We start from the raw sequence: 43479 nt of genomic DNA, 5'->3' as shown, positions 1-43479 counted from the left end.
CTCTAAGGGATAGCGGAGTAGTGTTTACTCCAGTAAAAATCTCGTTGGCGTTTTAAACACGATGGGAAAATTTACAAAAAATAACTTTTTAAATACTTTTAATAAGATTAAAGAGTTTTTTAGACATCCACATTGAGCATCAAATCTTTAAATTTTTCAAAATCCACATCCACATCGCTAGTAGAAACGATCTCTAAGGTTTTTTCTATTTGCTCATTAGTGATCTTTTTAGCTTGCGCTAAATCCTCTATGGATTTTTGATTGTCATCAGAAAGATACCTTAAAGAAGCGCTGTTATTGGCGATCGCATGAAGCACCCGTAGCGCTTGTTTGAATTTGATTTTGTCTTCTTCTGACACTTCATCTTTGAAATGGATCGGTATTTCTTCATTGAATGCGGCTTTATTGTTTAAAGACAGATTGCACAATTTCTCTACTAAGGGGTGGCCAAGAGGCAGTTCTAAACTTTGTAAGGGTTTTACCATGATATTTCCTTTATTGTGGTTTTTGTGGTTTTGAGAGTTGCTCTTTCAAGACATCAACCCTCTCTTTGAGGGCGATGTTCTCTTCTTCTAATTTTCTTTTTTGGCGTTTTAAATCCTCGTTTGCGCTCGCTAAACGCCTGTTGTGCAAGTCCAGATCGCTTTTGGCTCCCATACCCTCTAAGCTCTTTAAGCGTGCGATTTCTCGCTCCAGCTCGGTTTTTTCTGCGGCTATTTTTTCTTTAGCTTGCACTAATTGGGCGTTAGCGTTTTCTAAAGCTTGCCGTAATTGGTTGTTAGTGTTTTCCAAGCTTTTTTGAGTGCTTTCTGACTTTTTGAGTTTTTCGGTTAGGCGTTGGTTTTCTTTTTCTAAATTAGCTCATCGTTTTTCTAAAAACCCATGCGCATCTTGCAATCGCGCTCGCTCTTGTTTGAGGCTGCCCTGCTCTTTATTGAGCGCGATAACTTGGTGGTTGAGCTTGTCGTTTTCTGTGGTTAGCGTTTTATTTTTTTCAGTCAATGTGGCGTTTCTGTTTTCTAGCTCGGCGGTTTTTCTGGCTAGCCTTTCTTTTTCTGTTGTCAATCCTCTTTTTTCTTCAGTCAGCCGATCTCTGGCTGCTAATAAGCGTGTGTTTTCTTTAGCCAGATTGTCTTTTTCTCTTAATAATTCGGCTTTTTCTTTAGTGAGCTTGTTATTGTTTTGCCATAATTGATCGTTAGAGTGTTCTAACCCGCTGATTTTTACAGATAAGCTTTCGTTTTCTGCGAATAACTTGTCATTTTTGTAAGATAACTCGGTGTTTTCTTTGGTTAGCTTGTCTTTTGTTATGAATAACTTGTCGTTTTTTTGCCGTAATTGATCATCAGCGTCTTTTAACTCGCTAGTTTCTGCAGCTAAGTATTCTCTTTCTCTTAACAATTCGGTGTTTTCGTCTTCTAACTCACCGATGCGAGCTTCTAATTCTTCTCTTATTTGAGAGAAGCCAAACCATTTTTCAATGAGCCTTCCCATTTATGATCCCATATCCACGATAGTGTGATACACTTTATCATTGTGCTTATAGCCTCTTAAAACCACTCTTTGCATCTTTTGAGAAGTGTTTTGCTCTGGGTATAGCTTTTTGCATGAATGGTCATAAGCACTTGGCTCTTTCAAACGCTCAAATTTACTATCCTTAATATATTCAAAAAGCAAATCAAACAATTCAGCTAATTTTTCACCTTTATCGCTCCTCTTATCGCTTAATTCTTGGCTCGCTCTGTTATAAAGGCTTTCTAAATAATATTTGCTATCGCTAATAACAGATGCGATCAAGTCCATTGCGCTGTGAGTTTTTTCCACGAACCCAAAATTCAAGCGATCTTTGACTTCCAAAAAGACTTCATAGAGTTTTTCTAATTTTTGGTATAGAGCGTGCCTTCGCTCTAGCTCGGTTAGTTTTTGGCTCGTTTGGCTGGCTTGCTTTTGTGATTCATTAAGCTGATTGGTTAGATTTTCTTTTTCTGCGGTTAGCTTTTGATTTTTATCAGTCAGTTCATCTTTTTCTGTGGATAACCCGGTGATCTTGCTATTCAGATCGGCTTTTTCATTTTGTAAAACTTGCTGAGATTGTTCTAATTCTTCCACTTGCTTTTGTGATGCGTTAAGCTGATCGGTTAGATTTTGATTTTCTGTGGTTAGATTTTGATTTTCTCTTTCTAGCCTTTCTTTATCTGCGGTTAGCACTTTATTTTCTTCAACTAGTTCGGTGGTTTCAGTCGGCTTGGTGTATTTCTCTTGGAAATTGGTGGATTTTAAAGCGTCTTTTGGGTTTTCTTGGGTGTCGTTAGAGGATTTTCCAAACAAATTGCCTATAAAATGAGAGGGTTTTCTAAGGGGTTCAAAGTCTTCTAATTTAAGATCTTCTAATTTTTGAATGCGATCTTTAAGTTCTCTAACATCTCTAACAAGTTCTAAAAGCTCTTCATTATTGGGGGGGGGTGGAAGCGGTGGGATTTGAAATATTTGGTTTTTCTATTTTCTCATTATTCGTGTTTTCTACAATATGAGTGCCACTCATAAGAATATCTCCTTTTATATTATATCAGTGTTAAAAAGATTGTTATTGTAATTTGAGAAAACTTAAAACGAGCTTTATTTCCCCCCCTTTTTCGCCCCCTCTAATAAACCCCTAGAATGTAGAATCCCAGTGGTTTAAGTTAGAAGAATAAGGGTCAAAAAAGCCCTTAGGCATGTATTGCGCTTCTTTTTTGGTGGAAGCGTCTTTTGAAGAATGGTCTTTAGGGAGACAAGCGAAACGCTGAGCATCAAAGCTAGAACAACCGCTCAACAACAACGCGCCGAGTGTGCCGATCATAATACCATTTTTAATTGTTTTCATTTTATATCCTTTGTTTTGTAAAATTTTTGTCAATCCGTTTAATTTAAAATCGTTTCGTTCAATGGTTTTAAATTACACGATGCGAATATTATAATCTATTTTTAAACGAAAAGTAAATGAATCTAAAAACAATACAAATTATCACTCAAATTCTTATCATTGTGTAAAAATGCGTGATAAACTCAAAAAGGTTGGAATGAGAATTAATCACCACTGGAACAAAATTTAAAACTTAAAAAACATTACCAATAAATGAGACTTAAAGCCACCCGCTTAAAACATGCTACAATCAAGCCAAATTCTTAAATAAAAGGTAAGCTCATGCAAAAAATCATTGACGATTCACTAGAATTAGCTAAAAAACTGCAAGATAGTATCAGTAACCATTTGAGCGATCAAGAAAAAGCGTTCCATTTTAAAATGCAAAAGCTTTTAAACAACCCTGAAAACAAGGTCATGCTCATAGAGCTTATGGATCGGAGTTTTAGGTGCTTGGACAATAAAGCCCGCTTTGAAATGATTGAGCATGTTTTAGACAAATACAAAAGCCGTGAGATTTTTTCCTCGTTTGAAAAATGGCTTTTAATGGGGTTTTTAAGCTTTGGGAAAATGCTCCCTGATATGAGCGTGCCTTTCTTTGTCAATAAAATCAGAAGCGACACAAAAGCGATGGTTTTGGATCAAGAAGAGGGCCAATTGAAAGAGAGGATTTTAAAAAGGAAAAATGAAAAAATCATTTTGAACGTGAATTTTATTGGCGAGGAGGTTTTAGGCGAAGAAGAAGCGTCTGCTCGTTTTGAAAAATACTCCCAAGCCCTAAAATCCAACTACATCCAATACATTTCCATTAAAATCACGACGATTTTTTCTCAAATCAATATCCTTGATTTTGAATACTCTAAAAAAGAGATTGTCAAACGATTAGACGCTCTTTACACCCTAGCTTTAGAAGAAGAAAAAAAGCAAGGCATGCCTAAATTCATCAACTTAGATATGGAAGAATTTAGGGATTTAGAGCTTACGGTGGAATCGTTTATGGAGTCTATCGCCAAATTTGATTTGAACGCCGGTATTGTGCTGCAAGCTTATATCCCTGATTCTTATGAATATTTGAAAAAACTGCATGCTTTTTCTAAAGAAAGGGTTTTAAAAGGGTTAAAGCCCATTAAAATCCGCTTTGTTAAGGGGGCGAACATGGAGAGCGAAGAGACTATCGCTTCTATGAAAGACTGGGCGTTACCCACATTTTCTAGTAAGCAAGACACCGATTCTAATTACAACAAAATGCTGGATTTTGTTTTAGAGGGCGATAATTATAAATACATCCATATTGGCGCAGCGAGCCACAATATTTTTGAAATCGCTTATGTTTATACGCGCATCCATGCCCTTAATGACCCTATTGTGTTGGAGCATTTTAGCTTTGAAATGCTAGAGGGCATGAGCTTGCAAGCGAGCCAGGAATTAAAAGAGATGCACAAACTCATTCTTTATGCGCCGGTGTGCGATGAAGCGCATTTTAATAATGCGATCGCTTACTTGGTGAGGAGGTTAGATGAAAACACCTCAAGCGATAATTTCATGAAAGCTTTCTTCAACCTCAAAGTAGGCACGAGCGAATGGAAAGACCAAGAACAACGCTTTTTAAACAGCCTTAAAGGAATCGCTGCTTTAGACAATACCACCCACAGGACTCAAGATAGGAACGCCAAACAAACCGGCCATACCACCTACCCAAACCACTCCTTTAAAAACGAAAGCGATACCGATTTTATTTTAAAAGCCAACCGAGAATGGGCTAAAAAAGTGCGCGAGAAAATGCATAATGCCCCTATTTTAGAGCTTTACCCAGAAATAGATGGGAGGTTTGAAGATCCTAATTTAACCTCTTTAGAAGTCTTTGATAAAATCCATCATAAAAAAATCGCCAGCGTGCATTTAGCGGATAAGGAAGCGATTTTAAAAGCCCTAGAAGTGGCTAAAAGCGATAAGAGTCGTTTCAGTCAAAAAAGCTTCACAGAAATCCATGCCTTAATGAGTCAAACCGCCCAGATTTTTAGAGAAAGGAGGGGCGATTTAGTAGGGATTTCCGCTTTAGAAGTGGGTAAAACTTTCGCTGAAACGGACGCTGAAGTGAGTGAAGCCATTGACTTTTTAGAGTTTTACCCTTACAGCTTAAGGGTGTTACAAGAGCAAAACACAAAAACCCAATTCACCCCTAAAGGCGTGGGCGTGGTCATCGCTCCATGGAATTTCCCTGTGGGTATTTCTGTAGGCACTATCGCTGCCCCCCTAGCCGCTGGCAATCGGGTGATTTACAAGCCCTCAAGTTTGTCTAGCGTGACCGGTTATAAGCTTTGTGAGTGTTTTTGGGATGCGGGCGTGCCAAGAGATGCGCTCATTTACTTGCCCTCTAAAGGGAGCGATATTAGCGAGCATCTTTTGAAAGATGAAAGCATCCAGTTTGCCATTTTAACCGGGGGCGAAGACACCGCTTATAAAATGTTAGAAGCTAACCCCACTTTAGCCTTGAGCGCTGAAACAGGCGGTAAAAACGCCACCATTGTGAGCAAAATGGCAGACAGAGACCAGGCGATCAAGAATGTTATCCATTCAGCTTTTAGCAATTCGGGGCAAAAATGCTCTGCCACTTCGCTTTTAGTGTTAGAAAAAGAAGTCTATGAAGATGAGAATTTCAAAAAGACTCTGATAGATGCGACTCTAAGCCTTAGCGTGGGCGATCCTTTTGATTTCAAAAACAAAATCGGCGCTCTAGCGGACAAGCCTAATGAAAAGGTCATTAAAGCCTTAGATGAATTGAAAAGCTATGAAAATTACGAAATCCCGGCAAGCTTTGTTGATGATAACCCCTACTTGATGAAGCCAAGCATCAAATACGGCACTAAAAAAGGCGATTTCACGCACCAAACTGAGCTTTTTACGCCCATTTTATCAGTCATGAAAGCGCAAGATTTAGACGAGGCGATAGAAATAGTCAATTCTACCGGTTACGGGCTGACTAGCGCGTTAGAGTCTTTGGACGAAAGGGAGTGGGAATATTATTTAGAACGCATTGAAGCCGGTAATATCTATATCAACAAACCCACCACAGGAGCGATCGTTTTGCGCCAACCTTTTGGTGGGGTTAAAAAATCCGCTGTAGGGTTTGGGAGGAAGGTAGGCATTTTTAACTATATCACGCAATTTGTGAATATCCATCAAGATGAAGAAGATGAACACGCCCTAAAAAACCCCTTAAGCGAAGCTTTAGAGGGCTTGATTCAAAAAGGCTATGACGAACACACGCATGAGTTGAAGCGCGCGATTTTTATGGCAAAAAGCTACGCTTATCATTATAAGCATGAATTCAGCCAAACTAAAGACTATGTCAAAATCAGAGGCGAAGACAACCTCTTTTCCTACACTAAAGTTAAAAGCGTGGGCTATCGCATCACCGAAAAGGACACCTTAAGCGACATGTTGGGCGTTGCTCTAGCATGCCTCATTTCTCAAATCCCTTTAACAATCAGTGCAGAAAACGAGCGAGCGAACAAGGATTTAACATTTTTCTTAGAATGCTTAAAAGCGCTCCAAGCAAACGCCCCTATTGTTTATGAAAGCTTGCAAAAATTTAGCGAGAAATTGCATGCTTTCAATCGTATCCGTTATTTAAAAAGCGATTTGGATTTATTGCACAAGCAAGCAAGCTCCTTAGGGATGGTTTTAGCCACGGCTAAACCATGCTTGAACGGGCGTTTTGAATTGCTGTATTACCACTTAGAGCGATCGGTTAGCATCTCTTATCATCGTTACGGGAATTTAGGCTCAAGGGTTTTAAGGCAACCCACTTGCCACAAATCATGCTGTGCTGAAAAATAAATATTGTATTAAATAAGGAGATCAAAATGGGACATGTTGTTTTAAGCACCCCTATTGTTACGATGTTTGTCGTTTATTCGCTGTTAATGCTCTATATTGGTTTTTATTTTTACAAACAAAACGAAACGACTGAGGATTATTTCTTAGGCGATCGTTCTATGGGGCCTGTGATTAGCGCTTTGAGCGCGGGGGCGAGTGACATGAGCGGGTGGCTTTTAATGGGATTACCTGGAGCCTTATATGTGGGGGGGCTTATCAATTCACACATCGCCATAGGATTGAGTTTGGGCGCATTGATTAACTGGGTTTTTGTGGCCAAACGCTTGCGTATTTATACGAGCGTGATCGCTAATTCCATCACCATTTCAGATTATTTTGAAACGCGCTTTAGCGATGACAAACACATCTTGCGCTTGATTTCAGCTTTTGTGATTTTAATCTTTTTTATTTTTTACATTTCTTCAGGACTGGTGAGTGGGGCTAAACTCTTTGAAGCGACCTTTGGCATTCAATACAACTACGCTTTAAGCATTGGCACGCTGATCATTGTTTCTTACACCTTTTTAGGAGGGTATAAGGCGGTGTGCTGGACGGATTTGATTCAAGGGCTTTTGATGATGAGCGCTTTAATCGTGGTGCCGATCGTTATGACAATCCATCTTGGTGGGATTGGAGAGGGGATTAAAATCATTAGAGAGATCAAGCCTGAAAACCTTTCTTTCTTGCAAGGCTCTAGCGTAGTCGCCATTATTTCAAGCCTTGCTTGGGGGTTAGGCTATTTTGGGCAACCCCATATTTTAGTGCGTTTCATGTCTATCCGCTCCATTAAAGATGTGCCTAAAGCGACCGCTATTGGGATTTCTTGGATGGTTATTTCTTTGATTGGGGCATGCGTTATGGGGCTTTTAGGCGTTGCGTATGTACATAAATTTGATTTGAGTTTGCAAGACCCTGAAAAGATTTTCATTGTGATGAGTCAATTGCTCTTTAACCCTTGGATCACAGGCATTTTATTGAGCGCGATTTTAGCGGCGGTGATGAGCACGGCCAGTTCGCAACTGCTTGTAAGCTCTTCTACCATTGCTGAAGATTTCTATGCGACGATTTTCAATAAAAACGCCCCCCAAAAATTAGTGATGGTCATTTCCAGGCTTTCGGTTTTAGGGGTGGCTTGCATCGCTTTTTTCATTTCAACGGATAAAAACGCTAGCATTCTCAGCATCGTGAGTTACGCATGGGCTGGCTTTGGCGCGAGTTTTGGCTCTGTGATTTTATTCTCGCTTTTTTGGTCAAGAATGACGCGCATTGGCGCGATTGCTGGCATGCTCTCTGGGGCTAGCACGGTGATTTTATACGATAAATTTGGCAAAAGCTTTTTGGATATTTATGAAATCGTTCCGGGCTTTATTGTGGCAAGCATAGCCATTGTTGCGTTTAGTTTGTTTTCTAGCGTGCGAACAGGCACTAAAGAGGCCTTTGAAACCATGCTTAAAGAGATTGAGAGCTTGAAGCGTTGAGGCGCTTCAAATGAGTTTGATCCAATCTTTAAATCCCCCTTATGCTCTTTAATCAAACCTTAACCTATATTTCTTTATTTTCTGGGGCAGGAGTGGGGTGCTATGGGCTTTTAGAAGAAGGGTTTGAATGCGTTGCAACCAATGAAATTTTAGAAAAACGCTTGAATATCCAAAGGATCAATCACAAATGTAAATTTGATGAAGGGTATATTTGTGGGGACATTAAAGAGCTAGAGATAAAAGAAAAAATTTTAAAACGAATTGGATTTTATTCTAAAAATTTTGGTAATGATAGGGTTGATTTAGTGGTAGCAACCCCACCTTGTCAAGGCATGAGCGTAGCCAATCATAAAAAGAAAAAACGATGAAATCAAACGGAATTCTTTGGTGATTGGGAGCGTTGATTTGATCAAACAAATCAAGCCCCGATTTTTTATTTTAGAAAATGTCCCTAGTTTTTATAAAACAGGTTGTATAGACAAAAATGATAATTTATTAGAAATAGGAACTATGATAGAGCAAAATTTGAGTGGCGATTATAGGCTCTATGATGAGGTAATTAATTTTAAAAATTTTGGGGCTAACTCAAGCCGAACAAGAACTTTAGTGATAGGGGTTTGTAAAGAGTTTAAAGATTTTATAAGCGCGTTAGAATTTTTTCCTGATTTTAAAGAAGAAAAAACTTTAAAAGAAGTGATAGGCTCGTTAAAACCACTTAGTTGGGGCGAGTATGATAGCGCGGATTTTTATCATAGTTTTAGAACTTATCCAAAGCACATGCAAGAATGGATTAAAGATTTAAAAGAGGGACAAAGCGCGTTTGAGAATGCAGAATTAAACAAAAAGCCTCATAGAATTGTCGGTAATAAGATTGTCTTAAACGTTTCTAAAAATGGCGATAAATATAAAAGGCAAAAATATCATAGCGTTGCCCCTTGCATTCATACAAGAAACGACCAAATGGCTAGCCAAAACACGATCCACCCCAAAGATGACAGAGTGTTTTCCATTAGAGAGCTGATGCTTTTAATGAATATCCCTAGCCGTTTTAGGTGGTTAGATTTAGAATTACAAGAATTAAACGCCCTTAACCAACAAGAAAAAGAAAAAATCTCCAAACAAAACGAAATGAACATCAGACAAAGTATCGGCGAAGCTGTTCCAACGATTATTTTTAAGCAAATCGCTTTAAAAATTAAAAATTTTATGTCTCAAATCCATTTAAACTATAAAGAAATCATTAAGTATATTGATTTACATTCTTTATCAGAGCCACAAAATTTAAAGCGATTTATTTTAGAAAATAAAAACAAGATTGCAAGAGCGAGTTTGGTGAGTTTGGCAGAAATGGCTAATTCTAAACGCATAGAAAAAAGCGCGTATTTTACAAATCCTTTTATTATTAATGAGATAGCGAAGTTATTGCCAAGCTTTAAACAAGAGAGCGTTACTATCATAGAGCCAAGTGTAGGGTGTGGGAATTTCTTAAGCGCTCTTTTTAAAAAATACGCTTCTGTTAAAAAAGTTTATTTAAAATGTATAGTGTATAGATATTGATAAAAATAGTTTAGAAATTTTAGAGATTTTATATAAAGATTGCATCCCTAACAACTTTGAAATAGAATTGATTTGCACAGATTTTCTAGCCTATGAATGCGGCAAAGTGGATTTAATTGTGGGCAATCCGCCTTTTGGCAAAACGCATGAAAGATTTAAAGGTTATAGTTTAGGGCTCACTCATTTAGCAGGGATTTTTTTAGAAAAATCTTTAAAACTAGCTAACTTTACAGCGATGGTTATGCCTAAAAACCTTTTAAACACTAAAGAGTATGCAGAAACCAGAACTAAGCTTGAAAAAAAGGGAGTAGGAGTGATTTTAGATTTTGGCGAGCTTGGTTTTAAGGGTGTTTTAGTAGAAACAATTGCTATTGTTACACAAAAATCAAAAGAAATTTTAGCGCGTTCGTTACCCCTAAATCTAAGCATCAAACAAAAGCCAAGCTATATTTTTGACAGACAATTGCCCTATTGGGTTATCTATCACAACGCTTTTTTTGATAAGGTGTTTCATTCCATGCAGTTTGGTCTTTTTGAAGTGTTTAGAGACAGACAAATCACTAATTCTGTGTTGGTTAAAAATGGTATTCGTGTGATTAAATCTCGCAACATTGATGAAAACGGAAAGGTTATTAGCATTGAAAATTACGATAGCTACATTCAAAAAGAGGTTTTAAACCCGTTCAAGATAGCTTCATTTTTAGACAGAGATGATGTCTATTTAACCCCCAATATGACCTATAAACCAAGGATTTTAAAAAAAGAAAAAGGCTATGTGGTTAATGGATCTGTGGCTATTTTAATCCCTAAAAACCCTATATCTTTAAGCAAGAAACAATGCGATTATATTTCTAGCGTTGGATTTAGGGATTTTTATAAAATCGCTAGAAATTATCAAACGCGCACCTTGAATATTGATAGCATGAGTTGCTTTTGGTTTGGGATTTTAAAGGATAGCTAATGAAAGAACAGCAAATTATTGATTTTTTAAAACTCAGAAATTATGATATTAGAAAAACACAAAACGCGCGATGGATAGATCAAAAATGCGCCCCTGATGTGTTATCTATTGTGCTGATTGTATTTTAGAATTTACACAATATAGTATTGAAAAATCATTTTCTATTAGGGATATTTGGGATAGCCCTTACACCAATGAAAACATTAAACCATGCCCTGTTAGTATATGAGTCGCATTCTAAAACCTTTAAACAAAAACTAATGAGCGCTGTTTTATAATCCTTTTAAAAAATGAAAGGTTATTGTTGCTTGTTTCTCGCTTTTTAAACGCCATTGATCCCTTTAATTTAGGGGTGTTGTTGAGCCGTTTTCAAATTAAAAATGGTTGTCTTTATGGGGTGTGTTCTTATAGGGCTTCAAAATTTACCCCTGGCTATGAAGAAAGCAAAGCGCAAGTTTTAGACGCTCTCAATATTTTAAGCAAGCATCAAATTTGGCAATCCAATCAAGAAAGCGTTACAAAAGTCAAAGGAACTTTTGTTTTCATTTTAGAAAACGACTTAAATTTAGACGAAAACGCTTTTTACAAGAAACTTTTAAACCTGCTTATAGACAACGACTTTTTTAACCGCTCTCATTTAGTAACTCCGAGCAATGGCACCAACTCCCACCCTGAATTGCACCGCTCTATCACGCCCAGAGAAGCCGCCAGGATACAGCGTTTTAGCGATGATTATATCTTTTATGGCAATAAAACGAGCGTTTGCAAGCAAATCGGTAACGCTGTGCCTCCTCTTCTAGCCCTAGCCTTAGGCAAAGCGATCTTAAAAAGCTTAAGAAAATGATACAAATCCATCACGCTAACGCCTTTGAAATCATCAAGGATTTTTACCAGCAAAATTTAAAAGTGGATGCGATCATCACAGACCCTCCTTACAACATTTCGGTTAAAAACAATTTCTCCACCCTAAAGAGCGCTAAAAGACAGGGCATAGACTTTGGGGAATGGGATAAAAACTTCAAGCTTTTAGAATGAATCACACGCTACGCCTCCTTAATCAATCCAAACGGCTGCATGGTGATTTTTTGCTCTTACAGGTTCATAAGCTATATCGCTGATTTTTTAGAAGAAAACGGCTTTGTAGTCAAAGACTTTATCCAGTGGGTTAAAAATAATCCCATGCCAAGAAACATCCACCGGCGCTATGTCCAAGACACGGAATTTGCCCTGTGGGCGGTTAAAAAGAAAGCCAAGTGGGTGTTTAACAAACCCAAAAATGAAAAATATTTACGACCCTTGATCTTAAAAAGCCCTGTGGTGAGCGGGATTGAAAGAGTCAAACACCCCACGCAAAAAAGCCTAGCCTTAATGGAAAAAATCATTTCCATCCACACAAACCCTAATGACATCGTGCTAGATCCTTTCATGGGGAGCGGCACCACCGGCTTAGCGTGCAAAAATTTACAACGGAATTTTATCGGTATAGAATCAGAAAAAGAATATTTTCAAACCGCTAAAAAGCGTTTGAGCTAGCTTTTAAAAACGCTATTTGAATGAGATTGTGTTATAGTTATTTAAAAGGATATTTTGAATGAAAAGAATGTTAGCGGAGTTTGAAAAAATCCAAGCGATTTTAATGGCGTTCCCCCATGAGTTTGGCGACTGGTCGTATTGCATCAAAGAGGCTAGGGAAAGTTTTTTAAACATTATTCAAACCATAGCCAAACACGCTCAGGTGTTAGTGTGCGTCCATACTAACGACACTATCGGTTATGAAACGCTTAAAAACTTACCCGGTGTAGAGATCGCAAGGATTGACACCAACGACACATGGGCTAGGGATTTTGGAGCGATCAGCGTTGAAAATCATGGCGTTTTAGAGTGCTTGGATTTTGGTTTTAATGGTTGGGGGTTAAAATACCCATCCAATCTAGACAATCAAGTGAATTTCAAGCTCAAACATTTAGGGTTTTTAAAACACCCTTTAAAAACGATGCCCTATATTTTAGAGGGCGGGAGCATAGAAAGCGATGGGGCCGGGAGCATTTTAACCAACACCCAATGCCTGCTAGAAAAAAATCGTAACCCCCATTTGAATCAAAATGGAATAGAAAACATGCTTAAAAAGGAATTAGGGGCTAAACAAGTGCTGTGGTATTCTTATGGCTATTTAAAGGGCGATGATACGGATAGTCATACCGACACGCTCGCTCGCTTTTTAGATAAAGACACCATTGTTTATAGCGCATGCGAGGATGAAAACGATGAGCATTACACAGCCTTAAAAAAAATGCAAGAAGAATTAAAAACCTTTAAAAAACTAGACGGCACGCCTTATAAACTCATCTCCCTAGAAATCCCCAAGGCCATTTATGATGAAAACCAACAACGCTTGCCGGCGACTTATGTGAATTTTTTATTGTGCAATAACGCTTTAATCGTCCCCACTTACAACGACCCTAAAGACGCGCTCATTTTAGAAACCTTAAGACAACACACGCCCCTAGAAGTGATAGGGGTTGATTGCAATACCTTAATCAAACAGCATGGAAGCTTGCATTGTGTAACGATGCAACTTTATTGAATAAAATCACGCTTTTTGGCGTGGTTCAGGGCGTGGGCATGCGCCCTTTTGTTTATACCCTAGCTCAAAAATTAGGGCTTGTAGGCTTTGCGCGTAACGCCCAAGCGGCTTTAGAAATCGTCTTACCCGCTCACAAAACAGAGTCTTTTTTAAACGCCCTAAAAAAAGGGTTGCCTCCCTTAGCGCTGGTGGAAAAAATCATTATTAGCCCTTATGATAAGGTGCTTCATTTCAATGATTTTAGGATTTTAGAAAGCAAGAACCACCCTTTAAATCTGCTCAGTCAAATCCCTAAAGATTTAGGCGTGTGCAAGGATTGCTTGCGCGAAATCAGAGATAAAAACTCCCCCTATTTTCATTACGCTTTCAATTCTTGCGCGAAGTGCGGGGCAAGATACAGCCTTTTAAACGCCCTACCCTATGACAGAGAAAACTCCGCCTTAAAACCTTTCAAACTCTGTGAGTTTTGCGCTTCTGTCTATCAAGACCCCACCAATAAGCGCTTCCACATTCAAGGCATCAGCTGCAAAAAGTGCGGTATCGCGCTCACTTATAAGCGATTCAAAAATGATGACGCTCTTTTAGAATGCGCTAAAGACATTCAAAAAGGTAAAATCATCGCTCTTAAAGGTTTGGGGGGCTTTGCTCTCTTGTGCGATGCGAGGAATTTTCAAACCATAGAAAGATTACGGCTTTTAAAAAACCGCCCCTTAAAGCCTTTCGCGCTCATGTTTAAAGATTTGAACACAGCCAAACAGCATGCGTTTTTGAACGCGTTAGAATGCGAAAGCTTAATTTCTGCAAGCGCCCCCATTCTTTTAGCGCGTAAAAAACCTGACACCCAATTAGCCCCCAATATCGCCAAAAACTCCCCCTTTTATGGCGTGATTTTGCCCTATACCCCTTTGCATGCTTTATTACTGGATTTATTGGATTTCCCTATTGTATTCACGAGCGCGAATTTCAGCTCCCTCCCTTTAGCGAGCGATGAAAAAGAGATCGATTCGCTTCATTTTATTTTTGATTTTAAGCTCACGCACAACCGCGCCATCATCCACAGGATTGATGACAGTATCGTGCAGCGTGTGGATAATATCATTCGCCCCATGCGTTTGGCTAGGGGGTTTGCCCCCCTTTACCTTGCTTTGCCCAAACGCTCTAATGGTTCGCCAAAAAAGATTTTAGCGCTTGGAGCAGAGCAAAAAGGGCATTTTAGCCTATTGGATAGCGAAACTTCCATTCTTTTACTCTCGCCTTTTTGTGGGGATTTGAGCGTTTTAGAAAATGAAAAGCACTTTAAAGAAACCTTGAATTTTTTCTTAAAAACCTATGATTTCAAGCCCACACTCTTAGCTTGCGACAAGCATCAAAACTACACCACCACTAAAATGGCTTTTGAATTTAATACGCCCTTGTTGCAAGTCCAGCACCACCATGCCCACTTTTTAGCGAGCGTCTTAGACGCATTATTACAAGATCCGCATTTAAATCACCCCTTTATAGGTATCATCTGGGATGGGAGTGGGGCTTATGAAAATAAGATTTATGGGGCGGAGTGTTTTGTGGGGGATTTGGAACGCATTGAAGAAATCGCCAGGTTTGAAGAATTTTGGCTTTTAGGGGGGCAAAAAGCGATCAAAGAGCCTAGAAGATTGGTTTTAGAAATCGCTTTAAAACACCAGCTCAACAAGCTTTTAAAGCGCGTTCAAAAGCATTTCAAAGAAGACGAATTAGGAATTTTTAAACAAATGCATGACAAAAAAATTCAAAGCGTCGCTACCAATTCCATAGGGCGTTTGTTTGATATAGTGGCGTTTAGTTTGGGCGTGGTGGGAACGATTAGTTTTGAAGCAGAAAGCGGGCAGGTTTTAGAAAATCTAGCCTTACAAAGCGATGAAATTGCCTTTTACCCTTTTGAAATCAAAAACAGCGTGGTGCGTTTGAAGGAATTTTATCAAGCGTTTGAAAAGGATTTGGGCGTTTTAGAGCCTGAGCGAATCGCTAAGAAATTTTTTAACAGCTTAGTAGAAATCATTACCGCTTTGATTGCGCCTTTTAAAGGGCATGTCGTGGTGTGCAGTGGGGGCGTGTTTTGCAACCAATTGTTGTGCGAACAATTAGCCCAACGATTGAAAAAGCTTCAAAGGGAGTATTTTTTCCACAAGCATTTCCCCCCTAATGACAGCAGTATCCCTGTCGGTCAAGCCTTGATGGCGTATTTCAACCCTACAATTATCAAAAAAGGATAAAAATGGATAGCGTAACTCTAGCATGCGGGAACGGAGGGAAAGAAACAAACGCCTTGATTGAGCGAGTCTTCATGCCTTATTTAAAAGAATGGATTGTTGCGTTTGATGAAGACGCCCCTACATTTAAGGCTAGTGGGGAATATTGCGTAAGCACGGATAGTTTTGTCATCACGCCCTTAATTTTTAATGGGGGCGATATAGGCAAGCTTTGCGTTTGCGGGAGCGCGAATGACGTGAGCGTGCAAGGGGGCGAACCTCTGTTTTTGAATATGGGTTTTATTTTAGAAGAAGGCTTAGAAATCCCTCTTTTAAAGCAAATTTTACAATCCATACAAAAAGAATTGTTTAAAGCCAACTTAAAACTCCTCTCCCTAGACACTAAAGTCGTGCCAAAAGGGAGCGTGGATAAGCTTTTTATCAACACAACCTGTATGGGTAAAATCATCAAGCCAGGGATTTCTTCGCGCCATTTAAAGCAAGGGCAAGCCATTATCCTAAGCGACACGATTGCCAATCATGGGGCAAGCCTGTTTGCGACGCGTCATGAAATCAAGCTTAAAACGAATCTTCAAAGCGATTGCCAACTGCTCTATCCCTTATTGGAACCCCTATTTTTAAGCGATCTCAAAATTAATGCTTTAAGAGATGCGACTAGGGGCGGGTTAGCGAGCGTGCTGAACGAATGGGCGAACAGCTCCAGAGTGAAAATCGTCATAGAAGAAGAAAAAATCCCCTTAAAAGAAGAAACTAAAGGGATTTGTGAGATTTTAGGGCTAGAACCCTACGCGCTGGCTAATGAGGGGGTGTTTGTGTTAGCGCTCAATCAAAAGGATGCCCCAAAAGCCTTAGAAATTTTAAAAAGTAACGAGAAAGCGAAAAACGCTTGCGTGATCGGCGGGGTGTTTGAAAACCCTTATCCTAGCGTGGTTTTAAAGAACGCATGGGGTTTTGAAAGGATCTTAGAGATGCCAGAGGGCGAATTATTGCCTAGGATTTGTTAAAACTAATGCGCTTTTAAAACCCTACCGCCTTTGATCTCTAAAATTTTTAGAGATCACCTAAGTCTAAGTCTGCTACACTCAAGCTATTTGAGAGAAAATTTACAATAAGAGAGGGTTTTAATAGTGGGTGTTACAAAAAAAAGCGGGCTTGATATGAGCGGTCATTTTTGGGTTTGCTGTGTTTTTTGTGGGGTGTAGTGGTAGTGAAAAACCACCAATAGACATTGAAGTAACTTTTAGGAACAGCCTTTATTGGATAGACACCATTTCAAATGTTGATAGTATCGCTATATTGAGCGCAAAAATCAATCATGGGAATTGCGCTAACAATGAGGGATTTCCTTATTTTAAGATTAATAAAACGCTAAAATTTGGCGATAGCTATCAATTTTATATACTTCGTTGTCAGCATATCAAAGAAGTCAGTATAAAGACTGATAAAGGGACTTGGGATTTTGGAAAGTAAAAACCAACTGGCAATCATCTCTAAAAACAGACAGCATAAAAATCCAAAACATTCAATTTAATAGAGGGAATTGCCCGCTCATATAAAAGATAAATCTCATGCCAATCATAGCTACTGGTTGTAAAATACAATTTTTGATTTAAAGCAAGCGGTGGTTAATCTCATAGAAAAGCCCCTTACATTCCCCACCCCCTAGCTCTTTATGAAAAATTAAAGCGTTAACACGCCTTACTTTTTGAAAGTGCTTGAGATTGAGAGCGAAGCGACCAAACCCCCCATTAATGGTTAAATCTTGTTTGAAGTTAATCTATAATCACAATATCGTAACTACCGCTAGCCTGACGCTTAATAGCAAAGCGTTTTTAAACTCTATAAGAGCCTTGATTTTATTTCAAACCTCTAAAAGCTTCAAATAATACTCATAAGCTTCTTTGATACCCTGCTCTAAAGGGATTTCTAATTCCCATTTTAAAGCCTTTTGTTTGGAAATATCCATAAGCTTTTGTTGCATGCCCACTGGTTTGGATAAATCTTTCACAAACACGCCCTTATAATCTAAAACCTGAGCGACTTTTTCGTAATACTCTTCAATGCTGTAATCCACTCCAGAGCCGACATTCATCACGCTAGGCATTTGAGCGATATTCTCATAAGCGAGAGCGATGAATCTGGCTAAATCTTTAGCGTTTAGATACTCTCTCCTGGCCGTGCCATCGCCCCACATCGCAAAATTTTTTTCATTTTTTAATTTAGCGGTGTGCATCCTAGCAATAAGCCCTGGTATCATGTGCGCTATCTTTTCTTCAAACTTGTCAAACTCGCCATAAAGGTTGCAAGGCACTAGAGTTTTATAAAAAACGCCCTTTTCAGCGCTCACGTATTCGCAATACTTCATCACAGAAAGTTTGGCTAAAGCGTAGCCTTCGTTCGTTGGCTCTAAAGAGCCATTCAATAAATCGCTCTCTTTTAAAGGGTTAGGGGCGTATTTAGGATAAGCGCAAGAGCTCGCCAGATTAATGGCTTTTTTCACCCCCAAATCTAAAGCGCTAGAAAAGAGGTACAAGCCCATCAGCAGGTTTTCAACCATGTAAGTTGAAAGATCGTTCATGTTCGCCACAATGCCCCCCACTCTCCCGGCGCAATGGATAATGCCTGTAGGTTTGTATTCTTTCAAATAAGCTTGAACGTTATCCTTATCCAACAAATACAATTCGCTCTTTTTAGGGGTGAGTAAGGTAACATCAGGCTTGTTTTTTTTAAAATACAACGCCGTGTTCTGCCCCACCATGCCATAGGCGCCGGTGATTAAAATGATCTCATTCATAAAAATTCCTTAAAATATAGCCCCCATCTTGCAAGTAAAGGTTTTTCTGGCATTCTTTTAAATCGTATTCTAACATGTCCTTAACCAACTCTTTTAAATCGTATTCCCTAACCCAGCCCAGCTCTTTTTCAGCCTTAGTGGGATCGCCTAAGAGCAAATCCACTTCAGTAGGCCTGAAATAGCGTTCATCTATACGCACCACGATTTTGCCTATTTTTAAATGGCTTAAATTCAATTGTAAAGCGTTCGCTCTGTTTTCATCAACGCTTTTAATCAAACCGATTTCTTTAATCCCTGTATTTTGAAATTCTAGATCAATGCCGATAAATTCAAAGCTCATTTTCACAAAATCGCGCACGCTCGTGGTCTTTCCTGTGGCGATCACATAATCTTTGGGGATGGGTGCTTGGAGCATTAAATGCATCATTTTCACATAATCTTTGGCATGCCCCCAGTCTCTTTTAGCGTCTAAATTCCCTAAATACAAGCAATCCGTTAAGTTATACGCTATCGCGCTAGCGGCTCGTGTGATTTTGCGAGTTACAAAAGTTTCGCCCCTTACCCTGCTCTCATGGTTAAAAAGGATGCCATTAACCGCAAACAAATTATAAGCTTCTCTGTAATTTTTAGTGATGTAAAAGGCATACATTTTAGCGACCGCATAGGGGCTTCGTGGGTTAAAGGGGGTGTTTTCATTTTGCGGGGTTTCTAAGACTTCGCCATACAATTCGCTCGTGCTGGCTTGATAAAAGCGCGTTTTCTTTTCTAATCCCAAAATCCGCATGGCCTCTAAAATCCTTAGCGTGCCAATACCATCAGCGTTAGCGGTGTATTCTGGGGTTTCAAAAGAGACTTTCACATGGCTTTGCGCGGCTAAATTATAAATCTCTGTGGGCTTAGTGGTGGCGATTAGATGGATGAGATTAGAGCTATCGGTCATATCCCCATAGTGCAAGAAAAAACGCCTCTTATGCTCGCTGTGCAAATCCTCATACAGATGATCGATCCTAGAAGTGTTGATGCTAGAAGAGCGCCTTTTTAACCCATGCACTTCATAACCCAAATTCAGCAGGTATTCGGCCAGATAGCTCCCGTCTTGCCCAGTAACCCCAGTGATTAAAGCGATTTTTTCTTTCATTATTGTTCCTTTATTGAATTTTATTTATTAAATCTTTTCATTAGGCGTTTTGATTCTGCCTGTTAAAATCGTCATCAACCCTTACAATATCGTCTTCGCCGACATACTCGCCCACTTGGACCTCTATGATAATCAAAGGGATTTTGCCATAATTAGCCAGGCGGTGTAGGGTGTTTTTAGGGATATAAGTGGACTCATTAGCTTGCAATTCAAACGATTGGTGATCCAATTCCACGCTCGCCATCCCGCTAATCACCACCCAGTGTTCGCTCCTGTGGAAATGCTTTTGTAAAGAAAGCCTAGCGTTTGGTTTGACTTCTAAAATCTTAACCTTGTAGCAACCGCTCTCATGCAAGACTTCATAGCTTCCCCAAGGGCGATAGACTTTAGTGTGCGTTTGCAATAATTCCTGGTTATGCGTTTCTATCTCGCTCACTAGGGCTTTTAAATCCTTAGCTTTGTCTTTATGAGCGACTAAAAGAGCGTCTTTAGTGTCAATGATCGCTAAATCCTCAACCCCTAAAAGAGCGCTCACTTTATGAGAAAACACTAAATTATTCTCGCTCTCTTTGGCAAAAATAGGCGTTTGATTCAGGCTGACATTTTCTTTAGACTCGTGAGCCGCTTCTTCAAAAAGGGCGTTAAAATTCCCTAAATCGCTCCACTTGGCGTTTAATCCTACCATTTTGATTTTGTGGCTTTGCTGCATTAAGGCTATATCAATACTCACGTCTTCTAAATCTTGCATGCTTTTTTCGCTCAAACGTGCGATCTTGTTTTCAAAAAAATACCCGTTTTCTAAGGATTCAAACGCTCTTTCGCACCCCTTTAAAATAGTAGGGGCGTGCTTTTTTAGTTCGTCTAAAAAAACGCCCGCTTGGAAAACAAACATGCCGCTATTGAAATAAAACCCTCCGCTTTTTTGAAACTCTATCGCTTTTTCTAGGCTTGGCTTTTCAATGAATCGCTTAACATCTAGAGCGTTAGGGCTTTCAATATACCCAAACTCCGTGTTGGGCTTGTCAATATTGATCCCAAAAGTGACTAAAAAACCTTTTTGGGCTAAATTAATCGCTTTTTTTATCGCATTTTCATACGCTTGAAGGTCTTTAATCAAATGATCGCTTGGCGTAACGATAAGCAAATCTTCTTTATCGCTCATTAAAGCGCTCAAAGCGATGGCGTTAGCGGTGTTTTTACTCAAACTTTCTAGTAAAAAACCCACGCTTTTGTTTTGGATTTCATTCTTTATCTCTTCTAGGGCTAAAAAATAATGCTTTTCATTGCACACGATGAGCGTTTCATCTACTAAGGAAGCGTTTCTTTTAAAACTCAACTCAAACAAGCTTTTATGATCAAAAAGCTTTAAAAATTGCTTAGGGTATAGGCTACGGCTTAAAGGCCATAGGCGTTTCCCGCTCCCCCCACTCAGTAAGATATTTTTAATTTTCATGGGTTTTCTTGTCAGGCTCTCTTTTGTTTTTTAGGGTTATTATAGCGTTTTTAATTGGGCATTTTTGAGTCACTTCAAAAACTCAGCGATGACTTCATTCTCTCTGGGTATAGGGAAGAAGATGTCAGTATTGGGCGAAATGAAGACCCTACTCCCCTCTCTAATCACCACAATGGGGGCGATCTTGCTTTTGTCTCTTAAAATTTGATTGACCACTTGATTGATCCCCATGCCGCTTTGCCTCATCAATTGCAATAAAAGGTAATCCCCAAAGAAATTAGTCACCTCTTCTTTATTGCCTCTATTGTTTAAAGCCGAAGTGATCCCAATCAATAAGCCGTTAGTGAGCGTAGAAAGCAGTAACGGCACGCCATAGCGTTGGAAATTCCTTTCAATCAATTCCCCCACTAAGCCGTTATAGCCTTTAATGTCCGCCCCTTTAGCGTTAGTGAGCATGATATTAATGCCATGGGGAGTGATGATGCGACTCCATACAATATCCAAGCGGTATTCGCCCATTTTGTTATTGTTGCTGTAATAGCCTATGACTTTAGAGCCTTTAGGGATTAAGACGGCTTTGCCCATGTGAGCGAAAATATCGCTTTCCACTTGCGCAATCACTTTACCAGCGATCTGGCTAGAAATGGGCGTGATCAAAAAAGCGGGTATCATTTTATCGGCTGTAATGGTGCGTAAAAGCTTGTTTTCATTAGTGGCGATGTCTTTTTCTTTAAGATTAGTGAAACCATCAATGCCATTAGGGTTATCCACAGGGAAAATCAGGTTCTCTTCGTAATTTTTAGGGCTTTGTTTGAAAGGGGTGATGCGAGCGGCTAGTAAATCTAATTGTTTTGGAGAAAAGTCTTTTTTAGGAGGGGTTGTGTTTGTTTTTAAATCTATGGGAGGGCTCTTAAAAGTTTCTTCTTTAGAAGAGTTCATTTCTTTGGAGTTTAGGGCTTTTAAGGCGGCTTTTAGCTGTTCTTGTAAGGCTTTGATGGTAGCGTCTTTAGAGCTTTCTGTGTTAGTTGGCTGTGGGTTTTGAGTGAAGGTGTAGTCTTGTAAGGGGTATTTCACCTCATCGTCATTCAAAAGATTGGGTTGGTTATTTGAGGGAGCTTTTGGCTTTTGGTGGTAGATTAAAGAAAAGGTTATAATCGTTGCAAAACCCCCTACAAAAACAACCGCCCCTTTAATCCACTTATTCACCTTTGCTCCTTTTGACAAAACGGATACACAGATAGTCCTTACCCAGCCTTAAAGTCCATTTAGCCGAAACGTCTTCAGCGATAATGTAATCGCCCACAATCCTTGTATTCACCGGGTTATCATAGCCATCAACGACCTTATAAATCACCGGGAATTTAGAGAGCGCTAATCTTTTGTCAAATTTGAAATAAGTGAATTGTTTGTCGTTAAAAATTTCTTCAGGCATTAAGGAGAGTTTGGATTTTTTAGAACAAGCCCATAAACAATACCATTTCCTTTGAGAGCTTTTTAAAGCCTTATAGCCTTTTTGGATGTCTTTTTTAATAATTTTCATCGCATTGGTGTTATCGCCAATAATTATCACCTCTTCTTCTTTTTCTTTAGTTTCTTCTTTTTCTTCTTTTAGGGGCTTATTATTTTTTGGGGCATCTTTAGGGGCATTTTCAGCCATATTTTCTTGATTTTCTTTTTGGGGCTTGATAAAAGCGTTAGTGTAATAGTTTTTATCTTCTATAAAAACCTGTAAATTAGGGTGTTTGGAGCTGGTGAAAGTGGTAGAAAACACATAGAAAGAAAAAATCTTACCCTCGCTATCAATCACGCTGATATTGGAATCCACGCCAATTTGTAAAGGCTTGATGAGTAAAATGCGATCATTGCTTTCTAAAATTTTCGCATCAAAACCCACCTTATCCCCCAAAACAAAATCGCTAATGGGTTTTGAAAAAAACAATAAGGTCGCCATCGCATAACGCAAGCGGATTTTATAAGTTTGCCCTTGAAAGTAATCAATGTTCAAAGTGTTGGACATTTTGGAGCGGTTTTTGTCAAAAAAGCTCCCTTGAATGGCGTTTAAATCCTGCATGGGGTGGTTTAAATGCGCCGGGGCTGTTTCGTTCACTTCTTCTAAAAAATCATCGGCTTTTAAAGCACTAAAAACCAACAAAAAGCCCACAAAACCCCATAAAACCTTACGCATCAATCATTCCTATTAATCGGTGCGATTTCAGTGATGCTGTAGCGAGTGATTTTAAAGCCGGTAGGGTTTTTAGGCATGGAAGCGTAATCAAAATCCGGGGTGTCAAACAAATAACTCAGCACGATTTTATAACGCTTTTCATACACCAGTTTGTTTTCGTTCATGAGTTTAGCTGCAATAGAGACGCTCGCAATGGGGTTATTGTCTTGCTGATAGATCGCAATATTGACGATATGGACTTCTCTTTCCAAATGGCTTTGCACATAAATGCTGTTTTGCGTTTTGATCAAATCTTCAAAGCGTTGCCACACTTTAGAACTGCTTTGCAAGCGCACCAATTCATAGCGCGATTTATCGTCAATGCGATTAATGCTCTCTCGGTTTAACACATACGCCCCAATGAGCGAACGAGCCAACGCTTCATTACTGGAAATGCTTTTATCCGCTCTTTGGATAATGGCGTAATGCTTGTCCTGGTTTAAAAAATCCACGAAATGGTGTTCGGTTTTTTGTAAGGGTAAAACACTGATTAACACGATCGCTAAGATAAGAGCGATAAAACTCATCAAGCCTAAGAGTTTATAAGCGATTTTCAAGCGGTTCCTCTCCAGTCTAAACACGCTTTGCATGTCCAAATCGTTCACCGAAAAACCAGAAAGCTTGCTCTCTAAATGCTTTTCTTGGTGGCTTAAAAGCTCTTCTAAATAGATCAACTGCTCGCTATTGAAAGGCTTTTCTTTCATGCGAGATTTAACCTGTTTTCATACAAGGTGCAAGGGCTTTTCTTCATCTCATGCACCTTACTGGTGCAACCAAACAACACAAGTCCCATAATAACAAAAAAAATCCTCATTAAATTCCTATTTATTTAAATTTCATTTTTTGTATCTATTGTATCCTTTTTAACCTTTTTTTGCTTGAAATTTGGAATTTTTACATCTAATTGAGTGGTTTCTACCTTGAATGTGGGGGAATGCGTTTCCTTTTCTTTAGAGACGCTTCCGCTTGTAGAAGGAGAAACGCTAGAGGGAGCGGGCGAGATCGTGGTATATTGTAAAGATTGCAAAGCGCTTTGAGTGAGGTTAGCGCTCAAATTGGTGGCGAGTTTGTAAGTTTCTTTGAGGCTGTTTTGCACCCTAAACAAAGCGTTGATGAAAAAAGGCACGCCTATGATAAAAACGCAACACAAAAATAACGCCACCACCAATAAAAGGCTTAAGTCTTGTTTTTCTTGCATGCTAGCGTCCATTAAGGCCTTAGTAACCGACACGTTCAAAAACCCCACCAACAACAAAAAAGGCTTGTAAAACCCAAGAGCGAAGCATTTTTTTAGGCACGCAACCACAATGCTCCTCCAGGTTTTAAAAAACCCAAACGCTAAAAACAGCACCCCCAAAGAGCACCACACATGCACTTCTAAATACACTAAAATGATGATCGCAAACAGCACGCTCAAAAAAAGCCCTTGCAAAATGCTTAAAAAAAGCCACACAGACATTTCGTTATGGCTCAAATCGCTGATGAAGCTAAGGGCATAAAAACCATGATTGAAGATAAAATCTAAAGAAAGCGCGTGGTTAGAAAAGTTACTCAAGCTTTGAGAAAGGCTTTGAGTGATCATGTTAGGCGCAATAAAAATAGCGTTTTGAAACAATTCATAAAAATGCATGGGATTTTTTAAAGCGTAGTTGAAAAGCGCAAAAAACCCCACAAATAATAACGCCTCTAAAAGCGCGCTAGCGCTGAAGAAATTCTGTTCCTTCAAGCTCCTATAAGCAAAGAGCATGAACGCCAAAGCAACCACGCTATTAAACACCAATTGCGCATGCAAAGTGTAGAGGAAAAATTCAGCGAAACGCCCTAAAATCGCCGTGAGAGGCGTGATAAACCAAGAAAGAATGATTTCATAAGCGTCATTTTTCATCAATGTTTCAACGGACTTTAATGTAAAATTCAAAGCCTTTACGCCAAACTAATAATTCAATTTTAGGTGTGCTTAACGCTTCTCTTAAAGCCTTCGGGTTGAACGAAACGCTTTTATGATTCACCCATAAAATCCTATCCCCAAGCTTTAAAAAATCTAGGCCTTTGGGCAAATGAGCGCCTATTTTAGTGATAATAAAACGCTCGTCTAAAGCGATGCCATAGCGCTCTAAAAAAGTGTCTTTGAGCAAAAACCCTCCATAACGCTTATTGACTTTGAGCGTTACTTCTTTGATTTTGTGGTTTCGTTTGATTTTCACTTTGGCAAGGCTTTGGTATTTAAGATTGCTCACCACCCATTCAAACTCCGCTAATGAGCGGATCTTGTAATCATTGATCGCTAGGATTTCATCGTTTTTTAAAAAAGGGTTTTTAGGGAAAAAGGGATCGAATTGCGCTACCACTAAACGCTTATCATCTTCTTTTAAACGCACCCCAATATCCCCATAATAAGGCTCTTTTTGGTTTAAAAAGCGCTTGATAAATTTCGTTTCTATAAAGCCGTTCCCCCCTACCCCTAGCCCTAACATTTGATAGCAAATATTGCTGATAACGCCATTTTTTTGAATCTTTTGCGAAATTTGAGCGTAGCGATCATAGCCTTTTTGCTTGAAAAGCAACCGCACTTCTAGGGCTTCTTTATCCCCTATACTGGCCATTGGCCTTATCAGGGCGTCTTTGTCTAAATCCCTTAACGTATAAACATACTCGCTTGGCGCGCTTTGTAACAAATACAACCCTACAAAAGGATCGGATTTGATGACTTTAGCGTGTTTAGGGTAAGTTTTAGAATAATACAAATACACGCCTTTAGGCAATTCCTTTAAAGCCACGCCCCCTTTTTGAAGGCTCGCTTTTTTAAAAAAAACCTGACAATGCTTGAAATCATAAGCCCCTAAGCCATTCAAAAAAAACCATAGAACGATAAAGGTAACAAGGGCTTTGTGAAACATCACAATTTAGCGAAATTCCCCAACATGTTAAAGGCTAAATTCTTTCGGTTTTCTTCTACGGCTTTATACCCGTCATTCAAAGCGCTCATCAAATAGATTTGCATCGCTTCTTTATCTTCTAACAGGCTGTCATCAATTTGCAAATCCACCAACTCCCCCAACCCATTAAAACTCACGCTCACCATTCCCCCACCGCTTTTGGAAGTGTGGATCGTGTCTTTATTCTTTTCTTCTAGTTGGGAAAACTCTTTTTTCATGCCATCTAATAATCCGCTTAACCCGCCCAATTGACTAAAATCCATCTCTAACCCTTTTCTAAAATTTCGTTTTTTTCATCCACTAGCACGATGTTTGGCTTGTGCGTATTGATTTCATCTTCATCCATGCTCGCATAAGCTAAAATGATCACCACATCGCCTATGGCCACCTTTCTGGCTGCTGCGCCATTGACGCAAATTTCGCCCCTTTTTTTCCCTAAAATCACATAGGTGCTGAAGCGTTCGCCGTTATTGACATCCACGATTTCCACTTTCATGCCCTCTCTAAGCTTAGCGAGCTTGGCTAAATCCTCATCTATGGTGATCGAGCCTATATAGTTGAGATTAGCGTCCGTGATAGTCGCCCTATGGATTTTACTATAAAGCATTTCAAAAGTCATTTTCTTTCACCTTTTGCGTGCGCTTGATTTCTTTTAGAACCAATTGGTTTTTTTCCAATAAGCAAGCGATCTTACAAGGTTTTTTAAACGATTGTAAGAGCAGTATATCGCTTAATTGGGTTTTGATTTCATTATGAATGATTTTTTTAATTTCTCTCGCTCCTAAAGTCGTTTGGTAGCTTTTTTGCGCAATACATTTCACAACTTCTTTATGGAATTTTAAGATCACGCCTTGCTCTAGCACTAGGGCTTTTAATTTGTCTAATTCCACAGAAACAATGCGTTCAAAATCCTCCAAACTGAGCGCGTTAAACGGCACGATCGCATCAATTCTGGATCGCAATTCAGGGGTTAAAAGCTCTTTAACGGCTTTATCATACTTGGCGTTTTTAGTGCTAAAAAACCCCAGCGTGTCCTTATCCTTACTCCCCACATTTGAAGTCATAATCAAAATCACATGCTTAAAACTCGCCTTGTTGCCTAAATTATCGCTCAAAGTGGCGTTATCCATCACTTGTAACAACAAATCATACACATTAGGGTGGGCCTTTTCTATCTCATCTAAAAGCAGCAAACAATGCGGGTGCTTTTTAATCGCATTCACCAATAACCCCCCTTGCTCAAACCCCACATAACCGCTAGGACTCCCGATGAGCTTTGCCACGCTATGGGCTTCTTTGTATTCGCTCATGTCAAAGCGTTCAAAATGCAAATTCAAATTCAAGGCCAATTCTTTAGCCAATTCTGTTTTCCCCACCCCACTAGGCCCCACGAATAAAAAGCTCCCCACAGGCTTATTTTTTGCAGAAAGCCCGCAATGCTGGATCTTGATCGCATTACTGACAAGGTTGATCGCTTCGGTTTGAGCAAAAATCTTATTTTTTAGCGATTTTTCCAAATTCCTTAAAAGGGCTTTTTTATCGCTGTTTAAACGCATTTTAGGGATTTTAAGCTTTAGAGCGAGCGTTTCTTGCACGTCATCAACGCTGATTTTTTTGCCTTTTTTAGGGTTGATCTTTTTCCTTGATCCCACCTCATCTAGCAATTCAATCGCCTTATCCGGCAAGAATTTATCATGCATGTAATAACTCGTCAAATCCACGCACGCCTTAAACACGCTTTCATTATAACGCACCTGGTGGTGTTCTTCATAAAGGGGGGCAATATTCTTTAAAATCAAGTAACACGCTTCCTTAGAAGGCTCTTCAACATTCACTATAGAAAAGCGCCTGTTGAAAGCCTTGTCTTTTTCAAACACGCTACGGTATTCTTCAAAAGTGGTCGCCCCCAAACATTTCAAGCTCCCATCCGTTAAAACCGGTTTTAACATATTCGCCGCATCCAAGCTCCCAGCGTTACTGCTCCCTGCACCTAAAAGGGTGTGGATTTCATCAATGAATAAAATGATACGGCCGTTTTGTTGGATCTCTTTGAGCGTTTTTTTCAAGCGCTTTTCAAAATCCCCTCTGTATTTTGCCCCAGCCACCATTAAAGCCAAATCCAAAGAATAAACCTCATATTCTTGCAAAAATTCCGGCACTTCTTTTTGAGCGATTTTTAAAGCCAAAGCTTCAGCGATGGAAGTTTTCCCCACGCCCGCTTCGCCAATTAAAAGCGGGTTGTTCTTTTTCCTGCGCCCTAAAATTTCTATGACTCTTAAAATCTCTTCTTCTCTGCCAATGACTGGATCTAAAGCGTTATTTTGGGCTAAAGCGCTCAAGTTTTTAGTGTATTTTTTTAGGGGAGTGCTTTTGGGCGCTTCTTCATTATTAATGTCATTATCATTAATATCATTAGGGTTATCAAAATCCAATAAAGCGGACTTGAAATACGAACGAGTGATGCCAAAACTATCCAGGAGTTTTGAAGCGTAACAATCATCGTATTCTAAAATGAAAATAAGCAATTCTTCCACGCCCACGCTATCCAAGTAACTCGCATACATTTTTTTAAACACTCTTGCTAATACGGGACTCCTGTCTGGTATTTTGGCTGGATCGTTTTTTAAAGGAATGTATTGTTGCAAGTAGTCTTTAAGGATTTGCTCCATTTTATGGTAGTTATCTTCTTCTAAAGCATTAAAAATCCTTATTCCAATCCCATGCTCTAAAATGGCTAACAGCACATGCTCTGTGGTGCAAAGGACATGGTTAAAATCTAGGGCTAAATCTAAAGCATGAGATAAAACTTCATTCAAATCTTTATTGAATTTGTCCATTATTTTACCTCTTGCACCATTAATCTTAAAGGGAATTTTAACGCTCTGGCTTTATCCCTCACGCATACCGCCTTATATATGGCGATTTCATAAGGATAAACGCCACAAACCCCATCGCCATCACGATGGATGCTTAGCATGAGTTTTTGAGCTTCTTCTAAAGGCTTGTCAAAAAAATCCCTTAAAGCAGAAACCATAAATTCCGCTGTCGTAATGGAGTCATTAAGCATGATCACTTGCGACATGGTGGGGGTGGGTATTTGATGCATTTTCATGCTACTTAGCGATCACAACAGGGATACTGGATTGCTCAACGAGACTATTTTGGTGCGAAATGAACAAACGATACAATAAATTGGACTCGCTCGCCCCGATCAATAACAGATCATAATCCTTAGCCATATCCAAGACCACATCAATCAAATCACCGCTTTTTAAAACGCTCTCGCACTCTATATTTTCTTTTTTGAAAGCGTCTTCAAATTGCTTTAACAAAGCCTTAGCCTTTTCTTCTTCTAAGGCTTCTGTTTGGCCATAATCCATCATCCCGCTTTCGCTATAAATAAACACTTCCATGCTCACATGCAATAGAGTGAAACGGACCTCTTTAAGCGAATGGGCTAATTTGACAGCGAATTTAATAGCATTATAACATTCTTGCGTGTCGCTAATCCCAAATAAAATATTCATAAGAACCAACCTTAAATGAAGTTTTGGTATTATACCAAATAAACCCTAATGACCCGCTGAAAGCTCAAAGATAAAGCGCTACAATCTCGCTTAGAGAAAGGACACAAAATGCTATTGAATTACGATTTTTTAGAATTGGTTGATGAGCCACATAATAGAAGCAATTCATTGACAGCATCTATTGATAAGGCGTTAGCGGACAAGAAATTAGCTAGACAAAATAAACCTAGCGTTAGGGTGCTTGGTAAGGCAATGCCCTTAAGCAAGTTTTTAGATGCTGTTGGCGATGAAATCTCACGACTTAAATATGATATGAGCCACAAAACGATTAAAGGCTCTACAATTGAGAGTTCTAATCTTATCAGCATTTATAAAAAGATTGCGAGCGGACTACCTTTTGGGACTATCTCGGCGTTTAGACCTTTTAAAGACGCTTTTTATAAAGACTTTACCGAAAAAGAACAAAACGCTCTAATCTATGCTTATAAGAGCGGAGCAGACCCTAAAAATGCGGACATAATAGCTCAATATTGGTTAAGTCAATCTGTGGATTTAGACCCATACGACCCTATTAAAGTTGTAGATTTCTTTCACCCACAACCTGAAAATGGTAAAGAAACCACAAAATTTAAAAATTACAAAGATATGATTGAGAACATTTATGCGACACTCTATAACAAATTAGGCAATTTTTATGTGGATAAATTTTTTAAGAAAAACGCCACAATGAGAGACCTTATGTCTAGTGATAAATTTGTTGAGAGGTATCGCTACACTAGAAAAGAAAATATGGCAAGGACACAACAGCTAAAAGACATATTGAATATTGATAGAGACTTCATTGGTTACATTGAAGTGTTAGGATATTGGAAAGACAACCCTAAAGACAATACTTTACCAGACAAAGAGGTTAGCTTTTTTGTATTCCAAAACGAGCCTAGTAGCACATTTGATTTGAAAAACCACTTATTGATATGGGGCAAACAATTCAGACAAGCAGCGATTTGCTATGGCGGACAAATGCTTGCTAATAAGAATAAGACTTATAGGATAGATTTGATAAGCTCTAGCCCTAATAGTTTTGGTAAGGTATGGGCTAAATTCACAGGGATTAAATTTTCAGTTCCTAGCGACTTACCACAAGCTCTTACACGCATAAATGACAGCGTTTATACTTTTCTCTCCAAGTATAAAGGGGGTCTCGGTATCAATAAAATCGTTAAGACAGAATTAAAAGCGACTTGTATGCCCTATGATTACTCTAAATTAGGGATAGGGACTATTGGCGAGGAGATTAGAGGTAATATTAAAGCATTACAGAAAATCACTCGTGGTTATGGACACCCTAAAGAGTTCTTTTTAGACGCAATGATAGAAAGACAAGAAAATGCGATTAAACGCATAGAAGCACAAAAATGTGCGGTAAGCGATGATTACCGACAAGGTATGAGACGAAATATTCAAGTGAGTAAAATAGTTAAAGCTTTAAGACAAGGTAAAAAAGTGAGTAGGACATTATTAGCTAAAGTGCTTGCTAACACCATTGACACCGATGCAGGGTATTGCTTTATCTCAGATTTAGCGACACAACTTGGTAACATCAGCCCTAGACTATCTAAAAGCATCGTTACCGCCATAGAGCAAGCAGAGGGCGTTAGACTGAATTATGCGTTGATTGACAAGGTTACCTATAACTCGCTCCACAATATCTTAAGTTTCATTTTTGATATTGATAACCCCTTAAGCGACCAAGCGTTTGAGAGACTAGTCATTGAAGTCCCAAGAGAAGCACTTAAAAATGTGAAGTTACCACAAATCAAAAATGTATTGACTTCTCAAATCTTTGATGGCGCTTATCAGTTTAAAAGTTAAACCATGCTTTTTATCAGCGCGACTAACACGAATGCCGGAAAAACCACATGCGCTAGACTATTAGCCCAATATTGCAACGCTTGTGGCGTTAAAACGATTCTATTAAAGCCCATTGAAACGGGCGTTAATGACGCCATTAACCACTTTAGCGATGCGCACCTATTCTTACAGGATAACCGCCTTTTGGATCGCTCTTTAACCTTAAAAGACGTTTCATTCTATCGTTATCATAAAGCTTCAGCCCCCCTCATCGCCCAACAAGAAGAAAACCAAAACGCCCCCATTGACACCAATCATTTAACCCAACGCCTTCACAATTTCACCAAAACTTACGATTTAGTCATCGTTGAAGGGGCTGGGGGGTTATGCGTGCCTATCACTTTAGGAGAAAACATGTTGGATTTGGCCCTAAAATTAAAAGCCAAAATGCTTTTGATTAGCCATGATAATTTGGGCTTGATCAATGATTGTTTGCTGAATGACTTTTTATTGAAATCCCACCAACTAGATTATAAAATCGCTATCAATTTAAGAGAGAACAACACCGCTTTTTACAGCGTGAGCTTGCCCTATATTGAGCTTTTTAATAAATGCTCCAATAACCCCATTGTGATTTTCCAACAAAGCCTAAAAGAATTAATGAGCTTTGCCCTTAAATAAAGTGCAAACAGAACGCGCGCTGATAAAAAAGCCCACTAGTAGCAAGGCGTATAAAATCCAGCTAAAAACGGGTTTTGACATCTCAGCGCTCTCTTTTAAGGGCTTTAAAAAAATCACATTAGGGAACATGTTAAACAAATTGATCCGCCAGCCATAGTATTGCACTTCCACTTGCTGGTTGACTAAACTTTGAGCGAGGGCTGAAATATCAGCCGAATTAAACTTAAAATAAAAAGGGAAGCCAAAGCGCGTGTCTTCGTTACGATAGACGGTCACGCTTTTTTGATCCTTAGGGTCGTAAGTTTGCACAAAATAGACATCTCTGGCAAGGGTTTTTACTTCCTTATTATTGGGCGTGTTTTCATTTTCATTCATTCTTTTAACTTCCACCCCACTAATAACAGCCACGCTATAATGGGGCATGCAATAGCTCACTAAAAGCATGAGCGCTAAAAAGATCGCTGTTAAAATGAATAAAACCACATTACGCACAAATTTTATCAACTTTATTCCTTAATGATAGTATTAGCCTAATAATCGCATTCAAACACCAGAGCTTAAAAAACGCTCTTTCACATGTTTTCAATCATCACGCTAGCGAATTCAGAGCATTTGACTTCTTTAGCCCCATCCATCAAACGAGCGAAATCATAAGTTACTTTCTTGCTCTTAATCGCTTTTTCCATAGCAGAAACGATCAAATCAGCCGCTTCCACCCAGCCCATATGCCTTAACATCATTTCCGCGCTCAAAATAATAGACCCCGGATTGACTTTATCCAGCCCGGCGTATTTAGGAGCGGTGCCATGGGTGGCTTCAAACATGCCCACTGTGTCATTAAGATTAGCCCCAGGAGCGATACCAATGCCCCCCACCATCGCCGCTAACGCATCAGAGATATAATCCCCGTTCAAATTCATGGTCGCAATGACGCTGTATTCGCTAGGGCGTAAGAGGATTTGTTGCAAGAACGCGTCAGCGATCATGTCTTTAATGATGATTTCTTTACCGGTTTTAGGGTTTTTCAAAGAACACCATGGGCCTTTATCAATGACTTGAGCGTTAAATTCTTTTTGAGCGAGTGCATAGCCCCATTTCATGAACGCCCCCTCAGTGTATTTCATGATGTTACCTTTATGCACAAAAGTCACGCTTGGCTTGTCGTTATCAATCGCGTATTCAATCGCCTTTCTCACTAGCCTCTCTGTGCCTTCTTTGCTGATGGGTTTTATCCCTACGCCACTGCTTTCAGGGAAGCGGATTTTTTTAACCTTTAATTCATTTTGTAAAAAATGGATGAGTTTTTTCGCTTCTGCGCTGCCTTCTTGCCATTCAATGCCCGCATAAATGTCTTCAGAATTTTCTCTAAAAATCACCATATCCACTTTTTGTGGCTCTTTAACCGGGCTTGGACTCCCATACCACCTTACCGGCCTCAAGCACACATACAGATCCATTTTTTGGCGTAACGCTACATTCAAAGATCTAAACCCTTCACCAATAGGCGTGGTCAAAGGCCCTTTAATAGAGACTTTATAATGATTAATCGCTTCAATAGTGTCCGGTAGTAACCATTGCTCTTCGGGGCTTAATTCCTTGTGATCTTTAAATTTTTGATAGCATTTTTCGCCCACAAACACCTCATACCATGCGATTTTTTTCTCGCCTTTATACGCTTTTTGAACCGCGCTATCCACCACTTTAATCATCGCCGGGGTAATGTCTGATCCAATGCCATCGCCCTCAATGAAAGGGATAATGGGGTAATTTGGCACATGCAATTTGTTGTCTTTAATCGTAATTTCTTCGCCCTCTTTAGGTTTTTGTAAAATTTTAGGGTTGTAAGCCATTGTTTATCCTTTTTCTAAAGTTTGAGTAACTATACTAGCGCAAAAATACTATATAACCCTTAAAAATCTTTTTTTGAATGCGTGTTTAAAAGTAGCGGTTAGGAATAACTTGAAATAAAACGAAATGTTTTTAAAAGAAATCATTTAATTTTTTGGCTTATAATTAGGGTTGAATGCTATCAAAACTTAAGGAAATCACAATGTCTGTTACTTTAATCAATAATGAAAATAATGAACGCTATGAATTTGAGACGATTGAATGCACTCGTGGACCTAAAGCGGTGGATTTTTCCAAGCTTTTTGAAACGACCGGGTTTTTTTCTTACGATCCAGGGTATTCTTCTACCGCCGGGTGCCAATCTAAAATCAGCTATATCAATGGCAAAAAAGGCGAATTGTATTACAGAGGGCATAGAATAGAGGATTTAGTCGCCAAATACAAATATGTAGATGTGTGCAGGCTATTACTCACAGGGGAATTACCCAAAAATCAAGATGAAAGCTTGGAATTTGAATTGGAATTGCGCCACAGAAGCTTTGTGCATGAGAGCTTATTAAACATGTTTTCAGCCTTCCCTAGTAACGCCCACCCTATGGCGAAACTCTCTAGTGGCGTGTCTATCTTATCCACCCTTTATTCCACGCACCAAAACATGCACACTGAAGAAGATTACCAGACTATGGCTAGAAGGATTGTCGCTAAAATCCCCACGCTTGCGGCTATTTGCTATCGTAATGAAGTGGGAGCGCCCATCATTCATCCGGACATCGCGCGCTCTTATGTGGAAAATATCCTTTTCATGCTGAGAGGTTACCCTTATAGTCGCTTAAAACACACCACTCAAGGCGAAGTGGAGATCACGCCCCTAGAAGTGGAAGCCTTTGATAAAATCCTAACTTTGCACGCTGATCATGGGCAAAACGCCTCTTCTACCACGGTAAGGAATGTCGCTAGCACCGGCGTGCATCCTTATGCCGCCATTAGCGCTGGCATTAGCGCTTTATGGGGGCATTTGCATGGCGGGGCGAATGAAAAAGTCCTTTTACAATTAGAAGAAATCGGCGATGTGAAAAACGTGGATAAATACATCGCACGAGTGAAAGACAAAAACGATAATTTCAAACTCATGGGCTTTGGGCATAGGGTGTATAAAAGCTACGATCCGCGCGCTAAAATCTTAAAAGGCTTGAAAGACGAACTGCACCAAAAAGGCGTTAAAATGGATGAGAGGTTGAGCGAAATCGCTGCGAAAGTGGAAGAAATCGCGCTAAAAGACGAGTATTTCATTGAAAGGAATCTCTACCCCAATGTGGATTTTTACTCCGGCACCATTTTAAGGGCTTTAAAAATCCCGGTGCGTTTTTTTACGCCGGTGTTTGTCATTGGCAGAACCGTGGGCTGGTGCGCTCAACTATTAGAGCATGTCAAAAGCCCGCAAGCTAGGATCACGCGCCCAAGACAAGTCTATGTAGGGGATTAAATTAATATTAGGCTAGGCTTTGTTTTAATAAAGCGTTGATGATAGTTTTAAGAAACGCTCAAAGCCTTTTTAAAAGAGCAAGGAACTCATTTAAAAGAATGAGGAACTCGCACCAAGCTTTTTGAATAACCGCATGCGAACGCCCCAAAACTCAAGGATAAACCCACTTTTACAAGCAAACCCTAAGTCTTTTGGGCTTAGGGAACGCTCTTAGAAATTAGCGTTTCATTGAAACCACCACTTTTTAAAGAAACCCTTGAGTTTTTGAGGGAAATGATCGCAAAACCTTTTTATCTCCTTAAGAAAATCATTATTACAACAAAATTTACAACAAATCTAAAGAAAAAATCCTTTTTACAACAAATCTCAAACAACCACACCAAAAACAACCCAAGTTAAAAACCCCTTTTTTTACCACTACCCCTATTAAACAACCTCATTTCTTTTAAAATGACCTTTATTGGTTTAATATTTGTTTAGAAACGCTACAAAAACCTTTTTTTTTTTTTTTTTTGAAGGGGCAAAAACGCCCAATTAATGTCAAAATCCCATTAATTTATACTATATTAACGAAAGCTTGCGCTATGGTCTTACTTAAAGACACACTTCCGCAAGATTTACGGATAAAATCAATCTTATTTCAAAAAGTAAAGGAGAAAACATGAAGAAAAAATTTCTGTCATTAACCTTAGGTTCGCTTTTAGTTTCCGCTTTAAGCGCTGAAGACAACGGCTTTTTTGTAAGCGCCGGCTATCAAATCGGCGAATCCGCTCAAATGGTGAAAAACACTAAAGGCATTCAAGATCTTTCAGATAGTTATGAGAGACTGAACAATCTTTTAACGAATTATAGCGTCCTAAACACTCTCATCAGGCAGTCCGCCGACCCCAACGCTATCAATAGCGCAAGGGGCAATTTGAACGCTAGCGCGAAGAATTTAATCAATGATAAAAAGAATTCCCCGGCGTATCAAGCCGTGCTTTTAGCCTTGAATGCGGCAGCGGGGTTGTGGCAAGTCATGAGCTATGCGATCAGCCCTTGTGGCCCTGGCAAAGACAGCAGCAAAAATGGGGGCGTTCAAACCTTTGAAAACACACCAACAAATCAATGGGGAGGGACTACCATTACTTGTGGCACTACTAATTATGAACCAGGACCATACAGCATTTTATCCACTGAAAATTACGCGAAAATCAATAAAGCTTATCAGATCATCCAAAAGGCTTTTGGAACAAGCGGGCAAGATATTCCTGCTTTAAGCGACACCAACACAGAACTCAAATTCACAATCAACAAAAAAAATGGGGACAATAATAACAATAATAATGGAGAAGAAATTGTTACAAAAAATAACGCTCAAGTTCTTTTAGAACAAGCTAGCACCATTATAACTACCCTTAATAGCGCATGCCCATGGATCAATAATGGTGGTGCAGGTGGTGCGAGTAGTGGTAGTTTATGGGAAGGAATATATTTGAAAGGCGATGGGAGCGCGTGCGGGATTTTTAAAAATGAAATCAGTGCGATTCAAGACATGATCAAAAACGCTGCAATAGCCGTAGAGCAATCCAAGATCGTTGCTGCAAACGCGCAAAACCAGCACAACCTGGACACCGGGAAGACATTCAACCCCTATAAAGACGCCAACTTTGCCCAAAGCATGTTCGCTAACGCCAAAGCGCAAGCGGAGATTTTAAACCGCGCCCAAGCAGTAGTGAAGGACTTTGAAAGAATCCCTGCAGCGTTCGTGAAAGACTCTTTAGGGGTGTGTCATGAAGTGCAAAATGGCCATCTCCGTGGCACGCCATCTGGCACGGTTACTTCTAACACTTGGGGAGCCGGTTGCGCGTATGTGGGAGAGACCTTAACGAGTCTAAAAGACAGCATCGCTCATTTTGGAAACCAAGCCGAGCAAATCCATAACGCGCGAAATCTCGCCTACACTTTAGCGAATTTCAGCGGCCAGTATAAAAAGCTAGGCGAACACTATGACAGCATCACAGCAGCGCTCTCAAGCTTGCCTGATGCGCAATCTTTACAAAATGTGGTGAGCAAAAAGACTAACCCTAATAGCCCGCAAGGCATACAGGACAACTACTATATTGACTCCAATATCCATTCTCAAGTGCAATCCAGGAGCCAAGAACTCGGCAGTAACCCTTTCAGACGCGCCGGTTTAATCGCCGCTTCTACCACCAATAACGGCGCGATGAATGGGATCGGCTTTCAAGTGGGCTATAAGCAATTCTTTGGGAAAAACAAACGATGGGGCGCGAGATACTACGGCTTTGTGGATTACAACCACACCTATAACAAATCCCAATTTTTCAACTCCGATTCTGATGTTTGGACTTATGGCGTGGGGAGCGATTTGTTAGTGAATTTCATCAACGATAAAGCCACCAAACACAATAAGATTTCTTTTGGCGCGTTTGGCGGTATCCAACTAGCCGGGACTTCATGGCTTAATTCTCAGTATGTGAATTTGGCGAATGTGAACAATTACTATAAGGCTAAAATCAACACGGCGAATTTCCAATTCTTATTCAATCTGGGCTTAAGGACCAATCTCGCCAGAAATAAGAGAAGAGGCGCTGAACATAGCGCGCAACATGGCATGGAATTAGGCGTGAAGATCCCCACGATCAACACGAATTACTATTCTTTGCTAGGCACTACCTTGCAATACAGAAGGCTTTATAGCGTGTATTTGAACTATGTGTTCGCTTACTAAAAGCTTAAAACTCCCTTTTTAAACTCCCTTTTTTAAGGGGGTTTTTTTGAACCCTTTGTTTTTTGGGGGGTTTAATCTTTTTTCACTGACTTCTCACTCGCTTTTTAACTTTTCATAAAGCTTTTATTTTTCTAAACTTTTTTAATTTTTTCCACCAAACAAAGTTTTTTGACTTCAAGCGTTAATCATAAAAAACACTCAAAGGCGTTTTTTACAATCTAAATAAAAATCAGCGTTATTCAAGCGATCCTTTTTATAACCCAATGCAAACGCCCCAAAGTCAAGGACAAACCCGCTTCACATAAGGAAACCCCTAAGCTTTTTAGGCTTAGGGAACGCTCTTATAAATTAGCGTTTCATTAAAACCACCACTTTAAGCCCAAAAAAAGTGAACTCAAGGTATAATAGTTTCCAAGAGCGTTTGCCACTTTTACGCTTCATGGCATGCTCCTTATTTGGATTTGCCCCATATTGCGACTATGGGGCGTGATGAAACCCTACAACAAACGCACTGTAAAACTCTTAAATGCAACCACCCTAACAAAAGCGCTTCTCTAGTCTTAAAATAAACCATAAAATCCCCATACCTACGATATAATCCTAAGATTGATTGATTTTAAGGGGCGTGTTTGACATTACCATTTCATCTAAAATTTTTAAAGCCCCTGAGTTGTCTGCAAGCCGGTCTGCTTTATAGCCTTATTTTTGGCGTTTTATACCATTTCCCTTTGTTCGCTTATGTTTATAAAGAAAGCAACCAGGTTAGTTTTATAGCCATGATGGTTGTGGTGCTTTTTTGCGTTAATGGCGCTCTTTTTTTGGCGTTAGGCTTGATCTCTGCTTCTTTGATGCGTTGGAGCGCGATAGTTTTTAGTTGGCTCAATTCTGTCGCTTTCTATTTCATTAGCGCTTATAAGGTGTTTTTAAATAAGAGCATGATGGGTAATGTCTTAAACACCAACACGCATGAAGTTTTAGGCTTTTTGAGCGTTAAATTATTCCTTTTTATCGTTGTTTTTGGGGTGTTACCCGGCTATATCATTTATAAAATCCCCATCAAAAATTCTTCTAAAAAAGCGCCCTTTTTAGCGATCTTAGCGTTAGTGTTTATTTTTATCGCTAGCGCTTTAGCTAACGCTAAAAATTGGCTGTGGTTTGACAAGCATGCGAAATTCATAGGGGGCTTAATTTTGCCCTTTGCTTATAGCGTGAACGCTTTTAGAGTGAGCGCTCTTAAATTTTTCGCCCCCACTATCAAGCCGCTCCCTCTCTTTTCACCCAACCATTCTCATTCGTTTGTGGTGCTAGTCATTGGCGAAAGTGCTAGGAAGCGCAATTACGCCCTTTATGGCTATCAAAAACCCACCACCCCAAGACTAAGCAAACGCTTAGAAAATCACGAACTCACTCTTTTTAACGCCACTTCTTGCGCCACTTACACGACAGCGAGTTTGGAATGCATTTTAGATTCTTCTTTTAAAAACAGCTTGGGCGTTTATGAAAACTTGCCCACTTACTTGACTAAAGCCGGTATCAAAGTCTTTTGGTATAGCGCGAATGACGGCGAAAAGAACGTTAAGGTTACCAGCTATCTTAAAAACTATGAATTGATTCAAAAATGCCCCAATTGCGAAGCGATCGCCCCTTATGATGAATCCTTACTCTATAATTTGCTTGATCTTTTAAAAGAACGCTCTAACGAAAATGTCTTACTCATCTTACACCTTGCCGGCTCGCATGGCCCCAACTATGACAACAAAGTGCCTTTAAATTTTAGGGCGTTTAAGCCTTATTGCTCAAGCGCTGATCTGTCTTCTTGCTCCAAAGAAAGCCTGATTAACGCCTATGACAACACCATTTTTTACAACGACTATCTGTTAGACAAAATCATTAGCATGCTTGAAAACGCCAAACAGCCCGCCTTAATGATCTATTTGAGCGATCATGGCGAAAGCTTGGGCGAAGAAGCGTTCTATTTGCATGGCATTCCTAAAAGCATCGCCCCTAAAGAGCAATACGAGATCCCCTTTATCGTTTATGCCAATGATCTTTTTAAAAAGGAGCATTCCATTATCCAAACCCAAACCCCCATTAATCAAAATGTGATTTTCCATAGCGTTTTAGGGGTGTTTGAAGATTTTAAAAACCCTAGCGTTGTTTATCGCCCTTCTTTAGATCTGCTTAAACACAAAAAAGAGTAAAATAACACTCATGAAAAAATTCTTATTTAAACAAAAATTTTGTGAAAGCCTACCCAAAAGCTTTTCTAAAACTTTGTTAGCGCTCAGTTTGGGTTTGATTTTACTAGGCATTTTTGCACCTTTCCCTAAAGTCCCTAAACAGCCTAGCGTGCCTTTGGTGTTTCATTTCACCGAGCATTACGCGCGCTTTATCCCTACGATTTTATCTGTGGCGATTCCCTTGATCCAAAGAGATGCGATAGGGCTTTTTCAAGTCGCTAACGCTTCTATCGCTACAACTTTTCTCACGCATGCCACCAAAAGAGCCTTAAACCATGTAACGATCAATGATCAGCGTTTGGGCGAGCGCCCTTATGGGGGTAATTTCAACATGCCAAGCGGGCATTCGTCTATGGTGGGTTTGGCGGTGGCGTTTTTAATGCGCCGTTATTCTTTTAAAAAATACTTGTGGCTCTTGCCCCTAATCCCTTTAACCATGCTCGCTCGCATTTATTTAGACATGCACACCATTGGCGCGGTGTTGGCCGGGCTTGGCGTTGGAATGTTGTGCGTAAGCCTTTTTACAAGCCCCAAAAAGCCTTAAAAGCTCTAATCAAAGGTCTTAATTCCTGTTTTTATAATCTTCATAAGAAAAATTTTTAAGGATTTTAAACCCTTGTTGATCCAGTTTGGCTAGGCTTGGGAGTGGCACGCCATTAAACGAGTTGTTTTTGACAATCGTATAGTGGAGCATGTCTTGAAACACGATTTTATCGCCCCTTTTTAAAGGCGCTTCAAAGCTAAAACTCCCCATAAAATCCCCCGCCAAACAAGTAGGGCCGCCCAAAAAGTAAGAAAACGCCCCTTGATTTTCGCCCTTTTCAACCTCAATAATCTCTTCATCATTTTCTACGGAGATTTTAAAAATACTAGGGCGATAAGGCATTTCCAAGCAATCGGGCATGTGGGCGCTAAAAGAAGCGTCTAAAATCGCAATTTCTTGATCGTTTTTAACGATGTCTATCACACTTGCGATTAAAAACCCGCATTGCCACCCTATGGCTTCCCCAGGCTCTAAAACCACTTCTATATCATGATAACGCTCTTTAAAATCCTTAATCGTTTGGATGAGCAAATTCACATCATAATCGCTCCTAGTGATGTGATGCCCCCCACCAAAATTCACCCACGCCATATTTTCTAAATAGGGCTTGAAGTGCCTTTCTACATGCTCTAAAGTCCGGCACAAAGCGTCAGCGTTTTGCTCGCAATGCGTATGAAAATGCAACCCGCTCACCCCCTCTAACCCATGCTCTTTAACCCCCTTTTCAAACTCGCTAGGCGTAATCCCCAACCGGCTCACTTTAGAGCATGGGTTATAAATGGCTGGGGTTACTTCGCTGTAGAGTGGGTTGATCCTCAAACCCATTTTAATGGGGCTTAAGCCCAAGTTTTCTAATTGCTTGTTTTTATCTAAAATCCTGTCTTTATAGGTAGCGTATTGGTAAAAAGAGTTAAAAATAATGCTTGTCGCTAGGGGTAAGATCGCATTCATTTCAGCCTCTTTGAAAGCCGGGCTATAAACGCAAATTTCCTTCTGGCTCTCTCGCCCCCCAAATTCTTCAAAAGCGAGCTTAGCCTCATAAAGACCGCTCCCGCAACACCCGTTCAATTTTTGCCTCAAAATCCCAAACTCACGCCAAAACGCATACCCCTTTAAAGCGAGCAAGACCTTTGCCCCGCTTTGTTGGCGCACGATTTCTAAAATCTTGGCGTTTTTTTCTAAGCGTTCGCTCTCTAACACATAGCAAGGGGTGGGGATAGCGCTGTATTTTTTCATGCTGATTCCAAAAATTGCTTAACCACTCGCTGGATGTCTTTGGGGTTAGACTTGGAGATGAAATCATCGGCCTTTAAACTCCTGGCCATGTCTTCATTAGAACTGCCACTCATAGAAGAATTGACCACGATGGGGATTTTTGAAGTCAAAGGATTGTTTTTAACCTGCTTGATCACTTCAAAACCGCTCGCTTCTGGCATTTCTAAATCGGTAATGATAAGGCCAATGCTGCTCACATCGGTTGTGGGGTTGAATAAATGCTCTAATAAGGTTTTACCATTGATGAAATCTATATGCTTGACGCCTAGTTTGTCTAAAATCATTTGCATGGTTTTTAAAACGCTTGGGGAGTCATCAGCAAGCAAAACGCATTGGTTAGAATGGATTTTAGAGAGCGTTTCTAAATCGCTGTGTTTTTCATCTTCAATCCAAGGGAACACATCTATAAGCATTTTTTCAATATCCACCACTTGCACCAAGCGCCCGTCAAAATAGCGCGTGCGGCTCACGAGTTTGTTATTCCCAGCAGATCCCCCTAGCCCAGCGCTTTGCTCCATTTCAGTCCATTTCTTGCTCAAAATCCTATCCGCTTCATAGATCCTAACCCCTATGGTCCAGCGAGAAAACTCACAAATCATAACAATATCGTCTTCGCCCTTGTCTTTTTCTATCCTATAAGGGCGTAAATCCTTGTTTTTGTTTTGGCTGTCATAATAAAACCATTTTTTCATATCAATCAAGGGAATGGTGAGCTCTCTTATAATGATTAACCCCTCAACGAGCGAATTGTTTTCGTGGCTAATGATGGTGAGATTGCCATGGTATTTCACCACTTCACGGATCTTAAAAACATTGACCGCATACAAATCCTTGTTTTTACCCAGCCTGAAACACAACAATTGCAACTCATTATTTTTATGCAAACTCGTAACTTGATCAATGCTTGCTAAACTATCAGCCATGACTTCCCCTTAATTTAGGTTTTCGTATCGTTCTATAATTATATCGTGTTTGTGTTTAATGCCAACGACACTTAAAAACTATCTTTGGGGTTTTGTGAATTACCCAACCGCTAAAGCGATTGGGCTTTTTCTTGCTTCATAGCTCCATAACTAGCTAGATCTAATATGTTGCCATATTGAGAACTAACCCCGTTAGAGGAAGCTCCACAAGCTTTGATACG

Annotated in this window: 32 protein-coding genes and 7 pseudogenes; 17 read left to right on the top strand and 22 right to left on the bottom strand. The window is 39.7% G+C overall.

Translation table 11 applies throughout. The annotated features are described in order from the left end of the window. Positions 1 to 125 precede the first annotated feature (125 nt). The 4 genes and pseudogenes from H7O61_RS06715 to H7O61_RS06700 form a co-directional block, all read right to left on the bottom strand. Positions 126 to 485: pseudogene (locus tag H7O61_RS06715) on the bottom strand (hypothetical protein); the annotation flags it as partial. 10 nt (positions 486 to 495) lie between these two features. After that, positions 496 to 1494, bottom strand: a pseudogene (locus tag H7O61_RS06710) (coiled-coil domain-containing protein). Continuing rightward, a complete protein-coding gene (locus tag H7O61_RS06705) occupies positions 1495 to 2328 on the bottom strand; it encodes an AAA family ATPase (RefSeq protein ID WP_080131138.1) in 834 nt (277 codons plus the stop codon). 325 nt (positions 2329 to 2653) lie between these two features. Beyond that, positions 2654 to 2863 (bottom strand): hypothetical protein, encoded by a 210-nt coding sequence (locus H7O61_RS06700; RefSeq protein ID WP_000848998.1) that lies wholly within the window; start codon positions 2861 to 2863, stop codon positions 2654 to 2656. Positions 2864 to 3184: 321 nt separating this feature from the next. On the opposite strand from H7O61_RS06700, the gene H7O61_RS06695 reads away from it, so the two are divergent. The 11 genes and pseudogenes from H7O61_RS06695 to H7O61_RS07915 form a co-directional block, all read left to right on the top strand. Continuing rightward, positions 3185 to 6742 carry a bifunctional proline dehydrogenase/L-glutamate gamma-semialdehyde dehydrogenase gene (locus tag H7O61_RS06695; RefSeq protein ID WP_187875512.1) on the top strand — a complete coding sequence of 1186 codons (3558 nt, stop codon included), beginning with the start codon at positions 3185 to 3187 and terminating at the stop codon, positions 6740 to 6742. Between the two features lie 26 nt (positions 6743 to 6768). Beyond that, positions 6769 to 8259 carry a sodium/proline symporter PutP gene (putP, locus tag H7O61_RS06690; RefSeq protein WP_187875511.1) on the top strand — a complete coding sequence of 497 codons (1491 nt, stop codon included), beginning with the start codon at positions 6769 to 6771 and terminating at the stop codon, positions 8257 to 8259. A gap of 41 nt (positions 8260 to 8300) precedes the next feature. Next, a pseudogene (locus tag H7O61_RS06685) lies at positions 8301 to 10777 on the top strand (DNA cytosine methyltransferase). After that, positions 10777 to 10985 (top strand): annotated as a pseudogene (locus tag H7O61_RS06680) (restriction endonuclease); the annotation flags it as partial. The pseudogenes H7O61_RS06685 and H7O61_RS06680, both read left to right, overlap by 1 nt. Before the next feature lie 96 nt (positions 10986 to 11081). Then, positions 11082 to 11640 (top strand): annotated as a pseudogene (locus H7O61_RS06675) (DNA cytosine methyltransferase). Beyond that, positions 11618 to 12310: pseudogene (locus tag H7O61_RS06670) on the top strand (DNA-methyltransferase). The pseudogenes H7O61_RS06675 and H7O61_RS06670 overlap by 23 nt, the downstream one beginning before the upstream one ends. Before the next feature lie 58 nt (positions 12311 to 12368). Then, positions 12369 to 13361 carry an agmatine deiminase family protein gene (locus H7O61_RS06665; RefSeq protein WP_187875509.1) on the top strand — a complete coding sequence of 331 codons (993 nt, stop codon included), beginning with the start codon at positions 12369 to 12371 and terminating at the stop codon, positions 13359 to 13361. Continuing rightward, positions 13358 to 15610, top strand: a complete 2253-nt coding sequence (hypF, locus tag H7O61_RS06660) for a carbamoyltransferase HypF (protein ID WP_187875515.1) — start codon at positions 13358 to 13360, stop codon at positions 15608 to 15610. The genes H7O61_RS06665 and hypF overlap by 4 nt, the downstream gene beginning before the upstream one ends. Positions 15611 to 15612: 2 nt before the next feature. Next, positions 15613 to 16611 carry a hydrogenase expression/formation protein HypE gene (gene hypE / locus H7O61_RS06655; protein WP_079295403.1) on the top strand — a complete coding sequence of 333 codons (999 nt, stop codon included), beginning with the start codon at positions 15613 to 15615 and terminating at the stop codon, positions 16609 to 16611. Positions 16612 to 16789: 178 nt separating this feature from the next. Beyond that, positions 16790 to 17077 carry a hypothetical protein gene (locus tag H7O61_RS06650; protein WP_187875508.1) on the top strand — a complete coding sequence of 96 codons (288 nt, stop codon included), beginning with the start codon at positions 16790 to 16792 and terminating at the stop codon, positions 17075 to 17077. A gap of 180 nt (positions 17078 to 17257) precedes the next feature. Beyond that, a pseudogene (locus H7O61_RS07915) lies at positions 17258 to 17457 on the top strand (anthranilate synthase component I); the annotation flags it as partial. 11 nt (positions 17458 to 17468) lie between these two features. Here the strand turns inward: H7O61_RS07915 and H7O61_RS06645 are convergent. From H7O61_RS06645 to H7O61_RS06580, 14 genes are all read right to left on the bottom strand, one after another. Next, a complete protein-coding gene (locus H7O61_RS06645; RefSeq protein WP_001002485.1) occupies positions 17469 to 18401 on the bottom strand; it encodes a GDP-L-fucose synthase family protein in 933 nt (310 codons plus the stop codon). Beyond that, positions 18394 to 19539, bottom strand: a complete 1146-nt coding sequence (gene gmd / locus H7O61_RS06640; RefSeq protein WP_001930041.1) for a GDP-mannose 4,6-dehydratase — start codon at positions 19537 to 19539, stop codon at positions 18394 to 18396. The genes H7O61_RS06645 and gmd overlap by 8 nt, the downstream gene beginning before the upstream one ends. Positions 19540 to 19579: 40 nt before the next feature. Next, positions 19580 to 20992: a mannose-1-phosphate guanylyltransferase/mannose-6-phosphate isomerase gene (locus tag H7O61_RS06635; RefSeq protein WP_187875507.1), complete on the bottom strand. Its 1413-nt coding sequence runs from the start codon at positions 20990 to 20992 to the stop codon at positions 19580 to 19582. 69 nt (positions 20993 to 21061) lie between these two features. After that, positions 21062 to 22198, bottom strand: a complete 1137-nt coding sequence (locus tag H7O61_RS06630) for a DNA type IV secretion system protein ComB10 (protein ID WP_187875506.1) — start codon at positions 22196 to 22198, stop codon at positions 21062 to 21064. Beyond that, positions 22191 to 23177 (bottom strand): TrbG/VirB9 family P-type conjugative transfer protein, encoded by a 987-nt coding sequence (locus H7O61_RS06625; RefSeq protein ID WP_001930038.1) that lies wholly within the window; start codon positions 23175 to 23177, stop codon positions 22191 to 22193. The genes H7O61_RS06630 and H7O61_RS06625 overlap by 8 nt, the downstream gene beginning before the upstream one ends. Next, positions 23177 to 23920, bottom strand: a complete 744-nt coding sequence (locus H7O61_RS06620; protein WP_187875505.1) for a VirB8 family type IV secretion system protein — start codon at positions 23918 to 23920, stop codon at positions 23177 to 23179. The genes H7O61_RS06625 and H7O61_RS06620 overlap by 1 nt, the downstream gene beginning before the upstream one ends. Further along, positions 23917 to 24030, bottom strand: a complete 114-nt coding sequence (locus H7O61_RS06615; protein WP_001217877.1) for a hypothetical protein — start codon at positions 24028 to 24030, stop codon at positions 23917 to 23919. The genes H7O61_RS06620 and H7O61_RS06615 overlap by 4 nt, the downstream gene beginning before the upstream one ends. 15 nt (positions 24031 to 24045) lie before the next feature. Next, positions 24046 to 25101 carry a type IV secretion system protein gene (locus H7O61_RS06610; protein WP_187875513.1) on the bottom strand — a complete coding sequence of 352 codons (1056 nt, stop codon included), beginning with the start codon at positions 25099 to 25101 and terminating at the stop codon, positions 24046 to 24048. A gap of 7 nt (positions 25102 to 25108) precedes the next feature. Beyond that, the gene (locus H7O61_RS06605; RefSeq protein WP_187875514.1) at positions 25109 to 26113 is read right to left on the bottom strand and encodes a PDZ domain-containing protein; all 1005 of its coding nucleotides are present in this window, start codon (positions 26111 to 26113) and stop codon (positions 25109 to 25111) included. Next, positions 26113 to 26415, bottom strand: coding sequence for a YbaB/EbfC family nucleoid-associated protein (locus H7O61_RS06600; protein ID WP_000347926.1), 303 nt, complete (start codon positions 26413 to 26415; stop codon positions 26113 to 26115). Before H7O61_RS06600 ends, H7O61_RS06605 begins: the two co-directional genes overlap by 1 nt. 2 nt (positions 26416 to 26417) lie before the next feature. After that, the gene (panD, locus tag H7O61_RS06595) at positions 26418 to 26771 is read right to left on the bottom strand and encodes an aspartate 1-decarboxylase (protein WP_000142241.1); all 354 of its coding nucleotides are present in this window, start codon (positions 26769 to 26771) and stop codon (positions 26418 to 26420) included. Then, positions 26761 to 28989 carry an AAA family ATPase gene (locus H7O61_RS06590; RefSeq protein ID WP_187875504.1) on the bottom strand — a complete coding sequence of 743 codons (2229 nt, stop codon included), beginning with the start codon at positions 28987 to 28989 and terminating at the stop codon, positions 26761 to 26763. Before H7O61_RS06590 ends, panD begins: the two co-directional genes overlap by 11 nt. Continuing rightward, positions 28989 to 29264 (bottom strand): ATP-dependent Clp protease adaptor ClpS, encoded by a 276-nt coding sequence (locus tag H7O61_RS06585; protein ID WP_000781794.1) that lies wholly within the window; start codon positions 29262 to 29264, stop codon positions 28989 to 28991. Before H7O61_RS06585 ends, H7O61_RS06590 begins: the two co-directional genes overlap by 1 nt. 1 nt (position 29265) lies before the next feature. After that, entirely contained in the window at positions 29266 to 29679 is a 414-nt protein-coding gene (locus H7O61_RS06580; RefSeq protein WP_001023005.1) for a universal stress protein, read from the bottom strand. A gap of 108 nt (positions 29680 to 29787) precedes the next feature. Between H7O61_RS06580 and H7O61_RS06575 the strand changes: the two genes are divergently transcribed. Together H7O61_RS06575 and bioD are read left to right on the top strand one after the other, a co-directional pair. Beyond that, positions 29788 to 31551 (top strand): hypothetical protein, encoded by a 1764-nt coding sequence (locus H7O61_RS06575; protein WP_187875503.1) that lies wholly within the window; start codon positions 29788 to 29790, stop codon positions 31549 to 31551. Between the two features lie 3 nt (positions 31552 to 31554). Continuing rightward, positions 31555 to 32211: a dethiobiotin synthase gene (gene bioD, locus H7O61_RS06570; RefSeq protein ID WP_079342780.1), complete on the top strand. Its 657-nt coding sequence runs from the start codon at positions 31555 to 31557 to the stop codon at positions 32209 to 32211. Here the strand turns inward: bioD and H7O61_RS06565 are convergent. Both H7O61_RS06565 and icd read right to left on the bottom strand, forming a co-directional pair. Further along, positions 32188 to 32715 carry a DUF1523 family protein gene (locus H7O61_RS06565; RefSeq protein WP_187875502.1) on the bottom strand — a complete coding sequence of 176 codons (528 nt, stop codon included), beginning with the start codon at positions 32713 to 32715 and terminating at the stop codon, positions 32188 to 32190. The two genes, bioD and H7O61_RS06565, sit on opposite strands and share 24 nt — an antisense overlap. A gap of 68 nt (positions 32716 to 32783) precedes the next feature. Next, positions 32784 to 34061: an isocitrate dehydrogenase (NADP(+)) gene (gene icd, locus H7O61_RS06560; protein ID WP_000323998.1), complete on the bottom strand. Its 1278-nt coding sequence runs from the start codon at positions 34059 to 34061 to the stop codon at positions 32784 to 32786. Positions 34062 to 34261: 200 nt separating this feature from the next. Here icd and H7O61_RS06555 point away from each other — a divergent pair, with 200 nt between their 5' ends. The 4 genes from H7O61_RS06555 (at position 34262) to lpxE (ending at position 41060) form a co-directional block, all read left to right on the top strand. After that, positions 34262 to 35542 (top strand): citrate synthase, encoded by a 1281-nt coding sequence (locus H7O61_RS06555; protein WP_187875501.1) that lies wholly within the window; start codon positions 34262 to 34264, stop codon positions 35540 to 35542. 661 nt (positions 35543 to 36203) lie between these two features. Further along, positions 36204 to 38276 (top strand): Hop family adhesin SabA/HopD, encoded by a 2073-nt coding sequence (gene sabA, locus H7O61_RS06550; protein WP_187875500.1) that lies wholly within the window; start codon positions 36204 to 36206, stop codon positions 38274 to 38276. Between the two features lie 686 nt (positions 38277 to 38962). Further along, the gene (gene eptA, locus H7O61_RS06545) at positions 38963 to 40477 is read left to right on the top strand and encodes a phosphoethanolamine--lipid A transferase EptA (protein WP_414736111.1); all 1515 of its coding nucleotides are present in this window, start codon (positions 38963 to 38965) and stop codon (positions 40475 to 40477) included. A 10-nt stretch (positions 40478 to 40487) separates the two neighbouring features. Beyond that, positions 40488 to 41060: a lipid A 1-phosphatase LpxE gene (gene lpxE / locus H7O61_RS06540; RefSeq protein ID WP_000713907.1), complete on the top strand. Its 573-nt coding sequence runs from the start codon at positions 40488 to 40490 to the stop codon at positions 41058 to 41060. Between the two features lie 18 nt (positions 41061 to 41078). Here the strand turns inward: lpxE and nspC are convergent, their stop codons facing one another. Both nspC and cheV1 read right to left on the bottom strand, forming a co-directional pair. Then, entirely contained in the window at positions 41079 to 42296 is a 1218-nt protein-coding gene (gene nspC / locus H7O61_RS06535; protein WP_187875498.1) for a carboxynorspermidine decarboxylase, read from the bottom strand. Next, a complete protein-coding gene (cheV1, locus tag H7O61_RS06530) occupies positions 42293 to 43258 on the bottom strand; it encodes a chemotaxis protein CheV1 (protein WP_187875497.1) in 966 nt (321 codons plus the stop codon). The genes nspC and cheV1 overlap by 4 nt, the downstream gene beginning before the upstream one ends. Positions 43259 to 43479: the final 221 nt, after the last annotated feature.

Origin of the sequence: Helicobacter pylori, from assembly GCF_014496965.1 — a bacterium.
In the GTDB taxonomy this organism is placed as follows: domain Bacteria; phylum Campylobacterota; class Campylobacteria; order Campylobacterales; family Helicobacteraceae; genus Helicobacter; species Helicobacter pylori_CZ.
The sequence above is the reverse complement of the archived record's forward strand: the minus strand, read 5'-3'. Positions and strand labels throughout refer to the sequence as shown.

What these genes read in the sequence shown, in the direction of transcription:
- panD (WP_000142241.1), bottom strand. Translation starts at nt 26,771, where the DNA reads ATGACTTTTGAAATGCTTTATAGTAAAATCCATAGGGCGACTATCACG.
- putP (WP_187875511.1), top strand. Translation starts at nt 6,769, where the DNA reads ATGGGACATGTTGTTTTAAGCACCCCTATTGTTACGATGTTTGTCGTT.
- icd (WP_000323998.1), bottom strand. Translation starts at nt 34,061, where the DNA reads ATGGCTTACAACCCTAAAATTTTACAAAAACCTAAAGAGGGCGAAGAA.
- H7O61_RS06695 (WP_187875512.1), top strand. Translation starts at nt 3,185, where the DNA reads ATGCAAAAAATCATTGACGATTCACTAGAATTAGCTAAAAAACTGCAA.
- H7O61_RS06620 (WP_187875505.1), bottom strand. Translation starts at nt 23,920, where the DNA reads ATGAAAGAAAAGCCTTTCAATAGCGAGCAGTTGATCTATTTAGAAGAG.
- H7O61_RS06605 (WP_187875514.1), bottom strand. Translation starts at nt 26,113, where the DNA reads ATGTTTCACAAAGCCCTTGTTACCTTTATCGTTCTATGGTTTTTTTTG.
- bioD (WP_079342780.1), top strand. Translation starts at nt 31,555, where the DNA reads ATGCTTTTTATCAGCGCGACTAACACGAATGCCGGAAAAACCACATGC.
- H7O61_RS06615 (WP_001217877.1), bottom strand. Translation starts at nt 24,030, where the DNA reads ATGAGGATTTTTTTTGTTATTATGGGACTTGTGTTGTTTGGTTGCACC.
- H7O61_RS06645 (WP_001002485.1), bottom strand. Translation starts at nt 18,401, where the DNA reads ATGAATGAGATCATTTTAATCACCGGCGCCTATGGCATGGTGGGGCAG.
- cheV1 (WP_187875497.1), bottom strand. Translation starts at nt 43,258, where the DNA reads ATGGCTGATAGTTTAGCAAGCATTGATCAAGTTACGAGTTTGCATAAA.
- H7O61_RS06555 (WP_187875501.1), top strand. Translation starts at nt 34,262, where the DNA reads ATGTCTGTTACTTTAATCAATAATGAAAATAATGAACGCTATGAATTT.
- nspC (WP_187875498.1), bottom strand. Translation starts at nt 42,296, where the DNA reads ATGAAAAAATACAGCGCTATCCCCACCCCTTGCTATGTGTTAGAGAGC.
- H7O61_RS06635 (WP_187875507.1), bottom strand. Translation starts at nt 20,992, where the DNA reads ATGAAAATTAAAAATATCTTACTGAGTGGGGGGAGCGGGAAACGCCTA.
- H7O61_RS06600 (WP_000347926.1), bottom strand. Translation starts at nt 26,415, where the DNA reads ATGGATTTTAGTCAATTGGGCGGGTTAAGCGGATTATTAGATGGCATG.
- H7O61_RS06610 (WP_187875513.1), bottom strand. Translation starts at nt 25,101, where the DNA reads ATGAAAAATGACGCTTATGAAATCATTCTTTCTTGGTTTATCACGCCT.
- gmd (WP_001930041.1), bottom strand. Translation starts at nt 19,539, where the DNA reads ATGAAAGAAAAAATCGCTTTAATCACTGGGGTTACTGGGCAAGACGGG.
- sabA (WP_187875500.1), top strand. Translation starts at nt 36,204, where the DNA reads ATGAAGAAAAAATTTCTGTCATTAACCTTAGGTTCGCTTTTAGTTTCC.
- H7O61_RS06575 (WP_187875503.1), top strand. Translation starts at nt 29,788, where the DNA reads ATGCTATTGAATTACGATTTTTTAGAATTGGTTGATGAGCCACATAAT.
- H7O61_RS06585 (WP_000781794.1), bottom strand. Translation starts at nt 29,264, where the DNA reads ATGAAAATGCATCAAATACCCACCCCCACCATGTCGCAAGTGATCATG.
- H7O61_RS06625 (WP_001930038.1), bottom strand. Translation starts at nt 23,177, where the DNA reads ATGCGTAAGGTTTTATGGGGTTTTGTGGGCTTTTTGTTGGTTTTTAGT.
- lpxE (WP_000713907.1), top strand. Translation starts at nt 40,488, where the DNA reads ATGAAAAAATTCTTATTTAAACAAAAATTTTGTGAAAGCCTACCCAAA.
- H7O61_RS06700 (WP_000848998.1), bottom strand. Translation starts at nt 2,863, where the DNA reads ATGAAAACAATTAAAAATGGTATTATGATCGGCACACTCGGCGCGTTG.
- H7O61_RS06590 (WP_187875504.1), bottom strand. Translation starts at nt 28,989, where the DNA reads ATGGACAAATTCAATAAAGATTTGAATGAAGTTTTATCTCATGCTTTA.
- hypE (WP_079295403.1), top strand. Translation starts at nt 15,613, where the DNA reads ATGGATAGCGTAACTCTAGCATGCGGGAACGGAGGGAAAGAAACAAAC.
- H7O61_RS06580 (WP_001023005.1), bottom strand. Translation starts at nt 29,679, where the DNA reads ATGAATATTTTATTTGGGATTAGCGACACGCAAGAATGTTATAATGCT.
- H7O61_RS06665 (WP_187875509.1), top strand. Translation starts at nt 12,369, where the DNA reads ATGAAAAGAATGTTAGCGGAGTTTGAAAAAATCCAAGCGATTTTAATG.